Annotated in this window: 55 protein-coding genes (3 of these 55 cut by a window edge); 29 read left to right on the top strand and 26 right to left on the bottom strand. The window is 73.1% G+C overall.

Translation table 11 applies throughout. The annotated features are described in order from the left end of the window. Both HOP40_RS33015 and HOP40_RS33005 read right to left on the bottom strand, forming a co-directional pair. Nucleotides 1-810, bottom strand: partial view of an IclR family transcriptional regulator gene (locus HOP40_RS33015; protein ID WP_172166993.1) — the 5' portion only. Its footprint begins 3 nt before the window's first position; 810 of the gene's 813 nt are visible here — the first part of the coding sequence; the start codon lies at nucleotides 808-810; its stop codon lies off the left edge, out of view. Nucleotides 811-1008: 198 nt separating this feature from the next. After that, nucleotides 1009-2112 (bottom strand): ROK family transcriptional regulator, encoded by a 1104-nt coding sequence (locus HOP40_RS33005; protein WP_172166991.1) that lies wholly within the window; start codon nucleotides 2110-2112, stop codon nucleotides 1009-1011. 131 nt (nucleotides 2113-2243) lie between these two features. Here HOP40_RS33005 and HOP40_RS33000 point away from each other — a divergent pair, with 131 nt between their 5' ends. From HOP40_RS33000 to HOP40_RS32980, 5 genes are all read left to right on the top strand, one after another. Continuing rightward, nucleotides 2244-2717, top strand: coding sequence for a DUF6197 family protein (locus HOP40_RS33000; protein ID WP_172166989.1), 474 nt, complete (start codon nucleotides 2244-2246; stop codon nucleotides 2715-2717). Next, complete coding sequence (locus HOP40_RS32995) at nucleotides 2717-3628, top strand: SDR family NAD(P)-dependent oxidoreductase (protein WP_172166987.1); 912 nt, start codon at nucleotides 2717-2719, stop codon at nucleotides 3626-3628. The genes HOP40_RS33000 and HOP40_RS32995 overlap by 1 nt, the downstream gene beginning before the upstream one ends. 239 nt (nucleotides 3629-3867) lie before the next feature. After that, nucleotides 3868-4248 carry a DinB family protein gene (locus HOP40_RS32990; RefSeq protein WP_240157402.1) on the top strand — a complete coding sequence of 127 codons (381 nt, stop codon included), beginning with the start codon at nucleotides 3868-3870 and terminating at the stop codon, nucleotides 4246-4248. 280 nt (nucleotides 4249-4528) lie between these two features. Further along, complete coding sequence (locus HOP40_RS32985) at nucleotides 4529-5092, top strand: hypothetical protein (protein ID WP_172166985.1); 564 nt, start codon at nucleotides 4529-4531, stop codon at nucleotides 5090-5092. A gap of 109 nt (nucleotides 5093-5201) precedes the next feature. Further along, nucleotides 5202-5663: an ArsI/CadI family heavy metal resistance metalloenzyme gene (locus HOP40_RS32980; protein ID WP_172166983.1), complete on the top strand. Its 462-nt coding sequence runs from the start codon at nucleotides 5202-5204 to the stop codon at nucleotides 5661-5663. 64 nt (nucleotides 5664-5727) lie between these two features. Here the strand turns inward: HOP40_RS32980 and HOP40_RS32975 are convergent, their stop codons facing one another. After that, on the bottom strand, nucleotides 5728-6336 hold the full coding sequence (locus tag HOP40_RS32975) for a sigma-70 family RNA polymerase sigma factor (protein ID WP_172166981.1): 609 nt from the start codon (nucleotides 6334-6336) through the stop codon (nucleotides 5728-5730). Here HOP40_RS32975 and HOP40_RS32970 point away from each other — a divergent pair. Beyond that, nucleotides 6287-7723: a PucR family transcriptional regulator gene (locus HOP40_RS32970; protein WP_172166978.1), complete on the top strand. Its 1437-nt coding sequence runs from the start codon at nucleotides 6287-6289 to the stop codon at nucleotides 7721-7723. The genes HOP40_RS32975 and HOP40_RS32970 overlap by 50 nt on opposite strands. An 82-nt stretch (nucleotides 7724-7805) precedes the next feature. Here the strand turns inward: HOP40_RS32970 and HOP40_RS32965 are convergent, their stop codons facing one another. Genes HOP40_RS32965 through HOP40_RS32955 form a run of 3 tightly spaced genes read right to left on the bottom strand, consistent with a single transcriptional unit; the run spans nucleotide 7806 to nucleotide 10711 of the window. Further along, nucleotides 7806-9158: an MFS transporter gene (locus HOP40_RS32965; RefSeq protein WP_275691323.1), complete on the bottom strand. Its 1353-nt coding sequence runs from the start codon at nucleotides 9156-9158 to the stop codon at nucleotides 7806-7808. A 48-nt stretch (nucleotides 9159-9206) separates the two neighbouring features. Then, on the bottom strand, nucleotides 9207-10187 hold the full coding sequence (locus tag HOP40_RS32960) for a quinone oxidoreductase family protein (protein WP_172166974.1): 981 nt from the start codon (nucleotides 10185-10187) through the stop codon (nucleotides 9207-9209). After that, nucleotides 10184-10711, bottom strand: coding sequence for a VOC family protein (locus HOP40_RS32955; RefSeq protein WP_172166971.1), 528 nt, complete (start codon nucleotides 10709-10711; stop codon nucleotides 10184-10186). Before HOP40_RS32955 ends, HOP40_RS32960 begins: the two co-directional genes overlap by 4 nt. A 335-nt stretch (nucleotides 10712-11046) precedes the next feature. On the opposite strand from HOP40_RS32955, the gene HOP40_RS32950 reads away from it, so the two are divergent. After that, nucleotides 11047-12018: an NADPH:quinone reductase gene (locus tag HOP40_RS32950; protein ID WP_205347009.1), complete on the top strand. Its 972-nt coding sequence runs from the start codon at nucleotides 11047-11049 to the stop codon at nucleotides 12016-12018. A 15-nt stretch (nucleotides 12019-12033) separates the two neighbouring features. Here HOP40_RS32950 and HOP40_RS32945 read toward each other — a convergent pair whose 3' ends face one another. The 3 genes from HOP40_RS32945 to HOP40_RS32935 form a co-directional block, all read right to left on the bottom strand. Further along, on the bottom strand, nucleotides 12034-13071 hold the full coding sequence (locus HOP40_RS32945) for a hypothetical protein (RefSeq protein WP_172166967.1): 1038 nt from the start codon (nucleotides 13069-13071) through the stop codon (nucleotides 12034-12036). 47 nt (nucleotides 13072-13118) lie between these two features. Continuing rightward, complete coding sequence (locus HOP40_RS32940; RefSeq protein WP_172166965.1) at nucleotides 13119-14567, bottom strand: hypothetical protein; 1449 nt, start codon at nucleotides 14565-14567, stop codon at nucleotides 13119-13121. Between the two features lie 91 nt (nucleotides 14568-14658). After that, nucleotides 14659-15387, bottom strand: coding sequence for a TetR/AcrR family transcriptional regulator (locus tag HOP40_RS32935; protein ID WP_172166963.1), 729 nt, complete (start codon nucleotides 15385-15387; stop codon nucleotides 14659-14661). Nucleotides 15388-15467: 80 nt separating this feature from the next. Between HOP40_RS32935 and HOP40_RS32930 the strand changes: the two genes are divergently transcribed. The 3 genes from HOP40_RS32930 (at nucleotide 15468) to solA (ending at nucleotide 20358) form a co-directional block, all read left to right on the top strand. Continuing rightward, nucleotides 15468-16919, top strand: coding sequence for an APC family permease (locus HOP40_RS32930; protein WP_172166961.1), 1452 nt, complete (start codon nucleotides 15468-15470; stop codon nucleotides 16917-16919). Nucleotides 16920-16939: 20 nt separating this feature from the next. Then, nucleotides 16940-19153: an aminotransferase class III-fold pyridoxal phosphate-dependent enzyme gene (locus tag HOP40_RS32925; RefSeq protein WP_172166959.1), complete on the top strand. Its 2214-nt coding sequence runs from the start codon at nucleotides 16940-16942 to the stop codon at nucleotides 19151-19153. Nucleotides 19154-19230: 77 nt separating this feature from the next. Further along, nucleotides 19231-20358, top strand: a complete 1128-nt coding sequence (gene solA, locus HOP40_RS32920; RefSeq protein WP_172166957.1) for an N-methyl-L-tryptophan oxidase — start codon at nucleotides 19231-19233, stop codon at nucleotides 20356-20358. 34 nt (nucleotides 20359-20392) lie between these two features. Here solA and HOP40_RS32915 read toward each other — a convergent pair whose 3' ends face one another. Continuing rightward, nucleotides 20393-21712 carry a metal-dependent hydrolase family protein gene (locus HOP40_RS32915; RefSeq protein WP_205347008.1) on the bottom strand — a complete coding sequence of 440 codons (1320 nt, stop codon included), beginning with the start codon at nucleotides 21710-21712 and terminating at the stop codon, nucleotides 20393-20395. A gap of 168 nt (nucleotides 21713-21880) precedes the next feature. Here HOP40_RS32915 and HOP40_RS32910 point away from each other — a divergent pair, with 168 nt between their 5' ends. Both HOP40_RS32910 and HOP40_RS32905 read left to right on the top strand, forming a co-directional pair. Then, entirely contained in the window at nucleotides 21881-22441 is a 561-nt protein-coding gene (locus HOP40_RS32910; RefSeq protein ID WP_172166955.1) for a DUF1697 domain-containing protein, read from the top strand. Between the two features lie 143 nt (nucleotides 22442-22584). Further along, a complete protein-coding gene (locus HOP40_RS32905; RefSeq protein ID WP_172166953.1) occupies nucleotides 22585-23544 on the top strand; it encodes a sensor histidine kinase in 960 nt (319 codons plus the stop codon). 48 nt (nucleotides 23545-23592) lie between these two features. On the opposite strand, the gene HOP40_RS32900 is transcribed toward HOP40_RS32905, so the two are convergent. The 6 genes from HOP40_RS32900 to HOP40_RS32875 are packed head-to-tail and all read right to left on the bottom strand — an operon-like array spanning nucleotide 23593 to nucleotide 29766. Further along, the gene (locus HOP40_RS32900) at nucleotides 23593-24396 is read right to left on the bottom strand and encodes an IclR family transcriptional regulator (protein ID WP_275691322.1); all 804 of its coding nucleotides are present in this window, start codon (nucleotides 24394-24396) and stop codon (nucleotides 23593-23595) included. Nucleotide 24397: 1 nt separating this feature from the next. Beyond that, nucleotides 24398-24724, bottom strand: a complete 327-nt coding sequence (locus HOP40_RS32895; RefSeq protein WP_172166949.1) for a cupin domain-containing protein — start codon at nucleotides 24722-24724, stop codon at nucleotides 24398-24400. 31 nt (nucleotides 24725-24755) lie between these two features. Further along, entirely contained in the window at nucleotides 24756-25766 is a 1011-nt protein-coding gene (locus HOP40_RS32890; protein ID WP_172166947.1) for a PDR/VanB family oxidoreductase, read from the bottom strand. A 10-nt stretch (nucleotides 25767-25776) separates the two neighbouring features. Beyond that, nucleotides 25777-27027, bottom strand: a complete 1251-nt coding sequence (locus tag HOP40_RS32885) for an aromatic ring-hydroxylating dioxygenase subunit alpha (RefSeq protein WP_172166945.1) — start codon at nucleotides 27025-27027, stop codon at nucleotides 25777-25779. A gap of 53 nt (nucleotides 27028-27080) precedes the next feature. Beyond that, nucleotides 27081-28256: a 4-hydroxybenzoate 3-monooxygenase gene (locus HOP40_RS32880; RefSeq protein ID WP_172166943.1), complete on the bottom strand. Its 1176-nt coding sequence runs from the start codon at nucleotides 28254-28256 to the stop codon at nucleotides 27081-27083. A 13-nt stretch (nucleotides 28257-28269) separates the two neighbouring features. Beyond that, nucleotides 28270-29766, bottom strand: a complete 1497-nt coding sequence (locus HOP40_RS32875; protein ID WP_172166941.1) for an MFS transporter — start codon at nucleotides 29764-29766, stop codon at nucleotides 28270-28272. A 274-nt stretch (nucleotides 29767-30040) separates the two neighbouring features. Here HOP40_RS32875 and HOP40_RS32870 point away from each other — a divergent pair, with 274 nt between their 5' ends. The 14 genes from HOP40_RS32870 (at nucleotide 30041) to HOP40_RS32805 (ending at nucleotide 44600) form a co-directional block, all read left to right on the top strand. Next, a complete protein-coding gene (locus HOP40_RS32870; RefSeq protein WP_172166938.1) occupies nucleotides 30041-31573 on the top strand; it encodes a GAF domain-containing sensor histidine kinase in 1533 nt (510 codons plus the stop codon). Continuing rightward, entirely contained in the window at nucleotides 31570-32238 is a 669-nt protein-coding gene (locus HOP40_RS32865) for a response regulator (protein WP_240157401.1), read from the top strand. Before HOP40_RS32870 ends, HOP40_RS32865 begins: the two co-directional genes overlap by 4 nt. Nucleotides 32239-32292: 54 nt before the next feature. After that, nucleotides 32293-32919 carry a TetR/AcrR family transcriptional regulator gene (locus HOP40_RS32860; RefSeq protein ID WP_172166936.1) on the top strand — a complete coding sequence of 209 codons (627 nt, stop codon included), beginning with the start codon at nucleotides 32293-32295 and terminating at the stop codon, nucleotides 32917-32919. Between the two features lie 192 nt (nucleotides 32920-33111). After that, complete coding sequence (locus tag HOP40_RS32855; protein ID WP_205347007.1) at nucleotides 33112-34461, top strand: MFS transporter; 1350 nt, start codon at nucleotides 33112-33114, stop codon at nucleotides 34459-34461. A gap of 1 nt (nucleotide 34462) precedes the next feature. Beyond that, nucleotides 34463-35776, top strand: a complete 1314-nt coding sequence (locus tag HOP40_RS32850; RefSeq protein WP_172166934.1) for an MmgE/PrpD family protein — start codon at nucleotides 34463-34465, stop codon at nucleotides 35774-35776. Nucleotides 35777-35832: 56 nt separating this feature from the next. Beyond that, nucleotides 35833-37401, top strand: coding sequence for a class I adenylate-forming enzyme family protein (locus HOP40_RS32845; protein ID WP_172166932.1), 1569 nt, complete (start codon nucleotides 35833-35835; stop codon nucleotides 37399-37401). After that, on the top strand, nucleotides 37398-38363 hold the full coding sequence (locus HOP40_RS32840) for a cyclase family protein (RefSeq protein WP_172166930.1): 966 nt from the start codon (nucleotides 37398-37400) through the stop codon (nucleotides 38361-38363). Before HOP40_RS32845 ends, HOP40_RS32840 begins: the two co-directional genes overlap by 4 nt. A gap of 12 nt (nucleotides 38364-38375) precedes the next feature. Then, the gene (locus tag HOP40_RS32835) at nucleotides 38376-39554 is read left to right on the top strand and encodes a thiolase family protein (RefSeq protein ID WP_172166928.1); all 1179 of its coding nucleotides are present in this window, start codon (nucleotides 38376-38378) and stop codon (nucleotides 39552-39554) included. Nucleotides 39555-39556: 2 nt separating this feature from the next. After that, nucleotides 39557-39955 (top strand): Zn-ribbon domain-containing OB-fold protein, encoded by a 399-nt coding sequence (locus HOP40_RS32830; RefSeq protein ID WP_172166926.1) that lies wholly within the window; start codon nucleotides 39557-39559, stop codon nucleotides 39953-39955. Then, nucleotides 39952-40902 (top strand): TIGR03620 family F420-dependent LLM class oxidoreductase, encoded by a 951-nt coding sequence (locus HOP40_RS32825; RefSeq protein WP_172166917.1) that lies wholly within the window; start codon nucleotides 39952-39954, stop codon nucleotides 40900-40902. Before HOP40_RS32830 ends, HOP40_RS32825 begins: the two co-directional genes overlap by 4 nt. Then, nucleotides 40896-42290 (top strand): FAD-binding oxidoreductase, encoded by a 1395-nt coding sequence (locus HOP40_RS32820; protein ID WP_205347006.1) that lies wholly within the window; start codon nucleotides 40896-40898, stop codon nucleotides 42288-42290. Before HOP40_RS32825 ends, HOP40_RS32820 begins: the two co-directional genes overlap by 7 nt. Beyond that, nucleotides 42272-43042 carry an alcohol dehydrogenase catalytic domain-containing protein gene (locus tag HOP40_RS32815; RefSeq protein WP_172166915.1) on the top strand — a complete coding sequence of 257 codons (771 nt, stop codon included), beginning with the start codon at nucleotides 42272-42274 and terminating at the stop codon, nucleotides 43040-43042. Before HOP40_RS32820 ends, HOP40_RS32815 begins: the two co-directional genes overlap by 19 nt. Beyond that, complete coding sequence (locus HOP40_RS32810) at nucleotides 42976-43296, top strand: zinc-binding dehydrogenase (protein ID WP_172166913.1); 321 nt, start codon at nucleotides 42976-42978, stop codon at nucleotides 43294-43296. Before HOP40_RS32815 ends, HOP40_RS32810 begins: the two co-directional genes overlap by 67 nt. Nucleotides 43297-43367: 71 nt before the next feature. Then, on the top strand, nucleotides 43368-44600 hold the full coding sequence (locus HOP40_RS32805; RefSeq protein WP_240157400.1) for a CoA transferase: 1233 nt from the start codon (nucleotides 43368-43370) through the stop codon (nucleotides 44598-44600). 4 nt (nucleotides 44601-44604) lie between these two features. On the opposite strand, the gene HOP40_RS32800 is transcribed toward HOP40_RS32805, so the two are convergent. Genes HOP40_RS32800 through HOP40_RS32770 form a run of 7 tightly spaced genes read right to left on the bottom strand, consistent with a single transcriptional unit; the run spans nucleotide 44605 to nucleotide 50879 of the window. Continuing rightward, nucleotides 44605-45801, bottom strand: coding sequence for a CaiB/BaiF CoA transferase family protein (locus HOP40_RS32800; protein WP_172166911.1), 1197 nt, complete (start codon nucleotides 45799-45801; stop codon nucleotides 44605-44607). Beyond that, nucleotides 45794-46948, bottom strand: a complete 1155-nt coding sequence (locus HOP40_RS32795) for a DUF3500 domain-containing protein (protein WP_172166909.1) — start codon at nucleotides 46946-46948, stop codon at nucleotides 45794-45796. The genes HOP40_RS32800 and HOP40_RS32795 overlap by 8 nt, the downstream gene beginning before the upstream one ends. After that, entirely contained in the window at nucleotides 46948-47283 is a 336-nt protein-coding gene (locus tag HOP40_RS32790) for a cupin domain-containing protein (protein WP_172166907.1), read from the bottom strand. Before HOP40_RS32790 ends, HOP40_RS32795 begins: the two co-directional genes overlap by 1 nt. 9 nt (nucleotides 47284-47292) lie before the next feature. Further along, a complete protein-coding gene (locus tag HOP40_RS32785; RefSeq protein WP_172166905.1) occupies nucleotides 47293-48114 on the bottom strand; it encodes a fumarylacetoacetate hydrolase family protein in 822 nt (273 codons plus the stop codon). Further along, complete coding sequence (locus tag HOP40_RS32780) at nucleotides 48114-48557, bottom strand: nuclear transport factor 2 family protein (protein ID WP_172166902.1); 444 nt, start codon at nucleotides 48555-48557, stop codon at nucleotides 48114-48116. Before HOP40_RS32780 ends, HOP40_RS32785 begins: the two co-directional genes overlap by 1 nt. Further along, nucleotides 48550-49338: an alpha/beta hydrolase gene (locus tag HOP40_RS32775; protein WP_172166900.1), complete on the bottom strand. Its 789-nt coding sequence runs from the start codon at nucleotides 49336-49338 to the stop codon at nucleotides 48550-48552. Before HOP40_RS32775 ends, HOP40_RS32780 begins: the two co-directional genes overlap by 8 nt. Next, nucleotides 49335-50879: an FAD-dependent monooxygenase gene (locus HOP40_RS32770; protein ID WP_172166898.1), complete on the bottom strand. Its 1545-nt coding sequence runs from the start codon at nucleotides 50877-50879 to the stop codon at nucleotides 49335-49337. The genes HOP40_RS32775 and HOP40_RS32770 overlap by 4 nt, the downstream gene beginning before the upstream one ends. Before the next feature lie 110 nt (nucleotides 50880-50989). Here HOP40_RS32770 and HOP40_RS32765 point away from each other — a divergent pair, with 110 nt between their 5' ends. The 3 genes from HOP40_RS32765 (at nucleotide 50990) to HOP40_RS32755 (ending at nucleotide 53893) form a co-directional block, all read left to right on the top strand. Continuing rightward, nucleotides 50990-51688, top strand: a complete 699-nt coding sequence (locus HOP40_RS32765; protein ID WP_205347005.1) for a FadR/GntR family transcriptional regulator — start codon at nucleotides 50990-50992, stop codon at nucleotides 51686-51688. Between the two features lie 685 nt (nucleotides 51689-52373). After that, nucleotides 52374-52565: a ferredoxin gene (locus HOP40_RS32760; protein ID WP_172166895.1), complete on the top strand. Its 192-nt coding sequence runs from the start codon at nucleotides 52374-52376 to the stop codon at nucleotides 52563-52565. A 149-nt stretch (nucleotides 52566-52714) separates the two neighbouring features. After that, a complete protein-coding gene (locus HOP40_RS32755; RefSeq protein ID WP_172166893.1) occupies nucleotides 52715-53893 on the top strand; it encodes a cytochrome P450 in 1179 nt (392 codons plus the stop codon). Between the two features lie 19 nt (nucleotides 53894-53912). Here HOP40_RS32755 and HOP40_RS32750 read toward each other — a convergent pair whose 3' ends face one another. Continuing rightward, a complete protein-coding gene (locus tag HOP40_RS32750; RefSeq protein ID WP_205347004.1) occupies nucleotides 53913-55532 on the bottom strand; it encodes an MFS transporter in 1620 nt (539 codons plus the stop codon). Between the two features lie 159 nt (nucleotides 55533-55691). Continuing rightward, nucleotides 55692-56275: the 3' portion of a TetR/AcrR family transcriptional regulator gene (locus tag HOP40_RS32745; RefSeq protein ID WP_172166891.1), read on the bottom strand. 7 nt of this gene lie beyond the right edge of the window; 584 of the gene's 591 nt are visible here — the last part of the coding sequence; its start codon lies beyond the right edge, outside the window; it ends in the stop codon at nucleotides 55692-55694. Further along, nucleotides 56266-56275, bottom strand: partial view of a TetR/AcrR family transcriptional regulator gene (locus HOP40_RS32740; RefSeq protein ID WP_172166888.1) — the final stretch only. Its footprint extends 629 nt past the window's final position; 10 of the gene's 639 nt are visible here — the last part of the coding sequence; its start codon lies off the right edge, out of view — the gene reads right to left on this strand; the stop codon is at nucleotides 56266-56268. The genes HOP40_RS32745 and HOP40_RS32740 overlap by 17 nt, the downstream gene beginning before the upstream one ends.

Here is a 56275-nt window from a genome sequence, read left to right as displayed (position 1 = left end):
CGAGGTGGTCGTCGTCGGGGTTCCGGCGAGTGCAGGATCCGCCGCAGCGATGTGTCCGAGCCGCCCCGACAGCACGGCAGCGGTCCGCCGCGTCGCCTCGACCAGACGCGACTCGGTCTGCTCGTCGAGCCGGAAGCTGGGCACGGAGAGGGCCATCGTCCCGACGACCCGGCCCGTCGACCCGAAGACGGGGCAGGCGACGGAGCTGAGGCCCTGCTCCCGCTCGTCGCGCGCAACGGCCACACCTGCTCGGCGAACTCCGTCGAGGTGCTCCGCGAGGGTTGGTTCGTCGGTGATGGTCGAGGGGGTGAATCGGGTCAGCCCTGCGCGCAGCGCGGCGTCGTGCGCTGCCGGGTCGAACGCCATGAAGGCCTTCCCGGACGCGCCGGCGTGCATCACCATCAGCCCACCCACGCGCGTCCGGCACACGATGGAGCGCAGGGACTCCACCGTGGCCACGGTGATGCGCTGGGCGCCGTTGCGGACCTGGAGGGACGCCGTCTCCTCGGTCTCGTCGCGCAGCTCCTTCAGGAGCGGGGAACCCAGGCTGATGAGGTCCGAGCCCGCCGCGGCGGACGCCGACCACGCAAGTACGCGCAGTCCTGCCCGGTAGATGTCGCCCTCGCGCTCGAGGAGGTTCTCGGCCACCAGCGACAGCAGCAGTCGTGCCGTCGTCGTCGGCGGCAACCCCGATCGCCGCTTCACCTCACCGATGTGCAGCGTGGGGTCGTCGATGGTGAAGCAGTCCATCACCGTCGCCGCCTTCGCCAGCACCTGCACCGGTGATGCGGAGTAGTCCTGTGACCGCATCGTGCGCTCCCTCGTAGTTACCACATCGTGGCTTCTCGATCCATTCTGCGGCCTCACGGTAGAACGGGCTGTTTCTCCACGTCAAGATCAGTACGTGCCGTGGCCGATCCGACCACCTGGAACGCAGGTGGCCGGTGAGCCATCGCGCGGTGGACCGCGGACGATATCGACGGTCGACGACGCCGTGGTGCCGGGCAGCTACCTCGAGGCGTTGCGCGCCAGTGCCGGTGCGCCGAGCACCTCTGCGTCGTCGAGTTCGCCGGTGACGATGTGCAGGGTGGCGACAGCGGCAGGTGAGGTTGCTGCGCGGAGGCTGTGGCCGATGCCGTCGCGGATCCTCGGGCCGATCTGGCCGAGACCGGCGTCGAGGATGACGGCGTCGGGGTTGAGCAGGGTGCACAGCGGGGACAGGGCGCGTCCCAGGGTGGCCGCGATGGCGTCGATCGCGCGGAGGCGGTCGGGCCCGTCGGCGCCGGGTTCGAGGGCGCGGAACACGTCCTGTCCGAGGATGGTGGCCAGGCATCCTCGACCGCCGCAGTGGCAGATCGGCCCGTCGGGGTGGATGTGCATGTGGGCCAGCTCCCCGGCGAAGCCGGTGCTGCCGCGTTGCAGGTGGTTGTCGATGATCAGGCCGCACCCGATGCCGGCTGCGGTCAGCTTCAGGTACATCGTGTTCCTGAACTGCCGGCCCGCGCCGAACTCGCACTCCGCCAGCGCGGCGAGGTTGGCGTCGTTCTCGACGTGCGGCTCGCGGGGGAGTTCGGCGGCGAGGTGGTCGATCACCGATGTGCTCAGCCACGGTGCGAGTCCGTTCCAGCCCGCGGAGTTCTCCGGTACGGGTGTGAGGGCCGGGCGCCGGGTGTCGGGGCGGATCGCCGCGGGGAGCCCGACGACGAGCTCGTCGAGCCCGGTGAGCGCGATGCCCCCCTTCGTCGCGGCCGTGTCGAGGCACGAGCGCAGGCTGGTGACGACGGCGCGTTCACTGCTGGCGTCGATGAGCGCGTGTGCTCGGCTGTGGATCTGCCCGCGGTAGTCCACGACGGCCGCCCGCGCCCGCGTCGGTGTGGCGATGACCACGCCGACGAGCAGGTCCGCGCCGCGGCGCGACAGCACCGTCGGGGGGCGGCCGCGGCCGCCGGCATGGCGCGGATCGGGTGCTTCGTCGACGAGCCCCTGCCCCAGTAGCCGGCCGACCACGCTGGTGACCGTGGTGCGGGGCAGCCCGAACGCTGTCGCGATCTCAGCGCGGGAGCTGCCGGGATGGCGCACCAGCCACTCACAGATGTCGGTTTCGCGGGACACCGCTTCACTCAATCAGACGATATCGACATATTCAAGCGCTGGTCATCGAGCTAGAGTGGCACTCGACCGGGCGCGCGTCAGTGTGTGCACACTGAATAAGTCGAATACGTTCTATTTGTGAGGGGCTGACCATGACCGTCGCTGTTCTGGAGTCGCGCGGTGCTGTGCTGTCGGGAACCACTGCGCCGGCCCCTCCATCGGTTCTCGGTGTCGCCGAGCAGATCCTCGAACGCGGATGGCTCCAGCACGGCTGGTACCAGCGCGAGCCGGCTCCTCTGCGGCGGCGGCTGCTGTCCGGGTCGCCCCGGCCCGATGAGGTGCGCAGTGCGTGCCTGGTGGCGGCGATCGCGGTGGCCGCGCACCGCGGCACCTTCTTCGTCGACGTCGAACGCGATGCGCTGCCGTGGATGGATCAGGTCTGGCGGGTGCTGCACGACGGCGATCCGCCGCACCGGCTGCGCCCCCGAGAGCGCATCCGCGACCTCGTCGCCTGGAACGACGAGCCGGGGCGGACCCGGCGCGAGGTCATCGCCGCGGTCCGAGCCGCCGCCACCGAGCCCCTGCGCCGCGCCACCCTCACCACGCAGACCGCACAGGAGACCTGATGACCAGCCCGGACCGGGCCCCGTCCTTCCGCCCGCTCGCGCTGGTCACCGGCGCATCCAACGGCATCGGGCTGGAGATCGCCCGTGAGCTCGCCCGTCGCGGATACGACCTCGTGGTCACCGGCCGCAGCGGACGCACCGACGAGGTGGCCGCCGAGCTGCGCCGCCTCGGTGTCCAGGCCCACCCCGTGCGCGCTGATCTGGCCGACTACGACGCCGTCGAGTCCCTGTGGGCGAGCACCCTCGCCGTGGGGCGCCCGCTGGAGCTCGCCGTGCTCAACGCCGGCATCGCTGTCGGTGGCGCGTTCGCCGACATCGATCTCGCCGACGACCTGCACCTGATCGACGTCAACGTGAAGTCGGTGGTGCACCTGGCCAAGCGCGTCGTCGTCGACATGATCCCTCGCGGGCGCGGGAGGATCCTGATGACCTCGTCGGTGTCGGCTACCCAACCCACGCCGTACGAGACGACCTACGGCCCGTCCCGGGCGTTCGTCTACATGTTCGCCGAGAGCCTGCGCGCCGAGGTCGCCGAGGTCGCCGAGCACGGCATCACGGTCACCGCTCTGCTGCCCGGTGCCACCGACAGCGACTTCCACGCCAGGGCCGGCATGCAGGACACGAAGTTCGGCGACAACAGCTGGAAGAACGACAAGCGCGAGGTCGCGCGGCAGGGCGTCGAGGCCGTGCTGGCCGGCAGGGACGCCGTGGTCGGCGGCAACCGCGCCACCAAGTTCGCCGTCCTGCGCAACCGGTTCCTCCCCGAACGCGTCAAGGCCGCTCGGCACGCCCGCGATGCCCGACCCAGCAGATCCGCCCCACCGTCGGCAACGTGCACGACTGCGGCACCCACGTCATCGCCCTCGCCCCGTCTTCCCGGCCCCGCTCCCGGAGCCACCGAGCCACGGTGAGCCCGTACCCAGGTACCCGAGGCACGACCGGGTCACGGCGGACGGCCACGTTCTCGCGTCGAGCGGGCTCCCGCGGCCGTACGATCGCCGCGGAGGCGCTCTATGGACGTGCACGAGATCAGTCATGAGATGGCCCGCGCCCAGGCCGAACTCCACGAGCTCGTAGCGGCGGCCTCGCCCGATGACCTGCGTCGCCGACCAACGGCACCCGGTGGACGAACCGGGAACTCCTGTTCCACATGGTGCTCGGCTACGGCGTTGTCAGCACCCTGCTCCCCCTGGTGCGGGGACTCGGCCGTCTCGGCCGCAGTCGCGGTGTCGCCGCAACCCTCAACGCCTGCCGTCGACCTTTCCATCGGATCAACTACCTGGGTCCGTGCGTCGCCGGCCGTCTGGTCAGCCCGCGCACGATGACGGCGGTGATGGACCGGGTCGTTCGCTCCCTGCAGCGTCGCCTCGCCGCCGAGACCGAGCACAGCCTGGCGCTGAGCATGCAGATGCCCACCGACTGGGACCCCTGCTTCACGCCCACGATGAGCGTGCTCGACGTCTACCGGTTCGGGACCCAGCACTTCGACCACCACCGGCGCCAGCTCACCCTCGCTGCGCCACGCACCTGATGTCGCAGGTGCGTGATGGCAGCCCGCGGCGGGAGTGACGTCGGGGGCTCGGCCCGACTCGCGGGTGATCGGGGCGGTGCCGGCTGACGTGTCTCCGGGGCTGACGACGAGCCCTGCCGGTGGACGCAGATGCGGAGCAGGCCCCGAGGCGCCCGCAGAGGACGCACACGACCGGCCCCGTGCGTCCACACGACCGCACGGACGTCAGCCGGTCGGACAGCCGGTGACGTCGGTCCACAGGGGATCGGAGCGCCGCTGTCGGGAGCCAGGAGGTACGACGATGCCCACGACGTCCGCTCTGAAGAAGATCATGTTCCGCACCGGCCGAGCCGCCGCGATCGCCGCCGTCACCGTAGGCCTGACCGCCGGGCTCGCCACCGCGCCCGCGTCCGCCGCGCCGACCCCGTCCGGGGCCAACCTGAAGATCACCTACGCCTACGGCTCGGGCGGGTACTACAACGTGATCATCAGCGGTCGCTTCGCGATGAGCCAGCACGACGCCGTCGGCTACATGAACAACCTCGCAACCGGCTCGCGCGCGGCGGCGGGCCAGGGCCCGGGCGGCGTCTTCTACCACGTCACCGGGGACGACTCCGGCTCGTACGACTCCGACGTGTGGCGCACCGACTTCTTCGCCGGTGCCCACAACGACGCCGGCGGCTACCTGTTCGCCGGGAGCGACGGCATCTACTTCTACCGCGCGTTCCAGGTGCACGCCAGCGTCCTCAACGAGGACAACGGCTACTGGGACAAGACCGACGAGATCTACGCCGACGCCACCTTCGTCGACGGTGACAACGGCAGCCGGCGGGCGTACAGCAACGTCGTCACCGGCCTGTTCTGACCTGGTCAGGTGCGTCCGCGCCGCCCCTCGCGCGTCAGCAGGGGAGACAGCGGGCGACGGGATCCACGGGGATCGCCGGGTCGCTGCCGGGAGCCAGGAGGTATCCACCATGTCCACCACGGAGCCGACCACACGGGTCCAGCTCGCCCTCAACGTCACCGACGTCGCAGCGGCGGCCGACTTCTACACCGCGCTCTTCGGCGTCGGGCCGCACAAGCGGCGCGAGGGCTACGCCAACTTCGAGGTGGCGGACCCGCCGCTGAAGCTGGTGCTGATCGAGAACCCGGGCGCCGGTGAGACGCTCAACCACGTCGGCGTCGAGGCGCAGGCACCGGAGGTCGTGACCGCCGCGCTGGCCCGGTTCGAGGCGGCCGGGCTGCAGACGACCGTGGCCGAGCAGGACGTGTGCTGCCACGCCGTGCAGGACAAGGTGTTCGTCACCGCCCCCGACGTGCCCCACGGATGGTGGGAGTTCTACGCCGTCACCGAGGACGACCCGGCCAACCCCGATGCGCAGTCGACCTCCGCGTGCGCGGCGGCCTGCGAGGAGGGTGGGCCCTGCTGCGGATAGACCGTCTCGCGCGTGGAGGGGCCCGCCGCATCCGGCGGGCCCCTCTCGGCGTGTGCGGCCGGGTTCAGCCGCAGCTGCAGTCGCGGCGCGGGGTGTAGTCCATCGGGACGCCGCGCGCGTCGAGGACGAGCTCGCAGCACCGCCCGAGCAGCTCGGCGAGGTGGCGGCGGCCGCGCTGCACCCGGGACTTCATGCCCGACACCGACACCCCTTCACGCTCGGCCGCGCCCGCCTGGCTCAGCCCCTCGAGCTCGGTGAGCTCCACCGCCCGGCGCTGCTCGGCGGAGAGCCCGCCGAGCAGCGGGCGCATGCAGTGCGCGAGCTCGCCGAGCACGCCCGCCTGCTCGTCGTCCGGCGCCGGGTCGGCAGGCTCGGGCGTGAGAGCCGGCAGCGGGGCCCGCCGGGCCTGCTCGCGCTCGACCCGTCGGTACTCGTCGATGATCGCGTTGCGGGTGATCCGGTACACCCATCGCACGAGGTGCTCGTGGTCTTCGACCCGGTGCAGGTTGCGGTGGATGCGCAGCATCACCTCGGCGAGGACGTCGTCGGCCCGGTCCGGGTCGAGCACCCGCCGGTGCACGAAGCGGCGCAGCTGCGTCCCGAACTCGTGCCAGATCTGCTCGGTGGTCGGCGCAGCCGCGCCGGGCGTGGTGGTGGTCGCTTCCTGTGTCATGTCCGGTCCCGTCCCGCGAAGGGCGCCCGGAGGCGGGCGCGCACCCTCGGCTGACGACGGTACCGGCGCGGGGACGCAGCACGAGGGTGGTTCGGCCGGCGAGATCGGCCGGTGCCCGATCCGCTGGTCAGGCGGTGGCCGCGTCCTCTACGGCGAGCACCTCGAACGCCGGTGTTCGCGCTCGATGCCGCTGCCTCGTCTGGCACACTGCAGCCAGGAGGCCGGGTTGGAGCAAGCAGCAGTGCGCGCCGATGCCGCCGCGCAATCGTTCCGCGACGCTGTGGCACTGCTGATGGACGACGTCGACGAACTCGTCGCGCGCACGGTCGAGAACGGCGACGAGCAACGGCCGCCGTACGCGATCGTGCCGCGGAGCGCCATCGAGGCCTCGGTCCGGATGAACCTCGAGACCGTGCGCAACTCGCTCCTCGCCGGCTCGCCCGTCGTCGACGACCGGGATGTCGAGGCCCTGACGATCCGGGTCGACGAGCGCCTCGGGCAGGGCCTCGCGGTCGAGGACGGGATCCAGGGCTGGCGCAAGTCCATCAGCGTCATCCAGGAACGGTTCCTCGAGATCGCGTCCGAGCACGGCGTCGATGCCGTCGCGGAGCTCAACGCCGTTCGCGTGCTCTGGCAGCTCAGCGACCTGATGACGAACCAGATGGCCGCGCTCTTCCGCAGCCGGCAGCTCACCGGCGCGCTGCGGCGCTCCCAGATGCGCGCCGAGTTCCTGGAGAAGGTCCTCGCCGGGGGGCTGCCGGTCTCCGAGGTCCACTCGCGGGCGGCGGAGCTCGGCCTGGACACCACCACCGACTACCTGACGGTGAAAGCCGGCACGACGCAGGGCGCATCGGTGGAGTCCCTGCGACGTCGTCTGGAATCGCGGGGGAGCGACCTGGTCGTGGTCGCCGACGGGTACTGCTTCGGGTTGCTGTCCGGTGCCGTCGGCGTACTGGGACCGGAGGACGTCGTCGCGCTCGGCCCCGCAGCACCGTTGCCCGAGGTCGCGGCCTCGTTCGAGCTCGCGCAACGCATCTACGACTGGATGGGGCGGCACGGCGTCCGCGGCCGCCGCAGGATCGAGGACATCGGCTGGCGGCTGGCGGTGGACTGGGACGAGGCCGTCACCTCGCTCCTGGTCCGCCGCTACCGGGCGCCGCTCGAGCCGATGGGCGAGTTCGGCACGCTCATCTGGCGCAGCATCCGCGCCTACGTGGACGCGGACAAGAACGTGGCCCGCGCGGCCGAGGCGCTGGTCGTCCACCGGAACACCCTCCGCTACCGGCTCGCGCGCTTCACGGAGATCACCGGGGCGAACCTGGACTCCGCGGAGACGTGGCTCGAAGTGGCCTGGGCCCTCGCCGCGGACCCGGACGAGCCGACCTGAGCCCGGCCGGGGGCAGAGCCCTCGGCCGGCCGGACCGCTGTACCGGCCGTCGACCGGACGGCCGGTACAGGTCGGCACGCCGTCACCGCTCCGCGTCGTCGGCCCCGACGGCGACGGGCTGACCCGTGCTGGCGGCCACTCCCGCCCGTGGCGTGCGCCGGACGAGCGCCGCGGCACACCAGCCGGACAGCAGGACGACCACCGAGAGGCCGATGCCGAGCAGCGTCGAGCCGTTCGGCAGCGTCGCGACCAGTGTGGCGGCGAAGGGTGTCAGACCGCCGACGACGACCCCGAGCTGCATGCCCAGTGACAGACCCGAGTAGCTGACCTTCGTGGCGAAGGCCTCGGCGAGCATCGCGGGATAGACGCCCGTGATGACGGCCCAGCCGATTCCGAACAGCAGCAGGTAGGCGGAGATCACGAGCACCGCGGAGCCGCTGCCGACCATGGGGAAGAAGAACAACGCGGTGACAGCGATGAACACCGCACCCGCGAGGTACGTGGGCAGTCTGCCGAAACGATCGGACAGGGCACCCGCGGCCGGAACGAGGGCGAGGTGCAGCACGCCGCTGAGGATGATCCCGAGGAGCGGCAGTGCGGCGGGCACCCCGTGCTCACGGGCGTAGGCGAGGCTGTAGACGACGGTGATGTACGACGCCACCGCCTGCCCTGCCTGCACGCCGCCGGCGAGCAGGATCTGGGACGGGTGGGTGCGGATGACCTCGCGGACCGGGGAGCGCGACACCTGATCGTTCGCCCTGCTCTTCTCGAAGTCCGGGGTCTCGGCCAGCCCGAACCTGATCAGGAGTCCGACGACGACCAGGACGCCGCCCGCCCAGAACGGGATACGCCAGCCCCACGTCTGCACCGCGACGGGATCCATGACGTTGTTGACCGCGAGGAACGCGAGGTTGCCGAGGACCAGGCCGGAGGAGACGCCCGCTCCGGGCAGTGACGCGAACAGCCCCCGGCGACCTTCGGCGGCGTGCTCGGAGACGAGGAGGATCGCGCCGGGTTGTTCGCCGCCGAAGGCGAACCCCTGCACGAGCCGGAGAACGACGAGCAGCACCGCGCCCCAGTAGCCGATCGAGTCGTGTCCGGGGAGGCACCCGATCAGCACCGTCGACACGCCCATCATGAGCATCGTCGTGACGAGGACGTTCTTCCGCCCCAGCCGGTCACCGAGGTGGCCGAAGACGATGCCGCCGAGCGGGCGGGCGAGGAAGCCGACGCCGAAGGTGGCGAAGGACGCCAGCACGCCCAGCGTCGGATCGGCGGAGGGGAAGAAGACGGGTCCGAAGACCAGGGCCGCGGCCAGCCCGTAGATGGCGAAGTCGTAGTACTCGAGCATCGTCCCCCCCAAGCTCGCGGCGGCCGCACGCCGCGTCTGCTTGAGAGAGTGGGAGGGGGATGTTCCCCGCTGGTCGGTGGTCATGGCCGTTCTCCTTGGTGCGAAGGGGGTGGAGGGCGCGGTCCGGACGTGCTAGCTCTCGGCGGCGACCCGGATGACGACCTTCCCGACGACGGTGCCGGTGGACAGGAGTCCTTGTGCCTCCTCGGTCTCCTCCCAGGGGACGACGCGCTCGATGACCGGACGGAGCTTCCCGAGGTCCAGATCCCGGACCTGCTGGTAGAGATCGCCCAGCTCGTCCCGGGTGCGGGTGCGGAACGTGACGCCGCGGAGGGTGAGCTGCTTCAGCGAGAACGCCTCCAGGTCCGCCGTCGCCTCGGCGCCGGCGGCCCGGCCGACGTTGACGATCCGCCCGCCGATCGCCGCCGCGGCGACGAGGTCGGGGAAGTAGCTGCCACCGACGTGGTCCACGGCGACGTCGGCGCCCGCCCCTGCGGTCGCGTCGAGCACGCGGTCCGCGTAGCCGCACCCCGCGCTGTGCAGGACGAGGTCGGCGCCCAAGCGGTGGAGGACGTCGTCCGCGCGGTCCGATCGCGCCACGGCGATGATCCGGCCGGCGCCGAGGTGCCGTGCGAGCTGCACCCCCTGCAGGCCCATGCCCGAGGTGGCCCCGGTGATGACGACGCTCTCGCCGCCACGGAGGCCGCCGGCCGCGGCCAGCGCGCTGCACTCCGTCAGCAGGCCGACGATCGCGGCCGCGCCCTCCTCGTCCGACCACGTCGACGGGACCGGGACGGTGAACCGCGCGTCGGTGACCACCTGCTCCGCCAGGCTGCTCGCCACCATGGCCATCACCCGGTCACCGACCCGTACGCCGGAGACACCCGCACCGACCTCGGTGACCACACCGGCGGCGTCCAGGCCCGCCACCCACGGAACGCCGTCCGCCGGGGGCGTGCCGTACCCGCCCTGGGGCACGAACTGGTCGGCGTAGTTGACCGAGACGGCGCGGACGGAGACCCGGACCTGGCCGTGGCCGAGCTCCGGCTCCGGGATCTCGCCGAGCGCGAGCACCGCGCCGTCGGCGTGGCGGTGGATCAGCACGGCCTTCACCGACGCGTCCCGTTCCGCGTCCCGGCGACCTCGGACAGCAGCGCCGCCATGTCGCGGACGGGCTCGGTGCCGTCCCAGCCCTCGGCGGCTTCGGCGATCGCGTCGAACAGAGCGCGCTTGTCGGCCCCCCGCTCGGAGATCTCGATGGCCGTGCCGTCGGCGGACCCCCGGTGGAAGTAGGCGAACCGGTTGTCGGGCCCACCGCGGAGCGACGTGCCGCGGTGGATCTCGAGGTACCCGCGCGCCAGTGCGGCCTCCACGCAGGCGTCGAAGTGCTCGGTCCAGAAGGCGACGTGGTGCAGGCCCTCGCCGAACTCGTCGACGAACGCGTGGAAGAACGACGGGGAGTCGTCGCGGAGTTCGATCAGCTCGATCTGCACGCCGCCCGACTGCGCCAGCGCGCCGTTGTCCTCCAGGTAGTAGAACGGCCCGACGCCCGGGCCCTCGATCCAGTGGTGCATGGCCGCGTGGATGTCCCTGACGATGTAGCCGAGTTGCCGGATCGGCCCGAAGGGATGGGTCATGGGTCTCCTCAGAATGGGTCGGATGATCGGGCGCACGAGTCGGTGGACGAGGGCCCTGCGGCCGTCCGGCCCGCGCCGCACCCGTGTCGGTGGACTCGCCGACGCTCACGCTCCTGCGGACCTCGTGAGCGCAGCGGTCCTGCTCGTCCGGTGCGACGGAGCGGTCCCGGTCGACGCGCAGGACGTGTGGCCGCTCGCTCGTCGCCACCCGGACATGTCGGATATGACGGTGCTCACTCTCGGCCACTCGGGCAGCGGGAGGTATGGCAGTGCGACCAACTCTGCCGCACCGGGGTTGTGCCGCTGTCCAACCAGGAACGAGCACCATGATGTGCGTGAGAGCAGCGATCTATCGGACCACCGGGCCGGCCCGGGACGTGCTGGAACTCGTCGAGCTGGAGGTGCCCGACCCCCGGGCGGGAGAGGTGCGCGTCGCGATATCGGCCTCCGGCGTCAACCCCACGGACTGGAAGGCCCGCGCCGGACTCACCGGCCGCACTCCCGACGACTTCCAGGTGCCCCATCACGACGGCGCCGGCCGGGTGGACGCCATCGGACCGGGGGTGACCGGGCTCGCCGTCGGTCAACGCGTGTGGCTCTACCTCGCCGCCGCCGACAACCGGTACGGCACGGCCGCGGAGTTCGCGGTGGTACCGGCGCACAAGGTGGTCCCGCTCCCCGACAACGCGTCGGACGAGCTCGGTGCCTGCCTCGGCGTGCCCGCGCTGACGGCGGCGTACTGCCTCGGTGGTGATCCCGGCGCGGTACGAGGGCGGACGGTCCTCGTCGCCGGCGGTGCGGGAGCCGTCGGGCACTTCGCCATCGAGTTGGCGAAGCACGCGGGGGCCCGTGTGGTCACCACGGTCAGCTCCGAGGAGAAGGCCGAGCTGGCGCGGGCCGCAGGAGCGGACCTCGTGCTGGACTACCGCCAGGAGGACGTCGCGGAACGCGTTCTGGCGTCCGTCGGACGTGTCGATCGGATCGTCGAGGTCGCGCTGGCGTCGAACATCGACATCGACGCCGCCGTCCTCGCGCCCGATGCCACGATCGCCGTGTACGCCGGGGAGTCCGAGCAGCCCAGGATCCCGATCCTGCAGCTGGCGATGGCGAACGCCTCGATCAAGTTCGCGCTGATGTACCGGGTGTCGCCGAGTGATTTCCAGCGGTTGTCGTCCTGGACGAACGCCGCCATCGAGGCGGATGCGTTGTCCGCGCTGCCCGTCGCCGACTACGACCTCGACGACGTGGTCGCCGCGCAGGTGGCCGTGGAGAAGGGCGCGATCGGGAAGGTGCTCGTCCGCCCCTGAGCGGTTGCGGTGGCGTCAGGTCGTGGTGACGAGCATGCGCACCATGCCGCGGCCGTCGGTCAGGCCGGTCAACGCCTTGCCGATGAGGGCGCCGAACGCCTGCTGGCGGTCGTCGACGCGCCGCGCGTGGCCCGGCGTCGTGGAGGTGGTGAGCAGATCACCGGGTCGGATCCGGCCCGCGTCCGCGTCGGCCATCACCCACACCTTGCCCATCATCGCGATGGGGGCGCCGCCGGGGTGCCGGTCGAGGACGAGGGCCGAGCGGACGCCGCCCGCCCCCGCGACCACTCCGGCGACGCGCGGGTCGTAGTCCTCCAGGCACGGCCGGACCCGGCCCTGGTCGTCGAGCACGACCACCATCCCGGGCGCGACCTCCACGTCGGCGACGGTCAGCTCCTCGGCGTAGTCGGCGCCCTCCAGGCGGAGGTCCCCGGTCACCACGACGTCGCCGCGGAAGTAGGCGGCCGGGCTGCCCTCGGCGTACATCCCCGGCCCGTCGGGGGTGAGGTGGAACGCGCTGACCGCCGCCTTGCCGGGGGCGCGCGTCACGCCCTTGACGCCGTCGCTGCGGTCCTTGCCGTCACCCCACACCCCGGCGGAGCCGGCCTCGACCGGGGCGTCGGACTCGCCGTAGACGCCGATCCAGACCCGCCCGACACCGACCACCCCGGTCCCACCGACCCCCCGCACGCCCACACCCCGGACGCTCTCGCCCAGCACTCCGGGCCCGCCGTCGCCGGTGTCGGCGAGGTGGAAGCCGGCGACGCCGGCCGCTCCCGGCGCCCGTGCGTGGCCCTTGACCCCGAAGGCGCCGCCTCTGCCCTCCGCCCAGACGGCGGCCGGGCCGTTCTCGGTCCCGTTCGACTCGCCGTACACGCCGACCCACGTCCGGCTGACTCCGGCCACACCGGTGCCGAGCGCCTCGCCCAGCACCCCCTGGCCGCCGGTGGAGCTCTCGCTCCTGCCGTAGACGCCCATCCACGTCGCGCTCTCGCCGTGGATCGCTGCGCCGTCCTGGATCCTGCTGACGACGGGCTCGGTGTACTCGGGCACGGGATTCCTCCGTAGGTCGGTGCGGGGGTTCGAGGGAACCGGAGGGATCAGGTGATGCCGCCGCGGATGTTCCCGTAGATGTAGCGGTCGAACAGCTCCGGCGCCTTCTTGGACCAGTCGGGGACCGGTCTGCCGTACTCGGAGTCGAGGAACTCCTTGTTCTTCGGGTCGAAGATCGAGGCGTACCAGGTGTCGACGATGGTCGCCTGCTGCTCGAGTCCGTGGTCCGCCCACGGGCGGTTCACGTCCGCGTCCGGCGTGTAGGTCGAGTTCGTGATGCCCTTGCAGAAGTAGGTGACCGCCGGCAGACGCCTGCCCTGCCAGGTGTGGGTCAGCTCGTGGACGAAGACCTGGCCGGGTGTGGCGTACCTCGAGCCCTGCGTCCGGTAGCCCCTGGGATCGTCGAACGCGGCCTGCCCGAGGTTGACGAAGAACACCCCGCCCGGGCCGGGCATGACGAACCGGCGGTCGCCCTTGCCGAGCATGTTGGTGAGGATGATCTGCTCGCGGGGAGGGAGGGTGTTGCCGAAGATCTTCGTCGCGAAGGTGTACTCCGCCTCGTCCAGCGGCCGGGTCTGGACGGCCAGCTCGGCCACGCCGCCCGCGACCACCGCCGGGACGATCATGCCCGGCCCGAACACCAGCAGCACACCGGCCGCGACCGTGATCCCCAGCGGCAGCCTGGGCAGGGGGAACGGCTCCTCGGTCGCCTCGGCGAGAGTCGAGGCGAGGGTGATCGCGGCGGCCAGGCCCGGGTAGACGACGGTCGCCAGCCCGACGAACTGGCCGATCTTCACCGCGACGTCGGCGACGGTGCCGAGCACACCGGACAGCTCGTACTCCTTGCGGACGACGAGCCGGGCGTCCTCCGCGACGCTCACCCAGTTCTGGCGCAGGCTCTCGCTCTGCCCGCTCTCGTTCCAGCTCCGGCTGCGGTCGCCGGGGGTGTCGGTCCCGAAGACGCGGCCCTCGTGGCGCGCCATCGGCAGGAACAGGTTCCCGGCACTCTCCACGGAGGCCGTCACCTGGTAGGCGAAAGAGGGGAAGCCCGTCGCGCGCATGCTGCCGAACGAGGTGTAGGTGCCGTCGCTGCGCAGCACCATCTCCGCCCGCCCGCCCAGCGCGGCCTCGGTGGTGATCACCTGGGCCAGCCGCAGCTCGGTCGGGATCGCCGTCAGCCTGCGGTGCAGCTCCCGCACCGACACCGGCCGTGACATCCCCAGGGCATCGGCCACCTCGCCCACGCGGACGACCTTCGGCCGCGCGTGGAGGTGGAACTTCCGCACCGCAGCCGACAGGGACCCCGCCGCGGTCCCGGGCGGCTGCGCCGGCACGGCCGGCCCGGCCCGCGCCGGACCGGTCCCGGCGGGAACCACCGAACCCAGGGCGGTGAGGCCTGCGGTGACCCCGACGGAACGCAGGAAGGTGCGGCGGTCGGTGGCGCGCGGCGCGCGGTCACCCGGCGGGCCCACCCACGGTGGCGACGCACCCTCCATCGGGACTCCCCGTGATGCCGTTCGACCTCGACGTCGTCGGGACGAACCCGCGAGAGGTTGACCGGAAGGCTCCTCGCCTGCTCAGAGCGTGTCAATACGCGCCAGGGGCGTCGGCACCCGCGTCGTCGGCGTCACCGAGCAGCCCACGGACGAGGTCGGCGAACGCCTCCAGCAGCTCGCCGGCTCGCTCGGGCCGGCGGGCGACCTCGGTGAGTGCTGCCCGGCTCGCGCCGACCAGGAGCCGGGCGAGGGCGTCGGGGTCCGCGGTGCTGCTGAGCTCGCCGGCGTCGCGGCAGCGGCCGAGCTCGGCGGAGATCAGCTGCCGGAATGTTCCCGAGGCGTGTCCTCGCACCGGATCCAGTGCGGCTTCGAGCGCTGGGTCGTCGATCGAGTAGAAGCGCCCGACGAGCGGGCGTGCCCCGATCTCCAGCAGCGCCCTGGCCAGGGCGGTCACCCGGTCCACGAGGCCCTCGCTCGCTCCCCACAGGGCGAGAGCGCGGTCGAGCAGCTCGGTGTTGATCTCGTCGTAGAGCTGGCGGAACAGCTCCTCGCGTCCGCTGGGGAAGTAGCTGTACACCGTCACCTTCGACGCGCCGGCCCGCGCCGCGATCGCCTCCACCGACGCCGAACCGAAGCCCTGCTCGGTGAAGATCTCCAGAGCCGCATCCAGCAGCGACCGTCGAGTCCGCAGCTTGTTGCGCTCGCGCAGTGACAGCGGTGCACGTCCTCGGTCGGCACCTGTCGCCACCGGCTCCCCCTCATCACCAGACGCAATCAGCCACGCTAACAAAGCCAAACTGTGAACGTCTTGTTTGATCAATGAACGGTATCGTACAGTCTTTCGGGTACGGGACCGCGAGCACCGCCGTCGGACCACGACCACTCTCCTAGGGGTTGGACATGACCACAGGACGTTCCGGCTCGAACCCGACCGCCGCTCCGGCGCCGACGCCGTCGGAGCCGCCCGCCGCCGGCGTGCTGGCCGCCGACAGGCTGGGTGTGGTGGCCATCGCGTTCTTCGTCGTCGCGGCCGCCGCGCCGATGGCCGCGGTGGTCGGCGCGAGCGGGGTTCTGTTCTCCGCGGTCGGCCCGGCCACCCCGCTCGTCTACGTGCTGGCGGCCCTGATGATCGCGCTGTTCGCGGTCGGCTACCTGCGGATGAGCCGGCACATCACCAATGCGGGGGGATTCGTCGCCTACATCGCGAAGGGCCTGGGCAACCGCTGGGCCAGCGGCGGAGCCGGGCTGGCGGTCCTCACCTACCTGACCCTGCAGGTCGGGCTCTGGTCGCAGTTCGGTGTCTTCACGCAGTCACTGGTCGCGGACCTCACCGGTCTGTCCCTGCCCCCGCTGGTGTGGATCCTCGTGGTCCTGGCCCTGGTCACACTGCTCACGGTCCGAGGTGTCGACGCCAGTGTGCGGCTGCTCGGCCTGCTCATCGTCGGCGAGACGGCCGTCGTCGCCGTGCTGGTGGTCGCGCTCGTCGCCCGGCACGGGTGGGGCGTCTTCAGCATCGGGGGGTTCACCGCCGAGAACCTCTTCAGTCCCGGCCTCGGGGTGGCGCTGCTGTTCGCGTTCCTCTGCTTCACCGCCTTCGAGGCCACCGTCGTGTTCTCCGAGGAGGCCCGCGACCCTCGCCGCACCATCCCGCGCGCCCTCTACCTGGTCATCGCGTTCGTCGGTGCGTTCTACGGCCTGTCGACCTGGGTCATCGGCGGGGCGATCGGGATCGATGCCGTCAGCGCGACCGCCACCGCCGACCCCGCCGGGTTCATCTTCACCCTCGCCGAGGGAGCCGGGGGACGCGGGCTCAGCCTGGCGATGCAGATCCTGGTCGTCACCAGCTTCGTCGCGATGCTGCTGGGGCTGTGCAACATGTTCTCCCGGTACCTCTTCGCGCTCGGACGCGCAGGCGCACTCCCGCGGCGGCTGTCAGGGACCACGTCCACGGGCAGCCCCCACGTGGCGGCGCTCGTCAACAGCGGTGCCGTCGCCGCCGTGATCACGGCGTTCCTGCTCGCCGGGGCCGATCCGATCGGGGTCGTCTTCGCCTGGTTCACCGCGCTCGGGACCGCCGCGTTCATCTCCGTCCTCATCCTCACCTCGCTCGCGATCGTGGTGTTCTTCGCTCGGCGGACCCCCGACGACGTCTGGGGCGAGATCGCCGCGCCGAGCCTGTCGATCCTGCTGCTCGCCTACGTCGGACACCTGACGCTCAGCAACTACACGCTGCTCAGTGGTTCCGACGGGGTGGCCGGATGGATGCTGCTCGCCGTCCCCGTGTTCCTCGTCGCCGGAGTGGTGCGCCACGCGACCGCGTCGTCCATCGATTACGCAGCCGAGATCTTCTGACTCGAGACGGAGGAAGCCCGATGACCATCAGTGCCGAAGAGGACGCCGCCGTCCGTCGCGTCTTCGAACCCGGTTCGGAGTGGACCGGACCCGACGCCGCCGTCGAGACCCTCTCCGGGGGCGCCGCGCACAAGAACTACCTCGTCCGCCTCGCCGGCCGGAAGCAGGTGGTGAAGATCTGGAACGGCTACTGGGAGGCGATGAACGTGCTGCCGCCCGCCGACGTCATCCTGGGCAACACGCTGTGCGCGTCCCGGATCGGCGTCGGCGCGACGGTGACCGCTGTCTGCCGGGAGTCCTCCGGCATCGCGTTGGAGTACCTCTGCGGGACCCGGCCGTCCCTCGCCGGTGATGCGGATGCGCTCGAGCACCTCGTGCCTGCCCTGCACACGCTGCACACCAGCGGGGAGCGGTTCGCGCAGGACCTGGACCCGTTCGTCCACGTCCGGACCCTGCTCGCCGCAGCCCGGGAACGCGACTACGTGCTCCCGATCGGGTTGCCGGTCGTCGAGGAGCACCTGGCGGAGATCGAGGAGGTGCTCGATCTGCGCCCGGCCGAGTTCGTGCCGTGCCACAACGACCTCTGGGACGCGAACGTGATCGTCGACGGGTCCGGCTACCGGCTCATCGACTGGGACCTCGCCGCCAACACCGATCCGGCCTACGAGCTGGGCTTCCTGGCCGCCTACAACGGCTTCGACCGGGACCGGACCCGGCAGCTGGCCAGCCGCTACCACGGCGCGGACGATCCGCACCACCTCGCGCGGGTGCGGCTGTTCATGATCGTCGCGCACTGGTCGAACAGCGCGCTCTGGATGATCGCCCAGGGCAACGCCGGCCCGAACGACGACGTCGACTACGAGGGTGAGCTGGTGCGGAGCTGGAACGGCGTGCTCGCCGAGCTCCTGGCGCCCGACCACCGGGCGAACCTCGCCCTCGCACGCAGGCCGGCGACCAGGACCACGGACCTGCTCCACCGCAGGCACACCACCCTGGGCGCGCGGTCACCGCTGTTCTACGACACGCCCCTCGAGGTCGTGTCGGGGTCGGGAGTGTGGGTGACCGACGTCGACGGACAGGTCTACCTGGACGGGTACAACAACGTCCCGCACGTCGGCCACGCCAACCCGGTCGTCGCCGCCGCGGTGTCCGAGCAGATGTCCCGGCTCAACCTGCACACGCGCTACCTCAACGACCGGGTCGTGGACTACGCCGAAGCCCTGCTCGCGACCTTCGACGCCCCCCTCGACCGGGTCTTCCTCACCAACAGCGGCTCGGAGTCCAACGACCTGGCCCTGCGCATCGCCCGCCAGCACACGGGCCGCACCGGTGTGCTGGTCTCGGGCTGGAGCTACCACGGCAACACCGGCCGGCTCGCCGAGCTCACCACCGGCCTGGCCACGGGGGAGGGGCTCGCTCCGTGGGTGCGGACCCTGCACATCCCCGACGCCACCGGCGTCGACGACGCGAGCGGCCTGCTCGAGGAGTCGCTGTCCGCGGTCGACACGGCCATCGCGTCGCTGGTCGAGGCGGGCCACGGGGTGGCCGCGGTGGTGTTCGACCCGCTGTTCTCCACCGAGGGCCTCGTCAGCCCACCGTCCGGGTACGTCGAAGGGCTCACCGCGCGCGTCCACGCCGCCGGCGGCCTCGTCCTCGCCGACGAGGTGCAGTCCGGCTTCGGCAGGACCGGCGGGCGGATGTGGGGCCACCGGATGTTCGACGTCCGGCCCGACCTGGTCGTCCTCGGCAAGCCGATGGGCAACGGCCACCCGTTGTCCGCCCTGGTCACCACCGCTCGGCTGCAGGACGGGTTCGGCGCGCGCAACGACTACTTCAACACGTTCGCGGGCAGCCCGGTCTCCGCCGCCGCCGGGATGGCCGTCCTCCAGGTCATGGCGGAGGAGGACCTGCTCGACCGTGCGGCGCAGCTGGGGCACTACGTCGCCGGGCGGCTGCACGAGATCGTGGCGGGCGACCCGCGGGTGGCCGCCGTGCGCGGACGAGGGCTCTACTTCGGGCTCGAGTTCGTCGACCCCGGCGACCCGACGGTTCCCGACGCCGCCGCCACGCGGTGGGTCGTGGAGGACATGCGTCGCCGCGGGGTCCTGATCAGCCGGATCGGACCCGCCGGCAACGTGCTGAAGATGCGGCCGCCGCTGGTCGTCACGCGGGGCGAGATCGACGTCCTGCTCGGCAGGCTCGCGTCCTCGCTCGCTGCCCTCTCCGACGCCTGACTCCCGCCCCGACCTCCCTCCACCCAGCCTCCTCCCGGCAACCGACGCCGGCAGGCGGAACGAAAGGAACCAGCACCATGCAGACCTACGACGTGATCGTCGTCGGCGCGGGAACGTGGGGTTCCGCGACGGCGTGGCACCTCGCCCGCCGAGGCGTGCGCGTGCTCGCGATCGACGCCCACACCCCACCGCACGAACACGGCTCCCACGGCGGACTCACCCGCCTGGCCCGGCAGTCCAACAGCACCGGCCCGCAGTACGTCCAGCTCACCGTCCGCGCGTTCGAGCTGTGGGACCAGCTCGCCGCGCGCACCGGGACCGAACTGATGACGGTCACCGGCAACGTCATGATCGGTGCACCGGGGTCGCCGTGGTTCGACAGCACGGTGGCGAGCCTGGAGTCGTCGCCGTTCGAGCACCGGGTCCTGCACGGCGCGCAGGCGCGGGCGGCGTTCCCGCGCCTGCGGATCGCCGACCACGAGCTGGCCGTCTTCGAGCCCGGGGCCCGCATCGCCCACGTCCCGGCGGCGCTGCGGGCCATGCAGCAGGTGGCGCGGGAGTCGGGAGCGGAGTTCCGCTTCGACGAGCCCGTCCTCGACTGGTCGTCCGACGCGTCGGGGGCGCGGGTCCGCACCGCGGAGGGCGAGTACGTCGCGGACCGCCTCGTCATGACCACGGGGGCGTTCTCCGCCCGGGTGCTGCACCTCGACCTGCCCGCCCGGGTCGACCGCCAGGTGCTGGTCAACTTCGCGATGCCGCCCGGCTCCACGCCGCTGCCCTCGATCTACGTGGCCGGACCGGCCGGATCCGCTGCAGCACCCGACTACGGGTGCATGGAGCCGGACGGCACCTGGAAGTTCAGCGTCGCGAGCAACAGCCACGAGATCGACCCCTCCGCGCTGAGCCAGGACGTCACGCCGTACGACGTCGCCGAGGTCACCGCGGTCGTGCGCGACCGGATCCCCGAGATCACCGGGCCGCCGGTGCGGTCCACCGTCTGCATGTGGACCGAGGCCGTCGACGGGCACTGGCTCCTCGGCCCGCACCCCGACAGCCCCCGCGTGGTCGTCGGTGCCGCCTGCAACGGCCGCGGGTTCCGCTACGCGCCCGCGATCGGGGAGATCCTCGCCGATCTGACCGAGGGCACCGCGCGTCCGGACGTCGAGGCGTTCGCACCGGCACGGTTCAGCCTCACCCCGTCCTGACCGCAGGCGGTGGGAGCCCGAGCCGGGGACGTCCTCACAGCGAGTCGAGTCGGGCGTCCAGCTCGGCGAACCGGGAGACCGACGGCCGGTCGAGGACCGTGCCCCGGGCGACGACCATCCGCGGGTCGACGAACGCCCGGAACCCGTCGAGCGGGTTCGCGTCGAGCACGACCAGGTCGGCGGCCTTGCCGGGCTCGACCGCGCCCGTCACGTCCTGCAGGCCCAGGATCTGCGCGTTGGTCCGGGTGGCGGCGTTCAGCGCCTGGGCCGGGGTGAACCCGCCGTAGCGCACCAGCATGTCCAGCTCGCGCCAGCTGTCGTAGTGGGTGACGTAGGTCAGCGCCGAGTCGGTGCCCATGCCGATGGCGATGCCGTGCCCGCGGGCGTCGCTGATGCCCTGCACCATCTCGCCGAAGATCATCTCCGCGTTGGCCCGGGAGATGTCGTTCACGCCGGTGACCTCCTGGTCGAGCTTCACCAGGGGCACGCACACCAGCAGCGTCGGGATGAGCGCGGAGGTGCCGGTGAGCGAGCGCGGGTTGTCCCGGAACAGGTCGAGGACCTCCGGCGTCAGCCGGGCCCCGTGCTCGATGGTGTCGACCCCCGCCCGCAGCGACGCCCGGATGCCGTCGGCGCTCTGGGCGTGCGCGGCCACACGGACACCGGCGTTGTGCGCCTCCTCGCAGATGGCCGCCATCTCCTGCTCGGACATCTCCGGGCGGCCGGCGTAGCCGATGGCGCGGGCGTCGGTGACGCCGGCGGTGGCCGAGATCTTGATCGCCCTCACCCCGCGCTGCAGGTTGCGGCGCGTGTTCCGCCGGGCGTCCCAGGGCGAGTCGCTGGTCAGTGCGATCTGCGGCGCACCGTGTCCCCCGGTGATGGCGAGCAGCGGCCCGGAGGCCAGCACGCGGGGGCCGACGTACTCACCCCTGTCGATCTCCTCGGCGACCTCGACGACCCCGTAGTCGGTGTCGCCGACGGTGCGGATGGTGGTGACACCGGAGTGCAGCTGGGTGAGCGCGTGGGCCTTCGCGCGCCGTTTGAACAGCCGCCGTCCGAGCGGGTTGCGGGCCAGCTTCGTGATGATCGCCGCGGTCGACTCGTTGAGCAGGATCGGTGGCACCGGCCGCCCGTCGGAGAACAGGTGGGCGTGCGCGTTGATCAGGCCGGGGAGGACGAAGTGCCCCGCCAGGTCGATCCGGCGGTAGTCGGCCGGGACGACCGTGTGCGCGGCGGGTCCGACCTGTTCGATCGTGCCGTCCGGTCCCACCACGATCGTCCGGTCGGGCGTCACGGTCCCGTCCGCGTCGCCGGTGACGAGCGTGACGTCGGTCAGAGCGAACGGGTTCGGCACGATCGGTCTCCTCGTGTGGACGATGCCCTCGCTCGTGCGGGTGCGTGCGACGTCGGAGCTGCTGCACGTCGGGCGAGGATCGTCCCACGTCCGCGGGGGGACCGGCCCGAACGCGTCCGGACGGCCGTGGGTGTCCCGTTCGCCGTGCACGGCTGGCAGGATGGGCCGGTGCCGACCCACGTCGCCCTGCTGCGCGGGATCAACGTCGGCAAGGGCAACCGGGTGGCCATGGCCGACCTGCGGGACGCGGTCGCGTCGCTGGGCCACACCGACGTGAAGACCTACATCAACAGCGGCAACGTCGTGTTCACCAGTGGCGAGCCCGACCCGGCCGTCGTGGCGGAGGCCCTCGAGGCCACGATCGCCGAGGCGCTCGGCCTGACCCTGACGGTGGTCGTGCTCACCCGGGCCGAGCTCGCCGTCGCCATCGAGAACAACCCCTACCCCGACGAGCCCGACCCGAAGAAGGTGCACGCCGTCTTCCGGTCGTCCGACGTGGACGACGACGACGTCGCCGCCCTGGCTGCCGCGCAGGAGCGGGCCGCGGCCAAGGGCAGCAGGGACACCGGAACCGTCCGCGGCCGGGTGCTCTACCTGCACCTGCCCGACGGCATGGGCCGCTCCGAGCTGGCCGTGCAGCTGGGCAAGCTGCCCAGGGGGAGCGACGGCGGCGGCACCGCCCGCAACTGGGCGACCGTGCGCAAGCTGGCGGCCATGCTCGACGCGTGAGCGGCGCGCGTGCCGGCGGGTGGGTGATCCGGGCGGCCGGTTGTGCAGCAGCGGGGCGGGGTACGGCAGTCGGTATGGGAGTGAGCAGCGGCATCGAGAACGGCCGTACCGCTTCCGCTCTCCACCCGGGGCACGCGGTCGCGGTGTACGAGTCGGGAGAGGACCTGCGTCGACGGGTGCTGCCCTACGTGCGGCAGGGGCTGGCCGCCGGCGATGCGGTGCAGGTGATCGCGTCGCGCGACACCGAGGCGTCCCTGGGCGCGGGGCTGGGCGCCGACGCCGACCGGGTCCGGTGGGGCGTGCCGGGCGTCACCTACCGGAGTCTGGGGCCGATGTTCGGCGGGTTGCGCGACTACCTCGCCCGGCAGGCTCGGGCGGGTCGCCGGGTGCGGCTCGTGGCGGAGGGCCCACCGATCGCCGACCCGGCGCGCGCGGGTGCGTACCTGCGGTTCGAGGCGGCCAGCAACGACGTGCTCGGCGCCTACGGCTTCCCGTGGGTCTGCCTGTACGACCGGCGCCGCCACAGCGGTTCCGTCCTCGAACAGGTCGAGCAGGTGCACCCGCACCTGCTCGACCCGGTGGGGGAACCGGCGAGCAGTGCGAGGTTCCGGGATCCCGACGACTTCCTGCGCGCGCACCCGGGCCTGCTGTCGCCGATCCCGGCGGCCGTGGACCTGGACCTGCGCCTGACGGCGGCGGACCAGCTCTCGGCGGCCCGGCGGGAGGCGGCGGCGGGCGCGTCCGCGCGGGGGCTGCCCGGTGAGGACGTCGACGACTTCGAACTGGCTGCGGGGGAGCTGCTGAGCAACGCGGTGCGTCACGGCCAACGGCCCTGCCGGTTGCGGCTGTGGGCGACGGACTCCCACGTCGTGGTCCGCGTCGACGACACCGGCCCGGGCGACGACCTGCCGACGAAGGGGTTCCGCCCACCCCGTCCGGCGCTGGGGCACCTCGGCGGGATGGGCATGTGGGTGATCCGGCAGGTGGCCGATGCCGTGCACGTGTGCACCAGCGCGGACGGGACCGCCGTCGAGGCCCAGTTCCACCGGCGCGGACCTGCGGCGGAGCAACCGCGGGCCGGCGAGCAACCGCACGTCGCATGACCGCGGTCGACGTGCGCACGTCGAGGACCGTCGCGGCACCGGAGCCGGTCAGGCCGGGTCCCCGCCCGCCGCGGACAGCCGGGCGGCCGGCTCGACCGGTACCGCCAGCTCCCGGGACAGCCAGGCGGCGGCGAGCGCCAGGGGCGTCCGCACGGACGGGACGTCCCGGCCGAGGTCACTGACCGCGACCTCGATCGCCGCCGTCCCGCTCCTGCTCGGGACGACGACGGGAGCGGCGACGGCCCGCCCGGTGGGGTCCAGCTCGCGGTCGCACAGGGCGAGGCCGGACATCCGCACCGTGCGCAGCAGCCACCGCAGGCGTTCCGGGCGGGTGATCGTCCCGGGGGTGTAGCGCCGCAGCTCCGAGCGCAGCACGGCCTCGAGCGTGCGGGTCGGGGCGACGGCGAGCAGCGCCTTGCCCAGCGCCGTGGCGTGCGCCGGCAGCCGGGCGGCGGGGGAGAGCCGGGTGACGGGCCGGTGCCGGGACGTCTTCTCCACGTACGACACCGCGGTCCCCTCGAGCACGCCGACGCGCACGGGCGACGCGGTGGCGCGGAACAGCTCCTCCATCACCGGCACGGCACGCTCGCGCAGGTCGAGGAGCGGGGCGGGCGGCCGCGCCGAGGCGACCGCGGCCAGGGGCGGGCCGGCCCCGTAGCGGCCGTCCTCGTCGCGCACCAGCACCTGCCAGCCCGCCAGCTCGGTGACCAGCCGGTGCACGGTGGACAGCGGCAGCCCGGACCGGGCGGCGATCTGGGTGAGGGTGCATCCCCCTTCCTCGGCCACGGCGAGCAGGATCGCCGCGATCTTGCTGATGACCGACCGACCCGGTTCCCTCGCCCCGCCCGCCACCTCAGGCCTCGGGCGTGGCCGGCGGGGCGAACACGACGAGGACCGAGAGGTCGTCGTCCACGTCGGTGAAGCGGTGGTCGGCCCCGCGGTCGACCGAGACGACCCGGCCGGGGCCCACCTCCACCCGTTCGCCCTCCACCTCCAGCACCGCCCGGCCCCCGAGCACGACGTAGACCTCGTCGGCGTCGTGCGGGTGCTGGGGGTCCTTGCCCCCGGTGGGGATGTGGTAGATCCCCATCGAGATGCCGGGGCGCCGGAGGAACTCCGCGTAGGACCGGGACCGGTCCGCCTGGAGCTGGTCGAGGTGGAAGTCCTGGTAGCTGCGCATGTCGTGTCCTCTCGTCGTCAGGGGCCGCTGGTCACGGAACGTCGATCGTCACGGCGGCCGGTCGGCCGTCGGTCCCGGCGAGGCCCGCGGTGCGCCCGCTGACCACGCGCGAGACGCAGCACTGCAGGCGGTCGCCCCCCTCGTGCTGGGCGTCGCTGAGGAAGACGTCGCGGTGGTCGATCGCCCCGTCGACCTCGAGCACCTTCACCTGGCAGAGCCCGCACTCGCCGCGGCGGCAGTCGTACATCAGGTCGGCGCCGCACGCCTCCAGCGCCTCGAGCATCGACACGTCGTGCGGCACGACCGTCTCCAGCCCGAGGCGGGGGATCCGCACCGTGAAGGGCTCGGGGGCGAAGCGGCCGCTGCTGCCGAAGGTCTCGAAGCGCAGCTCGGCGGGCCGCCTGCCGGCCTTCGCCCACGCCGCCTTGATCGCGTCGAGCATCGGCGTCGGGCCGCAGACGTAGAGCTCCCCTCCCGCCGGCACGCTCTTCACGAGCTCGGAGACGTCCAGGGAGCTGCCCTCGTCGTCGATGCGCAGCTCCATGCGGTCACCGTGCTCGGCCACCAGGTCGTCGACGAACGCCATGAGGTCGCGGGACCGGGCGCCGTAGACGAACCGGTAGTCCGCCCCCCTGGCCCTGAGCGCCCTGCCCATCGCGACCAGCGCCGTGATCCCGATGCCGCCCGCGGCCAGCACGTAGCCGGGCCTGCCGTAGTTCAGCGGGAAGTTCTGCAGCGGCTGCGTGATCGACACCTCCTGCCCGCGGCGCAGCGCGTGCATGAACGCCGAGCCGCCCCGGCTCTGCCTCGCGAGCTGCACGCCGAGGATGAGCTCGCTGCCGTAGGCGCCCATCCCGACCACGGAGTAGGACCGGACGTCGGCCCTGCCGTTGACGTAGACCCCGATGTCGATGTGGCTGCCCGGGGGCGCGGGCGCCTCCAGGTTCTCCGGTTCGAGCACGACCTGCCGGACGTTCTGCGCGACCGGGCAGACGTCGAGCACCCGCGCCCGGCCCCACCGCTTGTGGCTCGTGGCTCCCATCGCCGGCGCCCTACAGCCCGCGGCCCATCAGACCGGCGGCCGGTTGCTCCCGGTGCCGTGCGACCCCGCTCGCGACCTCGGCTCCCTGCCCGGTGCCCTCGTCGTCGTCCTGGGCCCCGTTGTTCGCCGCCCCGGTGACGGCGGACATCGCCGCCGCGGCGTCACCGGCGGTCCCGGCACCGTCGCGCTCGCCCTCGGCCCGGATCATGCGCTGGACGATGCGGCGGGTCCACATGCTGCCGGCGTCGATGTTGAGGTTGTAGAAGTCGTAGCCGGGGTTGGCCTCGATGCCGCGCTGCTGGGCCTCGAGCATGACCTCGTCCTCGAAGAAGACGTTGGACACGCCCTCGCGGAGCCGGGTCGTGATCACCTGCTTGTCCAGGCACCAGTCGCGGGCGAAGGCCCACAGGTAGAAGCAGGTGTGGGCGGTCTCCGGGGTCATCGTGTTGATGACGGTGCCGGTGACGCCCTGGCTGCGGTCGCCGTCGGGCGCCCCGGTGCCCGCCTTGGCCACCCCGACGTCGATCGCGACGGTCGCCGGGGCGGTGTAGCGGATGATCTGCCAGCGGTCGACGGGGCCGTCGTAGTCCGGGAAGCGGTCCTGCAGGTTGCGCTTCCAGAACGGCGGCGGGTCGATCCCGAGCATCCACTTCGTCACCGTCACGGTCTGCTCGGTGTGGGTGACCTCGAAGTCCGACTCCGACAGCGCGTCGTGCCCGATGCTCGACCCGTGCACGAACTGCTCGTGCGTGAGGTCCATCAGGTTGTCGATGATGAGCTGGTAGCTGCAGTTGACGTGGATCGTCCTCCCGTCACCGGCCCACTCCGGGTGGTCGTTCATGTACAGGTCGGGCACCAGGTCCGGGTCCGCGAGCGCCGGGTCGCCGGGCCAGACCCACACGTAGCGGTGCCGCTCGACGACCGGGTAGGAGTGCACGGTGGCGCTCGGGTTGATCGTCTCCTGGGCGGGCATGTAGGTCGCGCGACCGTCGGCGTCGTAGCAGATGCCGTGGTAGCCGCACATGATCTCGTCGTCGCCGCGCAGCCTGCCCATCGACAGCGGCGCCAGGCGGTGCCAGCACGCGTCGGCGAGCGCGACCGCGCGGCCGGCGGTGGTGCGGTAGAACACGATGGGGCGTTCGGCCACCGTCTTCGGCAGCAGGTTGCGGCCCACCTCGTGGTCCCAGGCCGCGGCGTACCACGCGTTCAGCGGGAAGTCGCGGAAGGTGGCGTGGCCGGTGCTCGGGTCGGGTCGCGACATCAGGTTCCTCCTCGCGGGCGAACGGGTGGGCCCGCCTCGTTCTCGGCCGGGAGTCAGGTCAGCGGGAGGCCGGTGTAGTTGTCGGCCAGGGTCTTCGCGGCGGTCGGTGACGTGGTGACGAGCTCCAGCTCGGCGATCTGGCGGCGCAGGTCGAAGTCGGAGGCGTCGGAGAAGCGGTGCAGCATGGAGGTCATCCAGAAGGAGAACCACTGCGCCCGCCAGACCCGCTGCAGCGCGGTCCGGGTGTAGGACTCCAGCAGGCCGGTGTCCTTGGTGTCGTAGTAGGCGCCGAGCGCCCGGTCGAGCACGTGGACGTCGGCCATCGCGAGGTTGAGCCCCTTGGCCCCCGTCGGCGGCACGGTGTGGGCCGCGTCGCCCGCCAGGAACAGGCGGCCGTACTGCATCGGCTCGCAGACGAAGCTGCGGAACTGCAGCACGTCCTTCTTGAAGATCCGGCCGGTGGTGAGCTGCGCCCCCGAGGGGGCCAGCCTGGCCTGGAACTCCTCCCAGATGCGGTCGTCGGACCAGTCGTCGACGACGGTGTCGGGATCGCACTGGAAGTACAGCCGCTGCACGCTCGGCGAGCGCGTCGAGACCAGCACGAACCCGCGCTCGGAGTGGGCGTAGATCAGCTCGTCCGACGACGGCGGCGCCTCGGCCAGGATCCCGAACCAGGCGAACGGGTACTGCCGGAAGAAGTCCGTGCGCACCGCCCCCTCCGGGATCAGGAAGCGGGTGGAGGTCCGGGAGCCGTCCGCGCCGATCACGAAGTCGCACTCCAGCGTCTCCTGCCGGCCCTCGTGGGTGAACCGGATGCGGGGCTGCTCGGACTCGACGTCCTCCACCTGCGTGTCCGAGACGCCGAACCGGACGTCGCCGCCGTCGGCCAGCCGCCGGGCGATGAGGTCGATGAGCACCTCGTGCTGGGCGTACACCGTCACCGACCGACCGCCGGTCAGCTCGTACATGTTGATCCGGTGCAGCCCGCCGGAGAACGCCAGGTTGATGCCGTGGTGGACGAAGCCGTCGCGCATCAGCCGGTCGCCCACGCCGGTGCGGCGCATCAGGTCGACGGTGCCCTGCTCCAGGATCCCCGCCTTGATGGTCTGCTCGATGCTCTCCCGGGTCTGCAGGTCGATCACGACCGACTCGACACCGCGCAGGTGCAGCAGGTGCGACAGCATCAGTCCGGCCGGGCCGGCTCCCACGATCCCCACCTGGGTGCGCATGTCCGTGCTCCTCTCAGGCCGGGATCGGGTCCTCGTGGTGGACGGGCGCTTCCTTCACCATGAGGTAGAGGAAGAAGGAGATGATCATGATCCCGGCCGCCAGGTAGACGCCGGGCGCCCAGCTGCCGGTGGCGTCGCGCAGGATGCCGCTCACGACGGGGCTGAGCACGGCGCCGATCTCGGAGACGAGGTTGAGCATCCCGAAGGCCGAGCCCCGCTCGGACGCCGGGACCATGTCGCCCGTCATCCCCTGGACGATCGGCTGCAGCGCGTTGAAGAACACGCCCGAGGTGAACAGCAGCAGCCCGAGCAGCGCGAGCGAGGGCTTCTCCCCGCCCGAGACGCTCCACCCGAAGATGAGCACGAGCACCGAGTAGACGGCGGTGCAGACCAGGGCGAGCGGCTTGCGGCCCCGGCCCTTGCGGACGGCGCGGTCGGCCAGCCAGCCGCCGACCGGGAAGCCCAGGATGCCGGCGCCGGCGTTGAACGCGGCGGTCAGCGCGGCGGCGAGCAGGCTGCTCTGCGCCGCCTCCCGCACGATCTGCACGGACCAGAAGCTGAAGAACCACAGGTTCCACAGGATCGCGATGTAGGCGATGTAGACCAGCCAGATGTTGCGGTTGAGCAGCGCGGGCCCCCGGCCCGACTTCTTCACGCTGCGCACGATCACGAGGATGTAGACCAGGGCGATCAGCGACGCGAGGGACGCGGTGAGCCACTCCGGCCACCGGAGGGTCTCGGCGAGCAGGAACAGCGCGACGATCACGACGAACGTGGGCGCCGAGAACAGCAGCAGCCGCAGGAACGGCGGCCCGAGCCGCATCGGCCCGCCCAGCCTGGCCCGGAAGAACGCGAAGGCGATGACGATCACGACGAGGGTGAACGCGGCGAACACGAAGAACGGCATCCGCCACGCCTCGCCGCCCATGCCCAGCGAGGCCCCCCAGTCGATCATCAACGGGGTGAGGATGATGCCGAGCGTCAGGCCGATCGACAGGCCGGTGATCACCACGCCGAGCCCGAGCGTGCGCTTGGCCACCGGGGTGTGGTTGATGATCAGCGTCCGGTCGTTGGAGTAGAAGACGCCCTCGCCGAGACCGGTCAGGACGCGGGCGGCGACGAAGGCGACCAGCCCGGCCATGAGGCCCGAGACCACCGTCAGCACGGCCGCGGCCAGGAGGGAGACGATGATCATCTCGCGGTGGCCGAACCGGTCGCCCAGGCGCCCGCCGGGGTACTGGGTGAGCATGTAGCCCAGGAAGAACATCGAGCCGACCAGCCCACCGAGGGTCGCGGGGTTGGCCGCGTCGCCGATGAACCCGGCCTTGTTCTGGATCATCCACGCGATCACCGGTCCGGTGAGGGTCCGGTCCGCGTAGCTGACGACCCACCCGAGCAGGAGGACCCCCCACAGTGCCTTGTACGGCACCAGCGGATGGCCCTCCCGGTGCGCTTCGAGCAGTTGCTCGTTGGTCGCCGTGTCGCCTTCGACGCTTCTGTCGGTCGCCATCGATGTCCCTCCCCGCGGACGTCCACGTGGGCGGTGTGACCCTGCCCACTGCTCACTCGGCAGGATCGACCGTCCGGCGAGCTGACACTCATCGACTGCGGCGATTTCGGCCGAAATGCGGAGAGGGCCTGCGCGATTACACCGAGACGGAGGGGGCACTCGTCCTGGGTTCCGGCGGTCCGCGGCGTGGCTGCGCGACGGTGATCGCGCAGCCGGACACCGCCCGCCCGACGGACGAGCCCCGCGCGTCCGCGGGGCCGGGCGAGGAGGTCCGATGCGCAGCGAGAACCCCGTGGTGCAGGACACCGTCCCGCGCGCCGGTGCCGACGGGCACGAGCTCCGGGCGCTCCTGGCCGCGGCGCTGGAGGGCCTCGCGCTGCTCGACGACGACGGCCGCTACCAGCTGGTCAACCCCGCGGGCTGCCGCATCCTCGGCGTCGTGGAGTGCGACCTGCTGGGCCGGCGCGCGGTCTTCGTGCCGCCCCGGGCCGACGGCGTGCGCTGCGTGGTGCGGTGGTGCCGGCCCGACACCGGGCGGGTGCGCGAGCTCGAGCACCGCGTCGTCCCCACGTCGGGCGGCTGGCACGCCGTCGCGTTCCGCGACGTCACCGACGCGCAGGCGCACGAGCGGCGGCTGACGGCCGTCGCCGCGGTGGCCGCCACGGTGGCGACGGCCGGCTCGCTGCGCGACACCCTGGACGCGATCTGCGCGGAGGTCGTCGGCTCGGTGGACCTCGCCGGGGCCCAGATCCTGCTGCTCGACGAGGAGGGGCAGCGCCTGCAGCTGCACGGCGCGGCCCCGGCGGCGGCGTGGCCCGAGCACTTCACGCTGGCGATCGAGGAGGCACGGCGGCGCGGAGCCCGGCTGAGCTCGCTGGAGGCGTTCCGGACCGGCCGGCCCGTCGTCCGGCCGCGCCGGCGGGCCGCCCTGCTCGCGGACCCCGCCTGGGAGCCGCTGCACGACCAGCTGCGCGGCTTCGACTGGGAGACGTTCGTGTCGGCGCCCCTGCGGGTCCGCGACCGCCCGGTCGGCGCGCTCAACGCCTACTACCGCCCCGGCCACGACCCGGATGACGCCGAGGTCGGCTTCCTCACGTCGATGGCCGACCACGCCGCCGTCGCCGTCGAGAACGCCCGGCTGGTGACCGGGTCGCGCAGCCGCGCCGCGCTGGAGGAGCGGCACCGGCTCGCCAGGGAGCTGCACGACTCCGCCTGCCAGCAGCTGTTCGCGCTGGCGCTGCACCTGCGGGCGGCCCAGCTCGCCCTGCCCGTGCGCGGTCCGCAGGACGAGGTCGTGCGCCGGACCCTGCAGACGGTGCACCAGCTCGCCCACGCGACCCTGGACGACATGCGCGACCTCGTGCTCGAGCTGCACCCCCGGGTGCTGCACGAGGAGGGGCTGGTCGCCGCGGTCCGCCAGCAGACGGCCTCGGCGGGCGCGCGCACCGGGGTGCGGATCACCGTCGACGGCACGGCGGCCCCGCTGAGCCTGGGACCCGACGCCGAGCTCGACGCGTACCGGATCGTGCAGGAGGCGCTGCACAACAGCCTCAAGCACGCGGCCGCCACGTCCGTGCGGGTCTGCCTCGGCCCGCAGGCCGACGACCCCACGACGCTCGTGCTCGAGGTCGTCGACGACGGGCGCGGGTTCGACCCGGCCCGGTCCGCGCGCGGCATCGGCCTCACGTCCATGCGGGAGCGCGCCGAGCGCCTCGGCGGCGAACTCACGATCGACGCGACGCCCGGGGCGGGCAGCTCCGTCCGGGTCGTCGTCCCGCGGGCCCTGCCGGGGGAGGCGGCGTCGTGAGCCCCGCCGGTCCGCCCCCGATCCGGGTGTTCGTCGTGGACGACCACGCCGTCGTCCGGATGGGCCTGCGGGTGTTCCTCGACGCCGTACCCGATGTGGAGCTCGTCGGTGAGGCGGCCACCGGCCGTTCCGCGCTCCAGCGGATCGACCACCTCGCCCGGCAGGGCAGGGCCCCGCACGTGGTCCTCATGGACCTCGTGATGCACGACCTGGACGGCGTGGCCGCCACGGCGGAGATCCGGCGGTGCCGGCCCGGCGTCCAGGTGGTCGTCCTGACGAGCTTCGGCGAGGTGCACCGGGTGCACGCGGCCCTCACCGCAGGCGCCGCCGGGTACGTGCTCAAGGACGCCCAGGTCGACGAGATCGTCCACGCGATCCGCGAGGCGCACCGCGGCGGGGTCCACCTCGACCAGACCGTGACGCGGACGATCACCCACTCCCTCACGGAGGCGCAGCAGCAGGAGGACGTGCCGCTCACCGCGCGGGAGCGCGACGTGCTCGTGCTCGTCGCGCAGGGCCGGTCCAACCGCGAGGTCGCCCGGACCTTGTCCATCGGCGAGCGGACGGTGCAGACGCACCTGAGCCACGTGCTGGCCAAGCTCGGTCTCGAGTCGCGCACGCAGGCGGCGCTGTGGGCGGTGCGCAAGGGGCTCGCGTCGATCTGACCGGCCCGGGTCGTCGGGCCCGGGTCGTCGCTGGTCCGCAACTATCATCCGCCCATGCCCCCACCTGTCGCAGACGAGCAACCCGGCCTGCTGACGGTCCGGGAGGAGCAGCGCCTGCTGACCCGTCGTCGGATCGTCGCGGCGGCTCGGCGGGTGTTCGAGGAGAACGGGTACGGCCGAGCCTCGATCGGTGACGTCACGAAAGCGGCCGGGGTCAACCGCGCGACCTTCTACCTGCACTTCACCAACAAGGCGGCGGTGTTCAACGAGGTCTACGCCGAGGTGCGGGAGAAGCAGACCAGTCGCTACTGGGCGATGCTGGACGAGGGGCTCGCCGAGGGTGGTGCGGAGGCGCTGCGGGCGGTGCTGGACAAGGCGCTGACCTGGTGGGAGGAGCAGGCGGCGCTGCTCCCGGCGATCCACGAGGCGATGGCGAGCGATCTCGAGGTGGCCGCCCGCTGGAAGGACCAGCTGGACGAGCTGGCCGCCGAGCTCCACGAGTACCTCGCCCAGTTCCCGGAGGAGGAGCGGGAGGGCCGCCGGTTGCGGGTCCAGCTGATGGTCATGCAGTTGGACCAGCTGTGCTTCCGCGCCATCGTCCAGGAGGTCTTCACCATCGACCGGGATGTGCTGCTCGACGTCGTCTGCGACCTCTGGATGGACGCGCTGCAGCTCCGCTGACCATCTGAATCGTCAACCTGATGCTTGACTCGACAGGTTGTCGTCCTTACTCTCTGGCCAGGCTCTGGTCCTCTCGCGGACCCGGGCCGGTGCGCCGGAGTCTCCCGCGCGCGCCTGACGTCGGTGGCGCCCCGAGGGGCGGTGCTGTCGCGTCCGCAGGTCCCTCCGTCACCGCCGACCCGGGAGCCACCGATGTCCACCACCTCCTCCGATCCCGCCCTCCCGTCCGCCCGGACGATGCGGCGGGTCACCTTCGCGGCAGCCGCCGGCAACACCATCGAGACCTACGACTACGCGGTCTACGGGTTCCTCACCGTCATCCTCGCCAAGCTGTTCTTCCCGAACAGCGAGCCCGGAGTCGCGCTGCTGTCCGCCTTCGCGGTGTTCGGCGTCGCCTTCGTCGTGCGCCCCCTCGGGTCGCTGCTCTTCGGCACCATCGCCGACCGGTACGGCCGCCGGACCTCGCTGCTCGGCACCCTCGTCCTGGTCGCGAGCGCGACGACGCTGATCGGCGTGCTGCCGACGGCCGCGTCGATCGGGATCTGGGCGCCGATCCTGCTGGTGCTCATGCGCGCGCTGCAGGGCCTCGCCGCCGGTGGCGAGTACAGCACCGCGATGATCTACGCCGCGGAGTTCACGCCGCAGAACCGGCGTGGCGCGATGACCAGCCGGGTCCAGATGGGCAGCGTGGTGAGCCTGCTGCTCGCCGCCGGGGTCGTGCTGCTGCTCAACGGGATCCTCACACCGGAGGAGATGGCCGCCTGGGGCTGGCGCATTCCGTTCCTGCTGGCCCTGCCGCTCGGCCTGTTCGGCATCTACATCCGGACCCGGCTCGAGGAGTCACCGGAGTTCCAGGCGCTGGCCCGGGCCGACGCGCTCCCCGCGTCACCGGTCAAGGAGTCGTTCGGACGGCACGGGGGCCTGATCGTGCTCGTCTTCGGCGTCGCGGCCTTCCAGCAGATCGGCTACTACGTCGCGTTCACCTTCGCGCAGTCCTACATCATCCAGCTCGGCTTCACGCAGGGGGAGGCGACGCTGGCCACGGTGATCAGCATCGCCGTCGCCGTGGTCCTGGTCGCCGCGGGTGGCCCGCTGTCGGACCGGCTGGGCCGGTGGCGGATGCTGCTCGGACTCTCCGTCGCGATGATCGTCACCGCGTACCCGATCTTCGTCGGCCTGTCCTCGGCGAGGACGTTGCCGCTGCTCATCGTGATGACGGTCGCGCTCGGCGTCCTGCCCGCCCTCTACACGTCGGTGGCGCCCGCGACGTACATCGAGATCCTGCCCGCGCCTGTTCGGGGAACGGTGTTCGCGGTCGGGTTCGCGCTGGCCGCGGCGCTGCTCGGCGGGCCGGCCCTCTACATCAGCCAGGTCCTCGTCGAGGCCACCGGGAACACCCGGGCGCCGGCGTTCTACCTGATGTTCGGAGCGGTGCTGAGCCTGGTCGCCGCTCTGGTCGTCCGACGCCGCCGGCCGGCGGAGCTGCTCGCGGACCGGGTGGCTCCGGCCGCGGAGGCGCCCCGGGCCGCCGAGGGGGTCTGAGGTGCACCTCGACGATCTCGCCGGGCAGCTCGCGGCCCTCCCGCCGCAGCTGACCGAGGCCCACCTGCAACGGGCGGGACTGTGCGTCCTCGACGCGCTCGCCTGTGCCCACGGGGGCCGCCGCACACCCTGGGTCGCCCAGGCCCGCGCCGTCACGGACGGCGGGAGCGCCGCGACCCTGTGGGCGACCGACGGGCAGCGGTCCGGGCTCGCCGACGCGGTCTTCGTCAACTCCGTGTCGGCTCACTCGCTGCTCGCGGAGGACACGCACGCCGCGAGCCGGGTGCACCCGGGCACGGTCGTGGTGCCGGTCGCGCTCGGGGTCGGCGAGGCCGTCGGGGCCTCGCGGGAGGACGTCCTGCACGCCGTCGTGCTCGGCTACGAGACGCTCGCCCAGGTGGCGGCGTCGACCCTGACCGCAGGGTTCGTCGCCGGCGGTTGGCGCGCGACCGGCGTCTTCGGTCCGTTCGGGGCGGCGGCGGCCGCCGCGCACCTGCTCGGCCTCGACGAACCGACGACGGTCCACGCTCTGGCCCTCGCCGCGAACAGCGCCGCCGGCACGTGCGAGTGGGCCCCCGCGGGGACGACCGAGGTCTACTTCCAACCCGCGACGGCGGCCCGGGCGGGCGTCGTCGCAGCCCTCCTGGCCCGAGCCGGGGCACGCGGTGCGGCGAGTGCGATCGAGGGGCTCTTCGGCCTGCGCCGGGCGTTCGGGGGGAAGGAGGACGGGGTCGTCGGGCCCGCCGTCACGGTCGACCGGCTCGCGATCGAGGAGTCGTTCTTCAAGGCCCACGCCTCGTGCGCCTTCACCCAGGCGGCCATCGACGCCGCGGTGCGGGCGCACGCCCTCGGCATCGATGCCGGTGCGGTCGCCGAGGTGGCGATCCACACCTCGAACGCGGCGGCGACCTACCCGGGCTGCGACAACCCGACCCGGTTCGACACGCCGATCGCCCGGCAGATGAGCCTGCAGTTCGCCGTCGCCGCCGCCCTCCTCGACGGACGTCTCGAACCCGGTCGGTACGGCGGCGTGGTCGACGGTCGGCTGGCGGCACTGGCCGGACGGAGCCGCGTCGTGGTGGACCCGGACCACGACCGCGACCTGCCCGCTCGGCTCGGCTCCCGGGTGGAGCTCGTGCTCGACACCGGAGAGGTGCTCTCGGTCGCGAGCGGAGAGCAGGTGGACCTCCCGCCGGCCGGCGTTCCGGACAAGTTCCGGGCCCTCGCCGCCGACCTCCTCACCTGCGACGAGGTCGTCGGCCTGCTGACCTGCACCGACGACTGGACCGCGCGAGAGCTCACCGCCGTCCTCTGACGCACCACGCCTTCGCTCGACTCCACAGACGACTCGAACCACGGAAGGGGAGCGCGATGACCGCGATCCCGGACACCACCACCGATGCCGACACCTTCCCGGCCGCGCTCGCGGACCTCGCGGCCCGGTTCCCCGACGACGACGCAGTGGTGGCCCCCGACGGGAGGGTGTCGTTCGCCGAGCTGGCCTCCCGGGTCGACGAGGTCGCCGGCGCTCTGGTCGCCGCCGGACTCGCGCCGGGGGAGCGGGTCGGGATCCTGCTGCCCAACAGCCTGCGCTGGCTCGTCGGGGTGCTGGGTGCCCAGCGGGCCGGCCTGGTCGCCGTGCCGATCAACACCTGGTACCGCTCCGCCGAACTCGCCCACCTGATCCGCACCGCGGACCTGGGGATCGTCATCGCGCAGGCGACGGTCTTCGGCAAGGACGTCCTCGCCGAGCTCGAGGCCGCCGGACACGGCGGGATCCTCGATCCCGAGCGGACCGGTTACCGCGGCGCCGTGCTGTGGCCCGTCGACGGCCCGTTCCCGCTGACCGCGGCACCTGCCCCGCAGGCCCTGCCCACCGCGGACGACCTCGCGCTGATCCTCTACACCAGCGGCAGCACCGCGCTGCCCAAGCCGGTGCCGATGCAGCACGGCAAGCTCCTGCGCAACGGCCGCGCGATGGGGGACCGCATGCACCTGCGGCCCGGGGACCGGATCTGGTTCGCGATGCCGCTGTTCTTCGGCTTCGGTGCGTGCAACGCGCTGCCGGTCGCGCTGACCCACGGGGCCGCGCTGTGCCTGCAGGAGAAGGTCGACGGCGACGCGGGTCTGGAGATGATCGAGCGCGAGCGGTGCACGGTCCTCTACGCGATGCCGACCGCGATGCGCGCGCTCCTCGATGCGCCCAGCCTCGCGACCCGCGATCTGTCCCTCGTCCGCACCGGTCCGATCGGGTTCACCGCGGAGGACAAGCAGCAGCAGATCGAGCTGCTGCACCTGGTCGAGGGCTGCAGCGCCTACGGGATGACCGAGTCGTACGGCTTCGCGACGATGAACGACGCCCACGATCCCGTCGGGGCCCGCCTGCACAGCCAGGGACAGGTCCTCCCGACCCAGGAGGTCCGCGTCGTCGATCCCGACGGGCGCGTGTGCCCGCCCGGGGTGCGCGGCGAGATCGAGATCCGGGGCTGCGTGATCGACGGCTACCTCGGGGGCGACGAGCTGAACGCGGGCACCCGCGCCGCGGACGGCTGGTTCCGCACCGGCGACCTCGGCCTGTTCGACGAGCACGGCAACCTCGTCTTCGCCGGTCGCTGGAAGGAGATGCTCAAGGTCAAGGGCATCAACGTGGCGCCGATGGAGATCGAGGGGATCGTGTCCGCCCACGAGGAGGTCAGCCAGGTCTACGTCATCGGGCTGGAGGTTCCGGGTGGGGACCAGGAGATGGTCGGGGTCGTCGTCCCGGAGCCCGGTGCGGCGGCCGACCTGCCGGTGCGGCTGACCGAGTACGTCCGTTCCCGGGTGGCGAGCTACAAGGTCCCGTCCCGGTTCCTGTTGATGGACTCGGCCGCGGTGCCGCAGACGGACACCGGGAAGGTGTCCAAGCTCAAGCTGCGCCTCCAGGTCGAGGCCGGTCGATGAACGCCGTCCGCACCCGGCGCACCCCCGCCTTCGCCGACCTGCCCACCCTGCCGGACCGGGACGAGCGCCACGCCTGGGACGTCTGGGGGCGCGACGACGAGCTCGGAACGGTGAACCTCATCGGCCCGGAGCAGCGGCTCGCCGCCGCCCGCACGGTCCGCACGGGCGAGATGGTCCAGCTGACCCTGCCGCTCGACGAGCCCGACCCCGGTCTGTTCGACGAGCGCACCTGCTACACCCACGTCGTCGACGACACCGGCGCCGGGCACGACGACCGGCTCGACGGCTTCTACCTCCAGGGTTCCTCGCAGTGGGACGGCCTGCGCCACATCAGGGCCGGCCGGCACGGCTACTGGGGCGGCCGGTCCGAACAGGACCTGACCGACACCGACGTGCTCGGCATCGACCGGTGGGCGGCACACGGACTGGGCGGCCGCGGTGTGCTGCTCGACGTGGCCGGTCACCTCGCCGCCCGTGGCACCCCGCTGCGCTGCGACCTGCCCGTCGAGATCACCACGACGGTGCTGGACGAGGTCGCCAGGGCCCAGGGCACGACGTTCGAGTCGGGGGACGTCCTCGTGGTCCGCACCGGCTGGACCGAGTGGTACCGGGAACTGCCCGCCGCCGAACGCGCCCGGATGCGCGGCAGCATCGGCGCCGGCTTCGCCTGCCCCGGCCTCGAGTCCACGAAGGACATGGCGCGCCACCTCTGGGACCACGAGTTCGCCGCGGTCGCCGTGGACAACCCCGGGGTCGAGGTCTTCCCGATCGACCGGGCCAAGGGCTTCCTGCACCGGCGGCTGATCCCGCTGCAGGGCATGCCGCTCGGTGAGCTGTGGCACCTGCGCCGGCTCGCCGACGCCTGCGCCGAGCGCGGCGGCCACGAGTTCCTGCTGGTCTCCGGGGTCCTCCCGCTACCGCGCGGCGTCGGCAGCCCGGCCAACGCCCACGCCGTCCTCTAGGAGGGGGAACCCATGCCACTCGGACCAACCCGGCAGGTCGCCGTCGTCGGCGTCGGGATCACCGAGCTCTGCCGCGTCTCACCACGCAGCGCGCTGGACCTGGCCGCCGAGGCACTGCGCCTGGCCCTCGACGACGCGGGCCTGCACCGCGACGCCGTCGACGGGCTCTACACGAACGTCGGCTTCCCGCTGGCCGTCGACTACGACCGGATGGCCGAGGCCTTCGGCCTGCGGATCCGCTCCGCGGTGCAGACCTGGACCCACGGCCGGTTCGTCGGGCCCGCGCTGCAGGCGGCCGTGCAGGCCGTCGCCCTGGGCACCAGCGAGGTCGCCGCCTGCGTGGCCGGCGTGTCGTTCTCCGGCATCGGACTCGTCGGCGGCGCCGGCGACCTCGAAGGCACGCGCCAGGGCGGCGGATCACACGGCGAGCTCCCGCACTACGGGATGACGGCGCCGGGCGCGGGTGCGGCGATGGCGTTCAGCAGGTACTGCGCCCGCTACGGCGAGGATCCGGAGCTGATCGCGGCCGTGCCGCTCGCGGCCCGCCGGCACGCCCGACTCAACCCGAACGCCCAGCTCAGCACGCCGCTGGAGCTCGCGGACTACCGGGCAGCGCCCTACGTCGTCGAGCCGCTGCGCCGTCCGGACTTCGCGCTGCTGTCCGACGGCGGTGGCGCCCTCCTCGTGACCACCGTGGAGCGGGCCCGGGACCTCGGGAAGCCCGCCGTGGTCGTCGGCGGGATGCAGGGCCTGCGCGCGGGGCACGACGAGTTCATCTTCGCCCCGCCCGGCCTCGGCGTGTTCACGCAGGGCGACCAGCGCCGCCCGGTCACCCCCGCCGACAACCCCGTCTACGGGATGGCGGGGGTCGGCCCGCAGGACGTCGACGTGCTGACCCTCTACGACGCCTTCTCCCCGAACGTGCTGTTCGTGCTGGAGCGCTTCGGGTTCACCGGCGAGGGCGAGGCGCTGCGGTGGATCCAGGACGGCCGCATCGAGGTCGACGGCGAGCTGCCGGTGAACACCGCGGGCGGGCTGCTCGCCGAGGCGCACCTCTGCGGGTGGGGGCACCTGGTCGAGGCCGTCCGCCAGCTGCGCGGTGGAGCCGGAGACCGTCAGGTCGCGGACTGCGAGGTCGTCCAGTGGGCGACGCCGTTCGGCGACTCCGTCATCCTGACCCGGGACCGGTGATCATGAGCACTGCACGCCCCCTGCCCCTGCGCCACCCCGAGGACCGCGAGCACCTGGACGGAGCCGTCCGCGGTGAGCTCCGCATCCCCGTCTGCCACACCTGCGGGCAGGAGTTCTGGCCACCCGGGCCGGTCTGCCCGCGCGACTTCGGCCGCGACCTCGGATGGGTCACCGACCGCGGCACCGGGACCGTCAACGCCTGGGTCCGCTTCCACAAGCAGTACTTCACGGGCGACGTCGTCCCCTACACCGTGGTCCAGGTCGATCTCGACAGCGGGCCCCGGCTGACCACGACCTGGGCGGGCGGGACCGACCCGGAGATCGGCGGCCCGGTCGCGGTGTCGTTCCGCGCGGTCGACGACGGGGTGGTCCTGCCCGAGTTCGGTCCGGTGACGACGTGAGCGGCCGGGAGCTGGCCGCGCGGGTCGGACCCGTCGGGGTCTGGCTCGCGGCCCTGGCCGAACTCCCCGCCACCGACGCCCGCCGGATCGCCGCGGAGATCGAGAGCATGGGCTACGGCGCGCTGTGGATCGGGGAGTCGCCCGCCCACAAGGAGGTCTTCACCCATGCCGGGCTGCTGCTCGCCGGGACCGAGCGGTTGGTCGTGGCCACCGGCATCGCCACGATCTGGGGTCGGGACGCCATCGCCACCGACTGCGCCGCGCAGACCCTCGGCGAGGCCCACCCCGGCCGCTTCGTGCTCGGTCTGGGTGCGAGCCACGCCGAGGCGGGGCGGGGACAGGGCCACGACCGTCCGCTCACGGCGCTGCGCGAGTACCTCGACGTGCTCGACACCAAGCCCTACCGCGGCCCGCTGTCCGCTCGGCCCGTGCCACGGGTGCTCGCCGCGCTCCGGCCGCGCATGCAGGAGCTCGGCCGGGACCGCGCCGCGGGTGTGCACACCTTCTTCGTCCCGCCGTCACACACCGCGGCGGTGCGCGAACGGATCGGACCGGCGGCCTTCCTCGCCCCCGAACAGGCCGTCGTCGTCGGCACCGATCCCGACCGGGCCCGCGGGACCGCCCGGGCGCACGTCGCCACCCGCCTGCGGCTGCACAACTACCGCGCCCACCTGGCGGCCCTCGGCTACGACGAGGCCGACCTCGCGGGTTCCGGCAGCGACCGGCTCGTCGACGACCTCGTCGCGCACGGCGACCCGGACGCCGTGGCCGAGCGGCTGCGCGCCCACCTCGACGCCGGAGCCGATCACGTCGCGGTGCACCCGCTCGTGGACGCCGCGGCCGGGCCCGCGGAGATCCTCGCCGCGCTGCGGCACCTCGCCCCGCTCCGCACCGGCCTGCCGGACACGCGGTTCCGCGCGCCGGTGACGACGGGGGAGCCGTGCTGACCGCCACCGTCGTCGACGACCTGCGCGCGGAGCTGCCGCAGGGACGGGTGCTCGTCGATCCCGACGTCGTGGCGCCCTACCGCCGCGACGAGGCGCCGCGGGCCGAGGCCGGCCGCCCGGTCTGCGTGGTGCGGCCGCGGACCGCGGTGGAGGTGCAGCAGGTCGTGCAGGCCTGCCTGCGTCATCACGTCCCGGTCGTGCCGCGCGGGGCGGGGACCGGACTGTCCGGCGGCGCGAACGCGGTCGAGGGCTGCGTGGTGCTCAGCACCGAGCACATGACCGCGATCCGGGAGATCGACGCCGTCGAGCGGCTCGCCGTCGTCGAACCGGGCGTCGTCAACGACGCCCTGCGCGCGGCCTGCGCCGAGCGGGGCCTCTGGTACCCACCGGACCCGGCCAGCGCGCCGTGGTCGACCATCGGGGGCAACGTCGCGACCAACGCGGGCGGCCTCTGCTGCGTGAAGTACGGAGTGACCCGGGACTACGTCCTCGGTCTGCAGCTGGTGACGGGCACCGGCGAACTGGTCCGGATCGGGCGGCGGACCGCCAAGGGCGTCGCGGGGTACGACCTGACCGGGCTGCTCGTCGGGTCCGAAGGCACCCTCGGCGTGATCACCGAGGTCACCGTGCGGCTGCGGCCGGCCCGAGACCCCGAGCGCACGGTCGCCGGGTACTTCCCGTCCCTGGCCGCGGCAGGCCGTGCCGTCGCCGCCGTGGCCGAGGCGGGGCTCACCCCGTCCGCGCTGGAGCTGATCGACCGGCACGCCCTGGTCGCGGTCGACGCGTGGAAGCACATGGGCCTGTCGGCCGAGGCCGACGCCGTTCTCCTCGGCCGGACCGACGCCCCCGGTGACGCCGGTGAGCGGGAGGCGGAGGAGCTCCTGGCCTGCTTCACCGGGGCGGGCGCCACCTGGGCGGCCTCCTCGACCGACGACGAGGAGGCCGAGGCCCTCTTCTCCGCCCGCAAGCTCGCCCACCCCGCCCTGGAACGGCTCGGCCAGGTGCTCACCGAGGACGTGTGCGTCCCCCGCGGTGCGGTCCCGGACATGCTCGCCCGGATCGAGGAGATCGGACGGCGCCACGACGTCCGGATCGCCACCGTCGCCCACGCCGGCGACGGCAACCTGCATCCCGTCTTCGTCGTGCCCACGGGCGACGACGACGCGCGCCACCGGGCCGAGACCGCTTTCGAGGAGGTCCTCGACGCCGCGCTCGGCCTGGGCGGGACCGTGACAGGGGAGCACGGCATCGGCCTGCTCAAGCGCGCAGGCCTGGTGCGCGAGCTGCCCGCGCCCGTCCTGGCCGTGCACGTCGCGATCAAGCAGGCGCTGGACCCGCACGGGATCCTCAACCCGGGGAAGGTGATCGCGTGCGCGCCGCGGTCCTGAACCGCCCCGGCCGGCCCGGTGCCGTGGACCTGGCCGAGGTCGACCGGCCCCGCCCGGGTGCGGGTGAGGTGCTCGTGCAGGTGGTCGCCTGCGGCGTCTGCGGGCACGACCAGGCCGACCGGGCCGGCCTGCTCGAGATCCCACTGCCCGCCGTGCTCGGCCACGAGATCTCCGGGATCGTCGTCGAGACCGGCGCCGGCGTGACCCGGGTCGTCCCGGGCGACCGGGTCGCCACGGCCCAGTTCGCGACCTGCGGGCACTGCGCCCGATGCACGTCCGGCGACGAGCTGAGGTGCCCGGAGCGCAGCTTCACCTACGGCGGGTACGCGGAGTACGCCGTGCTCCGCGCGACGTCGCTGCTGACCGTGCCGCCGGAGCTCGACATCGTCGCCACGTCGGTGGTGGCGTGCGCGGTGGGCACCGGTCTGCAGGCGCTGCGCACCCGTGCAGGGCTGCGGCCGGGGGAGACGGTGCTGGTCACAGGGGCGGGCGGCGGGCTGGGTCTGCACGGCGTCCAGGTCGGAGCCGCGCTCGGTGCCCGGGTGGTCGCACTGACCGGCGATCCCGACAAGGCCGACGGCCTGCGCGAGCTGGGCGCGCACGAGGACGTCGTCGCCGGGGACGGGGCCTGGCAGGCGGTCCTCGAGGTCACCGGCGGCACGGGGCGGACGTCGTCCTCGACAACGTGGGCCATCCCGACGTCTTCCGACAGGCTTTCCGCGCCCTCGCCGACCGCGGCCGCTACGTGCTGACCGGGCAGGTCGGCTCCGCACCGCTGCGCGTGCATCCCGCCTTCGTCCTCGGCAGGGACGCGGTGATCACCGGCTCCGGGTCGACGCCGATGTCCACGTTCGCCGACGCGCTGGCGATGGTCGCGGAGGGCCGGGTCACCCCGCTGGTGACCCCGTACCCCCTCGACGACGTCGCCCGTGCGTTCCGCGATCTCGCCGACGGCCGGGTCGTCGGACGAGCGGTCCTGGTCCCGGCAGCAGGAGGTGCCCCATGACGGGAGCGATGTGCGCCGCACGCGCGGCCGAACCCCCCCGAGGTCCGGTTCCATCCTGTAGAGGTGGAGGTGTGACCGGGCCCCTGGCGGATCTGCACGTCGTCGAGTGCGCGAGCTTCGTCGCGGGCCCCACGGGTGGGATGACCCTGGCTCAGCTCGGCGCGGACGTGGTCCGGATCGACCCGCTCGGCGGCGGGAGCGACCTGCACCGCTGGCCGGTCGCGCCGGGCGGTGCGAGCTACTACTGGGCGTCGCTGAACACGGGCAAGCGCTCGGTGGCCGTCGACATGCGCTCCGAGGAGGGCAGCGAGCTCGTCCTCGCCCTCATCACCGCGCCCGGACCCGGCCGCGGCATCCTCGTCGACAACGTGGTGGGGCGGCGGTGGATGGATCCGGAGCGGCTCCGGGAGCGCCGCGTCGACCTGATCCACCTGCGGCTGCAGGGCCATCCCGACGGTCGGCCGGCGGTGGACTACACGGTCAACGCCGAGGCCGGCGTCCCGACCATCACCGGACCCGAAGGGCTGTCCGCGCCGGTCAACCACGTCTTCCCCGCCTGGGACCTCGCGGCGGGCATGACGGTGGCCGCCGGTGTGCTCGCCGCGCTCCACGAGCGCGACCGCACCGGACGGGGACGGTTCCTCGAGCTGGCGCTCGCCGACGTCGCCCTGGCCGGCGTCGCGAACCTCGGCTGGCTCTCCGAGGCCGCGGACCGCGGCCGTGAGCGTCCCCGGCACGGCAACCACGTCTACGGCAGCTTCGGTGTCGACGTCGAGTGCCGGGACGGGACGCGGGTGATGGTCGTGGCGCTGACCCCGGGGCAGTGGACCGCGCTGCAGCAGGTCACCGGCACCACCGAGGTGTTCGGAGCGCTGGCCGCGGCGCTCGGGGCGGACCTGGACGACGAGGCCGAGCGCTACCGGCTGCGGGAGACGATCGCCGCGATCATCCGACCCTGGTTCGCGGACCGGGACGTCGCACGGGTCAGCGAGGAGCTCGACGGGGCCCGGGTGCTGTGGGGTCGCTACCGGCGGATGCCCGAGATCGTGGCGGCACACGGCGCCGGGAACCATCCGGTGCTGGCCGACATCACCCTGCCCGGCGGCGAGCAGGCGATCACCGCGCGGTCCCCGCTGCGCCTCGACGGCGACCACGGGCCCGTGGGTCGGGTGCCCGCGCTCGGCCGCGAGACCGCCGAGGTCCTCGCCGAGGCACTCCACCTGACGAGCGCCGAGATCGGCGGGCTGCACCAGCGGGGAGTCATCGACGTCGCGGGGAACACCGGTACCGGGAGCGAGCGATGACCCGTCAGCCGCCGCCCCCCTCGGCCCGGCTGCGGATCGCGCGGCGGTCCTGGTCGAGCAGCGGTGGTGCCGTGTGGCGCGTGCGGGTGCGCTCGGTGCCGTCGGCGTCGAAGAACCTCAGGACGGGGCCGGGGAGGCGGATCGGGCCGGCGGTCGGGTGGTCCACCCTCACGACGAGGCGCTGGCTCGCCACCTGCTCCCACGCGTAGACCTCGTCCAGGGTGCGGACGGCGCCCGTGGGCACCCCGAGCCGGTCGAGGTCGGCGAGGAGCTCCGCCGCCGTCCGGTCGGCGAACGCGCGCTCGATCACGCGGGTGAGGTCGGCCCGGTGGGCCACGCGGTCGGCGTTGGTGGCGAAGCGCGGATCGTCCTGGGGGAGTGCGAACGCTCCGGCGAGCCGCCGCCACAGCGCCTCGTTGGCGGCGGCGATCTGGACGCTGCCGTCCTTGCACGCGAACAGCCCGTACGGGGCGATGGTCGGGTGGTGGTTGCCGGTCGCCCGGCCGAGCTCCGCGCCGACCGTCCAGCGGGTGCCCTGGAAGGCGTGCAGGCCGACGCCGGCGGCGAGCAGCGAGGTGCGGACGACCTGCCCGCGGCCGGTGCGGGTGCGTTCGAGCAGGGCCGCGAGCACCCCGGTCGCCCCGTTGACGCCCGCGGTCAGGTCGCAGATCGGGACCCCGATCCGCTGCGGGTCGTCCGGGCCGGAGCCGGTCAGCGACATGAGCCCGGTCTCGCCCTGCGCGATCTGGTCGTAGCCCGGGCGGTGCGCGTCCGGCCCGTCGTGACCGAAGCCGGTGATCGAGAGCACGACCAGCCCCGGGTTGCGGGCCAGGAGTACGTCCGGCCCCAGCCCGAGCCGCTCCAGCACGCCGGGCCGGAAGTTCTCCACCAGCACGTCGGCGTCGGCCACGAGGTCGTCGAGGACCGCCCGGTCGGCGGGGTCCTTGAGGTCCAGCGCGACCGACTCCTTGTTGCGGTTCGCCGCGAGGAAGTAGGTGGCGACCCGGTCGTCGTCGTCGCCGACGAACGGCGGACCCCAGCCCCGGCTCTCGTCCCCGCCGCCGGGGATCTCCACCTTGATCACGCGGGCGCCGAGGTCGCCCATGAGCATGGCGGCGTGCGGCCCGGCGAGCGCGCGGGACAGGTCGAGCACCAGCGCGCCCGCGAGCGGTCCCGGCCGGTCGTCGTCCGGCTCACCCATCGGTCGGCCGCTCCGGCTCGGCGGGGCCGCGGTGCCGGTCGGCCCGGTGCCGGTCGGTGGGGTGCTGGGCGGCCCGGTGCTCGGCCAGCACGTCGACGCCGAAGTCGTTGGTCGGGTCCCGCCACACCGCGTGCACGTGGTTCGCGTCGTCCTCGGTGTTGTCGAACTCGACGAGGGTGACCGGGCCCTCGATGCGGAAGTAGTGCGGGACGTCGACGGTGTGGCCGCCCGCCCAGACGAGGTGCAGGTCGTCGAGCCCGGCCGCGCGGATCCGGTCCATCTCGCGGCCCACCTGCGCCGGCCGCACGTTGCCCAGGAAGGAGGCGAGCAGTTCGTCGAACGCGCCCGCCTGGCTCGCGGTCATCGCCGACCGGGGGAGCCCGCGCGGCGCGCCGCGGACGTAGCGCAGCGCGGCGCGGTCGGCGTCGGTGATCATCGCGTCGCGGCGGCCGACGCCGTGCACGTCGGGCCACTCCTCGGCGCCGATCACCGGGACGCAGCGGGTGGCGAAGTCCGGCGGCGGCACCGGGTGGACCGTCGCGGTCGCGCGCTGGGCCGGGTCGAGCGCGTCGAGCAGGCGGAACGCCCGGTCCTCCTCCTCGCCGAGCACGCGGAACGGGCCGATGCGCGCGGGCTCGGCGCCGAGCAGGAACGGCGTCACGGCCATGCGGTCCTGGCCGATGACCGTGACGTTGAGCGAGAGGTGGTGCCCGACCAGCCGCCACCCCCAGTGGCGGTCCGGCTGCGGCTGGTCGAAGAAGGTGAGGAAGTAGCCGTGCGGGTCGCGGAAGTGCGCCGCGACGTGCCCGAAGACGTCGACGTCCCGCTCGCGCAGCACGTGCTCCAGGCTCATCACCTGGATCGCCTTCGCGTAGCCGGTCAGCGAGGTGCTCTGGGCGACGAGCCGGTGGGCGAGGTAGCGCTGGGCGTCGGTCATGTCGCGCAGCGGGAGTCCGACGCGGCCGGACTCGGGCAGGAAGTTCCAGTGCGTGCGGTTCTCGTCGTCCAGCGGCAGCACGATCCGGGCGCGCTGCTCGGCGGTGAGGTGGTCGAACAGCGCCATCGCGGCGAAGGTGACGGCGGTCGGGTCGAAGTCTCCGTCGATCGGCCGGTTGCGGGGCGGGTGGTGCAGCACGTCGTCCGCCATCACGACCTCGCCCTGATCACCAGCATGCTCGCCGGGACGTCGCCCTCGTTCGTCACGGCGCGGGTCTCGCCCTGCGCGAAGTGCACGGTGTCGTGCGGCCCGGCCACGACGCGGCGATCCGCGCTCTCGAACGCGAGCGCGCCGGAGAGCAGCACGTAGACCGTCTCCGCGGGCTGGACCGCCGGTGCGGCCCGGCCGCCGGGCTCGTAGCGGGAGAGGACGACCGTGAACCGGTCGACGGGCGTCGCCGGCCCGCCCTGCACCCACAGCGGGGCGACCCCGTCGTGACCGGGGGACTCGAACGGCTCGGCGTCGGACAGAGCGGTGACTCGCACGGGGGCCTCTCAGGTGGTGCGGTGGCTGACGGGGGTGCTGACGGCGCCGATGCCCTCGACCTCGACCTCGACGACGTCGCCGGGCTGCAGCAGCCTCGGGGGCGTGCGCGCGTAACCCACCCCGGCCGGGGTGCCGGTCGCGACCAGGTCGCCGGGCGCCAGGGTGAAGGTCCGGCTGATGAAGGAGAGGACGTCGGCGACGCTGAAGATCATCTGGTCGGTGGTGGACTCCTGCATGACCTCGCCGTTGACCCGGCTGACCACCTTCCGCCGCCCCAGCTCGCCGACCTCGTCGCGGGTGACGAGGTCGGACATGGGTCCGCTGCGGTCGGCGTTCTTGCCGAGCGTCCACTGGGTGGTGAGCTTCTGGGCGCGCCGCGCGGTGATGTCGTTGAACGCGGCGTAGCCGAACACGGCGGCCTCGACCTCGTGCGGCGCGGCGCAGCTCAGCGGGCGGCCCACCGCGACCATCACCTCGGCCTCCCAGTCGAGTCCCGCCTCGTCGACGGGGACCTGCACCGGCGTGCCGCCGACGGCCAGCGACGCCGTCCAGCGGCCGAAGATCGTCGGGTGCTCGGGGACGTCGAACGGTCCCTCCGCCGCGTGCTCCCGGTAGTTCAGGCCGACGCACAGGATGCGGGCCGACGGCCTGACCGGCGGCGCTGGCCGCACGCTCCCCGCCGGGAGGCGGGTGTCGGCTCGCAGGCCGTCCTCGATCGCCCGGTAGGGGTCCTGCCAGAAGGCCTCGACCGGGCCCAGGGCGATGAGCTCCTCGCCGTCCCGCGCGGCCACGTGGACCGTGCCGGCGTGCTCGTACCCGGTGATCCGCATCAGCCGCCCCCGTACTGGCGGGCGAGCCAGCCACCGGGGGCCGCGCCGTCGACGACGATCGAGCGGTCGCTGATCAGCCAGCGGCCGTCGGGCTGCCGGACGAAGCGGTCCTCCCACCGGCCCCAGTGGTCGGGCGCGGCCTCGTCGGTGACGGCGAGGTACATCGTGCTGACCTGCGCCTCGGTGTCACCCGTGAACGCGATGTCGATCGTGGTGGCGTGGTGCCGGATCGCCGTCGGCTCGTTGCCCCGGACGACCTTGGCCATCTCGTGCGGCCCGACCTCGAGCCCGTCGGGGAAGCGGATCGTGGCGTCGCCGGTGTAGAGGACGGCCATACCGGTGAAATCGGCCTCCTCCTTCGCCATCGCGGCGTAGCGGTGCATCACCGCCGCGATCAGCGCGCGGTCCTCGACCCGGGCGTCGGCCAGGCTGTGGTCACTCATGTCGGTCTCCTCGCGTCGTCGTCTGCAGGTGGCTGCGCAGGAACGCCGCGGTGACGGCGATGCTGCTCGGGTCGTCGAAGGCAGGATCCTCGTGCCCCGCCCCGCCGAGCACCAGCAGCGTGCTGCGGGCCCCGGCCCGGGTCAGTGCGTCGTGCAGCCGCCTGCTCTCGGCGATGTCGACCATGCGGTCCCGGTCGCCGTGCGCGATGAGGAACGGCGGGGCGGCGGCACGGACGTGGCTGACCGGGCTCGCCTCCCGGACCAGGTCGGGCGCCGCGGCGAGATCGGCGACGCCCAGCAGCGCGTGCGCGGGGCCACCGGGAGGCAGCAGCGCCGCCTCCAGCGGGCTGCGTGCGGAGTACGTCGAGATGTCGCTGAAGCCGAACCAGGACACGACCGCCTGCACGGCGGTGGGGCCGGACAGTGCGGCGAGGGCGGCGAGCACGGCGCCCGCGGACGCGCCCCAGAGCGCGACCGCGCCGTCGGTGGCGCCGGTCTCGTCCGGGTGGGCGCGGACCCAGTCGACGGCGGCCCGCACGTCGTCCACCGGGGCGGGGAACGTCGCGGCGGGGGCGAGGCGGTAGTCCGGCGCCACGACGGTCAGCCCGTGCGCGACCAGTGCCCGGATCCGCTCCCGGTCCGTGGTCCGGTCGCCGGTGACGAACCCGCCGCCGTGCAGGTAGACGACGGTGCCGGGGGACCGGCCGGGTGGCCGGTGCACCTCCAGCCGCAGGCCGGGGGCGAACTCGTGGGTGCGCGTCGCCGCGACGGCCACGGTCACGCGGGCACCCGGGCCGGAGCCGGGATCTGCGCGAGGAGGTCGTCGATCAGCGCGAGCGACCGGTCCGGGCCGTCCGCCAGCCCGAAGAGGTAGGTGTCGGGCCGGGAGAGCAGGGTCGTGGCGCCGTGCTCGGCGAGGAAGTCGCGGTAGGCGCCCTCGACGTCCTCCACCCGGCCGTCGCCGAGGTGGATCACCCGGACGCCGAGCTCGGCGAGGCGGGCGTGGCGCTCCGGGCCCACGAGGTCCTCCAGCGGGAGCGTGGAGACGATGTGGAAGCCGTGGCCGACCAGGTCGTCCAGCAGGCCCTGGCGCTCGCCGATGCGCACCACGCCCTGGATCGCGACCTCCCCGGCCTGCGCGCCGTAGTCGCCGTCGGGCAGGCGGTGCTGGACCCCCCCGCGCAGCGGCGGGATCGGGGGCGTGACGTCGCCACCGGTCGCCTCGAGGTAGCCGTCGCGGGCCGCGGCCTCCTCGGTCGTGGCGGGGTTGACCATCTTGTAGGCGGCCAGCGAGCCCTCCACGAAGAAGCGCGAGTGCGGGAGGCGCTCGGCCTCGTAGGTGTCGAGCAGCGCGTCCCGCGCGACGCCGCGCAGCACGAGATCGAGCTTCCACGCCAGGTTGGCCGCGTCGCGCATGGCGGTGCACGCGCCCTGCCCCATGTACGGGGTCATCGCGTGGGCCGAGTCGCCGCCGATGAACACGTCGCCCTTCCGCATCGCGCCCGCGATCTGGCTGCGGAAGGTGTAGAGCTTCCGCCGGGTCTGCCGGACGTGCCGGCGCGGGATGCCCACCCGCCGCTCCAGGAACTCCAGCCCGCGCTCCTCGGCGGCCTCGACCTGCCCGTCGTCACCCGGGAGCATCCGCACGTCCGACCGGACCCGCCCGGCTCCGTTCGGACCCCAGAAGTAGGGCTGCTCGAAGTCGAGGTCGAAGTAGCACCGGTTCTCCAGGCCCCGGGGCAGGGGTTCGACCACGTCGTAGTCGGTGAGGATCCAGCGGTCGTCGTGGTGGTGGATGACCTCGACGTCGATCCCGACGGCGTCGCGCACGAAGCCGCTCGCGCCGTCCATGCCGATCACGTAGCGGGCGGTCACGCTGTCCCCGCCGGACGTCGTGACCGTGTACCCGGTGCTGTCGGCGCGCAGGTCCACGACGCTCGTGCCCCAGCGGACGTCGACGTTCGGGAACGTCGCGATGCGCCGCCCCATCGCCGTCTCGATGTTCGGCTGGTGCAGCGTCAGGTGCGACCAGTGGCCGCCGCGCTTGTAGTCCCAGTCGAACCGGCCCTTCTGCTTGCCGTCCGAGCCCCAGATCTCGACCGTGCGCACCGGCAGCGACTCCGCGAGCGCCTCCGCCGGGTCCGCGGCGTGCTGGAGCAGCCGCGCGACCTCCCCGTCGAGGGTGCTCATCCGGGGGAGCCCGTAGGGCTCCGGGAACTTCTCGAGCACGACGATCCGGTGGCCGTGCCGGCCCAGCAGGGACGCGAGCATCTCCCCGGCCGGGCCGAAGCCGACGACGACGACGTCGGTGGTGTCACTCATGCTGCTCCTGTTCACGCGCCATCGCAGTGAAACCCACGAATCCTTCGGGTCTTTTGAGATCTTTCGACGGCGCGGCCCCGATGTCAAGCCCCCCGTCGTAAAGTGGTCGGGTGTTTTCCGTGCCGCAGACGCGGGCCCAGTCGCTGGCCACCGAGATCGAGCGGTGGATCGTCGAGCGCGAGCTCACCGAGGGGAGTCGCATCGCGACGATGGACGAGCTGCGCGAGCAGACCGGGCTCGGCCGCGCGACCATCAGCGAGGCGGCGCGGCTGCTGTCCGAGCGCGGAGCCGTCGACGTCCGGCTCGGCCGCAGCGGTGGCCTGTTCGTCGCTCAGCCCGCCGCGGTGGTGCGGATGCGCCACACCCTGCTGTCGGTGTCCCAGGACCCCGCGCGGGTCAGGGACGCGCTCGCGGTCCGGGACGCCCTCGAGGAGCTGATCGACGTCGACGCGGCACTGCACCGCACCGATCGCGACGTCCGTGACCTCGACGCGATCATGGCGTCGATGCGGGAGCGGGCCACGTCCCGGGCCGACTTCCTGCAGGCGAACTGGGAGCTGCACCGGCGCATCGCCGAGATCACCCCGAACGAGATCGCCCGGAGCGTCTACCTGGGCACGATGGCCCAGGTCGAGGGCCTGCCCAGCCGGCCGGACGCCGACACCGCCGACGACGCGGCGTACCTGGGCACACGGGTCGACGTCCACGCCGAGCTCGTCGCGGCCATCACGGCGGGCGACGTGCCGCGGACGTCGCGTGCGGTCGAGGCGCACCGCGCGCTGACCTCGCCGAAGGGCGGGGACAGCTGACGATCGCCACCGGCGCACCCGACGGTCTCCCGTACACCGCCGGACGCGCGCGGGACGCGCACCGGTGCGCGGCCGCCGGCTCGGCCCGTCGCTCATCCCACGACCCCGCCGGCGCCGCCTCATGATCACGGTCTCGGCAGGCTTTCCGCTGCTGAGCGACGCAGAGCCTGCCCAGCTGACGATCACGCGACGGCGGGGGCCCGGTGATCACCGGAACCGCACCACCACGGCCCCACCCACGACCCTGACGTCACACTCCTGACGATCGCCGCGCCGCCTCGACGGTCTCCCTCGCACCGGCGGACGCGAACCGGTGCGCACCACCGACTCGGCTCGCCCATCCCACGACCCCGCCGGCGCCGCCTCATGATCACGGTCTGGGCAGGCTTTCCGCCGCTGAGCGACGCAGAAGCTGCCCAGCTGACGATCATGCGACGGCGGGGGCCCGGTGATCACCGAGACCGCGCCACCACGGCCCCGCCCACGACCCTGACGTAGCGCTCCTGACGATCGCCGCGCCGCCTCGACGGGTCTCCCTCGCACCGCCGGACGCGCGCGACGGCCCGGGGAAAGCATCCGGGTATTTCGGCCCGCACGGTTGACAGTGCGGGCCTGCTCGCTGACCATACCGGGATCAACCCGAAAGGTTCGGGTCTTTAATCGGACGACGAGCGAGGGAGCTGCCGTGAGGGTGTCCGTTGACCGGGACCGGTGCGAGGGCTACGGGCTCTGCGTCGAGGAGGCGTCGCACCTGATGCACCTCGACGACGACGGCGAGCTGGTCCTGGACCGCGCCGACGTGCCGCCGGAGTCGTCCGACGCGGCGGAGGCCGCGGTCCGCGTGTGCCCCGTGGCCGCGCTCAGGGTGAGCGCGTGACCGGGCTCGAGCGCCGTCCCGCCCACCACCGGACGACGAACCGTGGGCCGGCAGCGCCCTGCTGCGCCGTCCACCGACGCACCCCGATCGGCCGGCTCCGCGCCCCCGCGCAGCCCGAGCCGGCCGGCACCTGACCCGGAGGCAGACCGATGACGCTCACCCGCACCCCCCACTCGGACGTGGACCTGTTCAGCGACGAGGTCCTCGTCGACCCGTACCCCGTCTACCGCGACCTGCGCGAGCGCGGAGGGGCCGTCCACCTGAGCGCGCTCGACGTCTGGGCGGTCCCGCGGTACGCCGACGTCCGGCGGGCGCTCGGCGACCCGGCGACCTTCTCCTCCAGCGGGATCGCCCTCAACGAGCCGGTCAACCAGATGCTCGTCGGCTCCGTGCTGGCCAGCGACCCGCCGCTGCACGACGCGCTGCGCGCGGTGCTGTCCGAGCAGCTCGGCCCGCGCGCCGTCCGGCCGCTGCAGGCCGGGATCGCCGACCGGGCCGACCGGCTCGTCGAGGCCATGATCGAGCAGGGTGCCTTCGACGCGGTCACCGACCTCGCCGTGGCCTTCCCGTTCTCCGTGGTGTTCGACCTCATCGGCATCCCCGACGAGGTGCGCCCGAAGATGCTCGGCTGGGCGGACGCGACCTTCACCGTCTTCGGGCCCATGAACGGCAGGACCGCCGCCGGGCTGGGCGCGATCGGCGAGATGTTCGGCTGGCTCGGCACGCTGCGGGCGGAGGACCTGGCGGAGGGGAGCATGGGCCGGGCCGTCTTCACGGCCGCCGACCAGGGGCGGATCGCGCCCGAGTCGTGCATCCCGCTCCTGTCCGCCTACACCGCGGCCGGGCTCGACACCACGATCAACGCCATCGCGAACGCCGTCCACCTCCTCGCCACGCACCCGGAGCAGTGGGACCTCGTCCGTGCCGATCCCGGCCTCGTGCCGAGCACGCTCAACGAGGTCCTCCGCCACGACGCCCCCGTCCAGGGGTTCGGGCGCCGGGTCACGACCGAGGTCGAGATCGACGGCACCACGATCGCCGCCGGCTCCCAGGTCCTGCTGCTGTACGGCTCGGGCAACCGCGACGAGCGGCACTACGCCGACCCCGACCGCTTCGACGTGACCAGGAACCCCGTCGACCACCTCAGCTTCGGCTACGGGACGCACACCTGCGCCGGGCAGGCGCTCGCGCGCATCGAGGCCCAGTCCGTGATCGCGGCGCTGGCCGGGCGGGTGCGCCGCTTCCACCTCGGCGAGCCGGTCCGCCACCTGAACAATGTCGTCCGCGGGCTGGAACGGCTCCCGGTCGAGGGGCTGGAGCTCGGCTGAGGTCCGGATCGGCGACCGCCTACCGCTGCTCCCCGTCCAGGTGGGCGTGGAACAGGTGCGCGCCCTCGGGCTCCTCGACGGACAGCGCGTTGGCCCGCTCCTCGCGCTCCCGGTCGGTTCCGGTGAGCCGACCGGTGTGCTGGCGCAGGTGCTCCTCCCAGGTCGGGAACTGCGCGACCAGGACGAACGTCGACGGGTCGGCTCCGTCGCGGTACAGCGTGCAGCTCGACGCGCCGGTGCGCAGGCGACCCAGCCGCACCAGCTCCATGGCGTCGAGGAACTCCGCTTCGTGCTCGGGGGGCACGACGTAGCGCACGGTGACCAGGACCGGGCCCTCCTGCGGGTCCGGTCGGTAGGTGAGCTCGGGTTCGGGCCAGTAGACCATCGAGCTCCGGTCCCAGTCCGCGACGTCGGGGAGCGGCCAGATCCGCACCGTCGCGGCACCTGCGGCCATCAGCACGGCCGCCGCGACGAACGCCGGGACCAGCCCGAACCACTGCGCGACCACCCCCCACAGCAGGGAACCGGCGGCCTGCGACCCGGCGAAGGCGACGTTGAACATCGACAGCCCGCGGGCGCGCACCCAGCCGGGCAGGAACACCTGCAGCGACCCGGTGATGCCCATCAGGACGGAGAGCCAGGCCATCCCGGCGGGTACCAGCAGCGCGGCCAGCACGAGCAGGTCGGTCACCGAGACGCAGGCCAGCAGCGACCCGGCGAAGAGCAGCCCGGACACGACGAGCAGCTGGTTGGGCGAGAGCCGCCCGCCCACCCGCGGCAGCACCGCGGCACCGAGGACGGCGCCGGCGCCGAGAGCGCCCAGCAGCAGGCCGTAGCCGGTGGAGGAGGTGCGGAGCAGCTCGTCGGCCACCACGGGGAGCAGCGCCCAGATCGCCGCACCGGGGAGCACGAACAGCACGACCCGCAGCAGCATCCGCCGCACCACGGGCGAGTTGCGCACGTAGCGCCCGCCGGCGCGCATCGCGCTGGCGAAGCGCTCGGGCGGCAGCGCGCCGTCGGCCGGTGGCCTGCGGGTCGCGGTCAGCGCCAGCACGAAGGCCAGCGCGGCCACGGCGGTGACCGCGAAGACGACGGCCGCGCTGACCTGGGCGAGCAGCACGCCGGCCAGCGCGGGGCCGATCACGCGGGCCCCGTTCACCGCGACCCCGCCCAGCGAGGCCACCGCGCGCACCTGCTCGCGCGGCACCAGCTCCTGCACCATCACCTGGTAGGCGGGCAGGGTCGCGGCCACGCAGGAGCCGAGCAGGAAGGTGAAGGTCAGCAGCAACGCGGGCGGCATGAGGTCGAGCGCGGTCAGCACGGTGAGGCCGGCGCCGACCGCCAGCTGGAACAGCTGGACCGCGATCAGGAGCCGGCGCCGGTCGACGATGTCGGCCAGCGCGCCCGCGGGCAGGGCGAGCAGCAGCATCGGCAGCGTCGTGGCCACCTGGACGAGTGCGACCAGCGCGGCCGAGTCCGGGGCCCCGACCAGGATCCACTGCGCGCCCACGGTCTGCATCCAGACGCCGAGCATGCTGCCCAGCTGGGCGAACCAGAGCATCCGGAACGCGCGGATCCGCAGCGGCGCCCACACCGAGGGCCCGGCGGCGTGGTCGGCCCGCACTGCCGGGTCGGTCACCGTCGACGACCGCCTGCGGCGGCGCCCGGGTCCGACGGGGGTCGCGGACCGCGAACGGTCACGCTCGGAGCACCCATGGAGCGGACTCTACGGCGCCGCTCCTGCGGGAGGAACACGTCCGACACCGCCCGCCCGGGGGCCGCAGGATCGCGGACGGGGTCACTCCGCCCCGACGATGCGCAGGGCGAAGCCGGTGTACTCCTCGGCCACCTGCTCCGCGGTCATCGGCCCGTCGTCGCGGAACCAGCGGGCGACGCTGACGCACATCTCCCGGATGGCGAACGACCCGAGCGCGGGGGAGTCGATCGAGAACCGCCCCGCGGCGACGCCCTCCTCGATGATCGCGCGCAGGGCGTGGTCGTGCGTGCGGCGCAGGGCCTGCATCTCCGAGCGGTGCGGCTCGTCGAGGCTGGAGGTGTCGCGGTTGACCACGATCGCCTCGCGGCGGTGCGTCGCGTGCCGCAGCGCGTAGGCGCGGGTGGCCGCGAGCAGCCGGTCCCGGGGGTCGGTGAGGCCGTCGGTCGCCGCCGTGAAGTCGTCGAGCACGCCGGTGACGGTGCGCCGCACGATCGTGAGCAGCAGGTCGTGCTTGCTGCGCATGTGGTTGTAGAGGCTGGGGGTGCGGACCTCCAGCGCCCCGGCGATCTGGCTCAGCGCCGTGCCGTGGTAGCCGAGCGCGGCGAACAGCGTGAGGGCGGAGTCGAGGACGGCGTCGCTCGTGACCGTCGTCCGCTCACCGGTCC

It is taken from the genome of Pseudonocardia broussonetiae (genome assembly GCF_013155125.1).
GTDB lineage: Bacteria > Actinomycetota > Actinomycetes > Mycobacteriales > Pseudonocardiaceae > Pseudonocardia > Pseudonocardia broussonetiae.
The sequence above is the reverse complement of the archived record's forward strand: the minus strand, read 5'-3'. Positions and strand labels throughout refer to the sequence as shown.

Excerpts from the sequence above, each read along its gene's own strand:
- HOP40_RS32965 (WP_275691323.1), bottom strand. The coding sequence starts at position 9,158 with ATGACCACCGACCAGCGGGGAACATCCCCCTCCCACTCTCTCAAGCAG.
- HOP40_RS32975 (WP_172166981.1), bottom strand. The coding sequence starts at position 6,336 with ATGACACAGGAAGCGACCACCACCACGCCCGGCGCGGCTGCGCCGACC.
- HOP40_RS32890 (WP_172166947.1), bottom strand. The coding sequence starts at position 25,766 with ATGGGAGCCACGAGCCACAAGCGGTGGGGCCGGGCGCGGGTGCTCGAC.
- HOP40_RS33000 (WP_172166989.1), top strand. The coding sequence starts at position 2,244 with ATGACCGTCGCTGTTCTGGAGTCGCGCGGTGCTGTGCTGTCGGGAACC.
- HOP40_RS32955 (WP_172166971.1), bottom strand. The coding sequence starts at position 10,711 with ATGACCCATCCCTTCGGGCCGATCCGGCAACTCGGCTACATCGTCAGG.
- HOP40_RS32830 (WP_172166926.1), top strand. The coding sequence starts at position 39,557 with ATGAGCACTGCACGCCCCCTGCCCCTGCGCCACCCCGAGGACCGCGAG.
- solA (WP_172166957.1), top strand. The coding sequence starts at position 19,231 with ATGCAGACCTACGACGTGATCGTCGTCGGCGCGGGAACGTGGGGTTCC.
- HOP40_RS32925 (WP_172166959.1), top strand. The coding sequence starts at position 16,940 with ATGACCATCAGTGCCGAAGAGGACGCCGCCGTCCGTCGCGTCTTCGAA.
- HOP40_RS32875 (WP_172166941.1), bottom strand. The coding sequence starts at position 29,766 with ATGGCGACCGACAGAAGCGTCGAAGGCGACACGGCGACCAACGAGCAA.
- HOP40_RS32845 (WP_172166932.1), top strand. The coding sequence starts at position 35,833 with ATGACCGCGATCCCGGACACCACCACCGATGCCGACACCTTCCCGGCC.
- HOP40_RS32940 (WP_172166965.1), bottom strand. The coding sequence starts at position 14,567 with ATGGAGGGTGCGTCGCCACCGTGGGTGGGCCCGCCGGGTGACCGCGCG.
- HOP40_RS32985 (WP_172166985.1), top strand. The coding sequence starts at position 4,529 with ATGCCCACGACGTCCGCTCTGAAGAAGATCATGTTCCGCACCGGCCGA.
- HOP40_RS32930 (WP_172166961.1), top strand. The coding sequence starts at position 15,468 with ATGACCACAGGACGTTCCGGCTCGAACCCGACCGCCGCTCCGGCGCCG.
- HOP40_RS32885 (WP_172166945.1), bottom strand. The coding sequence starts at position 27,027 with ATGTCGCGACCCGACCCGAGCACCGGCCACGCCACCTTCCGCGACTTC.
- HOP40_RS32835 (WP_172166928.1), top strand. The coding sequence starts at position 38,376 with ATGCCACTCGGACCAACCCGGCAGGTCGCCGTCGTCGGCGTCGGGATC.
- HOP40_RS32880 (WP_172166943.1), bottom strand. The coding sequence starts at position 28,256 with ATGCGCACCCAGGTGGGGATCGTGGGAGCCGGCCCGGCCGGACTGATG.
- HOP40_RS32800 (WP_172166911.1), bottom strand. The coding sequence starts at position 45,801 with ATGGGTGAGCCGGACGACGACCGGCCGGGACCGCTCGCGGGCGCGCTG.
- HOP40_RS32785 (WP_172166905.1), bottom strand. The coding sequence starts at position 48,114 with ATGCGGATCACCGGGTACGAGCACGCCGGCACGGTCCACGTGGCCGCG.
- HOP40_RS32870 (WP_172166938.1), top strand. The coding sequence starts at position 30,041 with ATGCGCAGCGAGAACCCCGTGGTGCAGGACACCGTCCCGCGCGCCGGT.
- HOP40_RS32840 (WP_172166930.1), top strand. The coding sequence starts at position 37,398 with ATGAACGCCGTCCGCACCCGGCGCACCCCCGCCTTCGCCGACCTGCCC.
- HOP40_RS32780 (WP_172166902.1), bottom strand. The coding sequence starts at position 48,557 with ATGAGTGACCACAGCCTGGCCGACGCCCGGGTCGAGGACCGCGCGCTG.
- HOP40_RS32980 (WP_172166983.1), top strand. The coding sequence starts at position 5,202 with ATGTCCACCACGGAGCCGACCACACGGGTCCAGCTCGCCCTCAACGTC.
- HOP40_RS32895 (WP_172166949.1), bottom strand. The coding sequence starts at position 24,724 with ATGCGCAGCTACCAGGACTTCCACCTCGACCAGCTCCAGGCGGACCGG.
- HOP40_RS32990 (WP_240157402.1), top strand. The coding sequence starts at position 3,868 with ATGGTGCTCGGCTACGGCGTTGTCAGCACCCTGCTCCCCCTGGTGCGG.
- HOP40_RS32755 (WP_172166893.1), top strand. The coding sequence starts at position 52,715 with ATGACGCTCACCCGCACCCCCCACTCGGACGTGGACCTGTTCAGCGAC.
- HOP40_RS32995 (WP_172166987.1), top strand. The coding sequence starts at position 2,717 with ATGACCAGCCCGGACCGGGCCCCGTCCTTCCGCCCGCTCGCGCTGGTC.
- HOP40_RS32855 (WP_205347007.1), top strand. The coding sequence starts at position 33,112 with ATGTCCACCACCTCCTCCGATCCCGCCCTCCCGTCCGCCCGGACGATG.
- HOP40_RS32860 (WP_172166936.1), top strand. The coding sequence starts at position 32,293 with ATGCCCCCACCTGTCGCAGACGAGCAACCCGGCCTGCTGACGGTCCGG.
- HOP40_RS32770 (WP_172166898.1), bottom strand. The coding sequence starts at position 50,879 with ATGAGTGACACCACCGACGTCGTCGTCGTCGGCTTCGGCCCGGCCGGG.
- HOP40_RS32795 (WP_172166909.1), bottom strand. The coding sequence starts at position 46,948 with ATGGCGGACGACGTGCTGCACCACCCGCCCCGCAACCGGCCGATCGAC.